Raw genomic sequence first — 57,514 nt, forward strand, 5'->3', positions numbered from 1 at the left:
GCGGGGTCGGCGGGGCCGGCGGGGCCGGTGGGGCGGTCGCCGCAAACGCTGCGGGCGGGGAGGGTGGCAGTGGTGGTCCGGCAAACTGAGCCGCCGGTGCAGGGGGCGCCGGCGGCATGGAGGCCAGCGGCATCGAAGGTGCAGCGTTGTGGCCGACCGGCGTGGGAACGGCCGGCTGTGCCGGCGCCAGTGACAGCAGCGTCACGGGGGCGAACGGTACGTATCCGGTCGCGGCTATGCCCGGCATCCAGCCGGTGTCGACCGACTTTCCGAACCCGAGCACGCCGGCCCAGATGGGAAAGGAGATCAGGTAGAGCAGGGTGAACCCGCCGCCGTGCCCCAGACGTCGGTTGACGTTGTTGACCGCCATGATGAACACGACGAGGGCTACCAGGTTCGCGGCCGGAATGAACATGCCAATCACCCACAGGGCCGAATACCGACCGAGCTCAAGCAGGGTGATGGTGTTGACGATCGGCACCCAGGCCTTCCAAGCCTGCTCGCCGAGTTTCAGAAAGACCTTGCCGAGGGCGATCGACGAGAACACATACAGGCCGAGGCCGAGCAGCACGGCCACCACAACTACGGCTATCGCCGCTCCAGATGATTCATCCATTTATGCTTCACGGCCGCTGATCGGCGGCCGCTCCCCCAATCTGCTGGTGTCGCGCCGGTTCGGGCGAACGGTGATGACGTCGTATCGAGCTGAGCGTCGGCGAAAAGTGAACAGGTGGCGGGCATCCGCCAGTCGAGAGAAGGAGCGCAGCGAGATGGCTGCGCGCAGGCGTTGCCGCCGGGTTCCACTGGCAGCGAGGCCGGCGCGTTCGGCCGTGACGAGCGCCCAGAAGGCGTCGCTCTCGTCGACCTGAGGTGACACCGGCCCGAAGACAGCCCGGTCGGCGAGGGTCGCAAGCTGGGAACCGCCCGCCGATTCGTAGTACGAGGCGGTCTCGACCCGGGTCATGCTGCCCTGGTCGCTGAAACCGCGGTCGACGGCGGCGTCGATGTATTCGTCCCAGCCGCCCGCGAACCTGGCCGATACGTCGGCCGCGCGGGCCCGGTCACGTCGACGCTTGAATTTGGCACCGAGAATGACCAGGAACGGGGTGCTGATCGCGAGCAGCGCGGCCAGGCTGATGCCGCCGACCTTCAGGATCGCGAACAGCCAGGCCAGATCGGTGCCGGTGACCGGGTCCTGCTCCGGCTGGTCTTCACCGTTGGTCGGGTTCGCCTCGGGCGCGCGCTGCTCGGTTGCACCTTCGGCGATGACCTCGGTATTGTATTGCGGGTCGCGGGTCGTGTCGTCGATGGGTGACAGCGGGTTCTGAAACTGCGGGGTCGCGTCCAGGGTGATCCAGCCGCCGTCGCCGCTGGCCACTTCGACCCAGGCCGCGAGGTTCTGGCCCGAGCAGACTCCGCCCCGGCACGCCCCGGGTGCGCCCGAATCAGCGCCGGATCCCAGGGTGAATCCGAGCACCACGCGGGACTCAAAGCCGAGGTGACGAGCGAGCAGTGCGGTAGCGACGGCGAACTGTTCGTCGTCGCCGATAGCTGCCACAAGCTGGGAATTCTCGGTGGCGGTCGTGCTGTTCTGCTTCTCCAGCAGCGCGGTGAAGAGAGCGTCGATGCGGGCGACCGAGTGTCCGGACAAGCTCGGCGAGAACTGGTAGTCGCCGAGGTCGGCGGTCCAGGAGTCCACCGCCGGCACGGTCAGGGAGTGGCTGAGGTAGCCGCGCTCGCGCAGGCGGGTGACGAGTTCGGCCAGGCCGGTGCCATCGCGTGTGACGGCCTGGGCGTCGACCCAGTCGACCAGGCTCTGCGGAATCAGCGTTTCATCGATCGCGTCACCGGCCGGGCTGGCGAGAGAGGCGAGGTCCGTCGCATCCGCTTGTGAGTCGGAGACGATCGTGTAGCGGTCGCCGCGCTCGAGGGCTTTGAGTTGAATTCCGGATGCCGTACCCGCGTTGTAGAAAAAGCCGTCGCTCAGGTCAGCCGCGCGATCACCGGCAAAGCGGATGCTCGACAGCGCGCCGGCCTCCGGCATCCAGACGCCGCTGTAGCCGGCAATGTCGAACCGGGTCGTGACGCTGTCCGCGCTCGCCCCGCGCGCGTGCGGCACCCGGGCGAAGGCGGTGGCCTGGTCGCTCTCGCCCGCGGCGGGGTCGACGACCCGAAAGACTTCTCCGTCGTAGTAGCTGAGCACGGCGAGGCGCACGCGGGAGTCGGTGCCGTCGTCGATGGCCGGGCCGGATACCGTGAACAGCTCGGCGTCGTACTGCTCGGCGCTGAAATAGCTGCGGTACTGGCTGAGCGGGCTGACGTATTCGCGCAGTTCGACGGCCGGGTCGATGCTGCTCCGCAGCACCTCACGGGTCGGCGTCGCGGCAACGGCCGACAGCCCGCCGAGGGTGACGCCGATGGCGAGAACGAGCACCCCGCCGGCGAGAATGGCCCGGCGCAGGCGACCGCCGAGGCCGCCGGGAGTGCGCCGCACCCCGGTGGTGCGGGCAGCCAGGTCGAGTGCCTCGCTGCGGGCGAGGTGGGTGCGCCAGGCCAGAAAGCCGAAGGCCAGCAGCAGGGCGGCCAGGCCGATCAGGCTTTCGCGTGGTGCCGGCAAACTCACACTAAAAAAAGTCAGCGGAACGCTCACGGCACTCGACCCGAAGACGAGGCCGAACAGTTGCACGGCAAAGATCAGCGGCACGGCCAGGGCCATGAGCCGGCCGCCGCGCCAGGCCAGCGAGAGTGCCACAGTGGTGCCGCCGAGAAACAGCAGAAAGGCGGGGGCGAGCAGCGACTGATAGGAGCCGACCGGCAGTTGGATGGTGACGAGTTCTTTCCAGCTGAAGACCGTCGCGGTCACCAGGTCGAGCAGCCCGCCGACGGCGTTCGGCACACTCGTGAGGGCGGTCGGCGCCGCGAGCGGTACGCCGAGCAGCAGGTAAGCGCCCAGCACGGTCAGCAGCACGGTGAACCAGCTCCAGCCTCGACGGGCGCCGAGCCAGGCCAGAGCCAGGCCGGTGAGAATCGCTCCGGCCGCCATGATCAGGTAGCTCACGTCCTGGTAGATCGGCCAGGCCGCCCACACGGCAACGAGCATCATCGCCACGATGAACACGGCGTTGATCACCCAGGCACGCCGGCGTGGGACCGGCCCACGGCGCGGGCGGGTGGTCGGCACGGCACCGGTCGCAGGTCGCATGGGCTGAACTTCGGGCGCGCTCATGCTGCTCGTCGACTCAGCAGGGATTGCAAGTCGTCGAGCACACCGATGGTCAGCACGCTGGTGCCGGCCAGGTCACGAAAGCTCGGCTGTTCGTTGGGGTTGCACAATACGGCGACGACCTGCACGTTGCCGGCAAATTTGAGGGTGAGAACCTGCAGACGCCGAGCGGTCATCGCCGAACCGCAAATCACGAAGGCGATGGAGATGTCGGGCACGACCTGCGCTGCGAGCACGCACACGTCTTCGATGTGCATCGCGTGCGAGCTGGTTTCGATGGCGGTGAGGTCGTCGAGCAGAGTGCGCGTCGACACGACGCTCAGGCTGCGTACCGAACGGATGCTCTTCCGCACGATATCGGGGATTTCCTCGCTCGCTACGACGGCCAAATCGCGGCCGTCGCGAATGGCGCGCACGCCGAGCGAACCGGCGGCGCTGACCGCCATCTCGAACTCGTCCTCCGACGCGTATTCGGCATCGTTGAGGCTCAAGACGATGGCCAGGCGGGAGCGGCGGCTTTCTTCGAACTGGCGCACCATGAGCTTGCCGGTCTTCGCGGTGGATTTCCAGTGAATGTGCCGCTGCCCGTCACCCGGCGCGTACTCGCGAATGGCGTGAAAGGAGATGTCGGAGTCGACGATGTCACTCGTGGGGTTGCCCTCGAGGTCGCGCACGAACCCGGCGCTCGTGCTCGGAATCGATACGGTCACCGGATGCACGAACAGGCGGTTGACGTCGGCCCAGGCCACTTCACGGCCGAGCACACCGAGCGGGTCGCTGCGCACGGTCGTGACCGGGCCCACGTCAATCACACCGCGGCGGTAGGCCGGCACGCGAACGTGCTCTTCGTGAACCTGACCGCTGCGGAGGAGCGGCACGTAGACATCCGCCAGGCCTTTGCCAATGGGAACGTCGACGCGACCCGGCAGCTCGAGCCGTTTGGACACGTTGGTGACGGTGAGGGTGCCCAAAACCTCGGAGCCGGCCACCACCCGGTCGACCGGCAGCACGAAGTCGACGCTGTAGGCGCGCCCGCCGGCCAGAAAGGGCAGGGAGATGAGAATGAGGGCGACCGCCACACAGCCGGTGACGATCAGTTCGGTCCAGCCGAAAACGAGGCCGAGCGGCAGCAGCACGATCGCCGTGGCGACGACGACCCAGCCGGCCGGCGTGACCGTTTCGCCCACCCATTCGACGGATACCCGCGCACCGTTTCGCACAATTCGCGAAACCCGCATCCAGAGCACGACGGCGCCCACGAGGGTCAACGTTGTTGACTGGTTCGTGCGCGTGGTGCTGTACCGGGTGTGCGTTGCAGACCTGGTCTGGGTGCTGGTTCGCGCCAGATTTGAGGTCTGGGAGCGCCGCGATTCGGTGTGGAAGCTCACGCCAGGTCACTCCGACTGGGCGGTACGACGTCGAGCAGAATCTGGCCGATGACGGCGCTCGCGGTGACGCCGTCGAACTCGGCCTCCGGGTCGAGCACCATGCGGTGCGCGAGCACCTGGTCGGCGAGGGCCTTGACGTCGTCGGGGGTCACGAAGGTGCGGCCGTGGGCGACGGCCCAGGTTTTGGCGGCCTTGGTGAGGGCGCGGGCGCCACGCACGCTGACGCCCATGCGCACCTGGCGGGCATCCCGGGTGGCCTCGACCAGACGGCCGATGTAGTCGTAGACCAGGGGGTTCACGAACACTCCGCGGGCGATGTCGCTCATGCTCACGAGCGCCTGCGGGGTGATCACCGGGGCGAGTTCGTGGCGCACGTCGGCGGTGCCCTCGAGAATGCGAATGGTCGAGGCGAGGTCGGGGTAGCCGAGCGACGCCTTCATCATGAACCGGTCGAGCTGCGCTTCGGGCAGCCGGTAGGTGCCGGCCTGCTCGATCGGGTTCTGGGTGGCGATCACGAGGAACGGCACACCGGTTGAGCGGGTGACGCCGTCGATGGTCACGTTGCCCTCTTCCATCGCTTCGAGCAGCGCGGACTGGGTCTTCGGGCTGGCGCGGTTGATCTCGTCGGCGAGCACGACGTTGGCGAAGATCGGTCCGCTGTGAAACTCGAACTCGCCGGTCTTCTGGTCGTAGACGGTGATGCCGGTGACGTCGCCGGGCAGCAGGTCCGGGGTGAACTGGATGCGCGTGGAGACTCCCTGCACGGTCTGCGACATGGCGCGGGCGAGCGAGGTCTTGCCGGTACCCGGGTAGTCCTCGAGCAGCAGGTGGCCCTCGCTGACCATCGCGGTGAAGGCGAGTTCGATCACGTGGCGCTTGCCGAGAACGACCTGCTCCACATTGTCGACCATCATCGCGAAAGTCGCGGAAAACCAGTCTGACTGCTCCGTGGTGATTGTCATGTGTGTGGCTCTTTCAGTGGGGCGAAGATTAGTTGGTGGGAGCGGATGCTGCGCTACAGCCGAAGGGGCCAGCGAGGGTACCGGAGACGGCGGGGAGGTTCTTGGTTGCGGCTGCGGTCCAGGCGATGGTCCAGTTCACGTTTCTGGTCTGGGTCGCGTCGGCGGGAACCGCTGCTCCGTCGCGGGAAGCCCACGTGCGGCCGCCGTTTCCGTCGGACACGTCGTACTGGGCGCTCGTCACAGTTCCCTCAGCGAGTCCGACCGAGGTGGCGTCTACTGCGACCTTCAGGGTGCCGCCGATGACGCACCCTGTGTTGGTGAGCGCGGTGACCTCGTACTTGACTTGCCACGCCTGACCGGAATCCGCTGCCTTGACCGCCGACCAGTCGCTGCAGAGCGAGTCATCGTTGTCGGTGCAGTACCGCACCGTGATGCCCGGGTCGGCGCCGAAGACGGTCGAGCCGGTCGAAACGTCGTAGGCATCGAAGTCGACCACGAAATCATCGGGAACGGTTGCCTTCGACGTGGGCGTCGTGAGCAGGTACTGGCCAGTGCTCTGTCCGTTAGCTGGCGTCGCCATACCGTAGGTGTACGAGCCGTCGCCCGGAGCGGAGGGCTTCACCCACGTTGTGACGGAGCCCGCGCTGCCCACCGCCTCGCCGTATCCGTTGGAATAGCAGACCGTCACGTAGTACCTGGTGTGCTTGGTAAGGCCACCGATCGTGGAGTCCGGTGAGGTGCGGTTGCCGGCCGAAGTGATTGCCGCGCGAGTGAACGTGCAGACAGGATCCGGCGTGGTTGATGCCACGTACAGAATGTGTTCGGGCTCTGCGCTGAAGTTCTTGTTTGGCTCGGTGCCCGACACCGTGATCGAGGTGTTCTCGGAGGTTAGGGTGCCAGCCGTGATCGAGGGACTTCCCGCTACAGTCACCGTCTGATCGACCGAACGGTTGGTGGGCCCGCTGCCCGCCGGCTGGTCATCCTTGCTGAGCGGGGTGACATTAATCGTCTGCTCGCCGACGGGCAGCGTGCGGCTGAATTCTGTCGTCCCCACGCCGGGAACGGCGACGGGTTCTTCGGTACCGTTTACGCTGTAACGGTTGGTTGACGGGTCGTCGTTCTCGATCGTCACCGTCACAACGCCCTGCGCCGTCGTCGTTCGTTCGTCGAAGACCGGCTCCGCAGTGAGTGTGCCCATGCCCGGAGTGTCATACGACCAGGCCGTCACGCTCACCGCGGTGCGCGATTCCCCGACCGCATTGAAGGCTTTGGCCTCGTAGTCAGCTTTGTCACCGTTCGCCGACGTCGTGATGTTGCCGCAGTCGCCCGACGTGTCGCACCTCGCCACCGAAGCGCCGTTGCGGTACAGGTTGAAGCCTTCGAGGGCCGGGTAGGCCGCGTTAGCGCCGCCGGGGCTCACCGAGAGAGTCACCGACCGGTCGTCGTAGGCGATTTGGGCCACGGCGTTCGGCGCTTTCGGGTAGCCCTGCAGGTCAACCGTGATCGACCCATTGCGGGTGCCGGCGCTGAGCTTGCCCTGCGCGTCGCGCACCACAAAACTCGCCTCACAGACACCGCCGGCGGTGTCGCCCGACCAGCTGGCTCGAACATTCTTGGAATTCTCGACCGAGAACGACACCCCAACGCAGGTGCTCGGGGCGGTGACCGAGACCAATTCAAGCGGTGTTCCGCGGTACAGGTTGACCTCGCCGGGGGTGCCGACGACGGCAATCGAGCAGCTCGATCCCGACGACTGGGTGCAGGTCGTCGCGACGGTGCCGCCCTTGGGCAGTTCGCTCGGTGCCGGGCCTACCTTGAGCGCGAGCACCGCCGGAATCGCCTCGCGGTGGCTCGACAGGCTCACGGTGACCGCCGCCTCCCGGCCGGCCACGGCGTTGTCGGCGACAGAGATCGTGAGAATCGAGCCGTCCTGCGTGACGGTGAACTGGTCGGAGGAGAACTCGATCGCAAAGGTCAGCGCCGGCACGTCGCCCTTGCCCTGCCACTCGACCATGTGGCTGAGGTCGTAGCGAACGGCGTCGGCTCCCGGGCTCTCGGTCAGCGCGGCCGGGCGCAGTTCCGGCTGGGGGTCGAGCGGCTCGACCACGATGGGTACGACCAGCTGCGTGTAGTCCTCCTGTCCATCGATGCGTGCCGGCACCGTGCAGGAGTCGGTCCAGGGCGCATCGGAACCGGCCGTGTAGGTGACCGTCGTGCCGGAGTCGAAGGTGCAGGTCGCCTTGCCGCGCTCCCCCGACGAACGGATGCCCGTGCGCTGCAGTTCCAGCGTGGTCCCGGCGGGAATCGACACGAGGCTCGTCAGATCGAAACTGACCGAGGCATCTTCCCGCACGTTTTGGTCGACGTTCCCCTTCTTGAGCGCGATGATGATCGCATCCTTGGCCGGAATGCGCAGGAACCCGTAGGTGGTCACCAGGGCGCCCTGAAAATTCGGGCCGGTCAGGGCGAACGGGGCGAGAAGTCCCTCGTCGGGGACGTCGCCGCGGATCTTCCAGCCCGACACGTCAAGGCCGGGGTGGTTTCCCCACAGGGTCAGGGTGAGATCGGAGACATCCCCGGAGTTCCAGGACACCTTGTCGGTGACCACGTCGATGCCCTTGGGAAACCCGTCTCGTTCGTCGAGGGTCAGGGTGGTATCGATCACGACCGGGTAGTCGGGAACCGAGGTGCGCACCACCTTGACCACGATGAGTCCCTGGCCGACGTCGTCGTTGGCGTTGGTCACCGAGTAGACGAAGGTGAGCAGGCCCGGCTCGTCGCCGGCCGTGAACACCACGCGCGCGTCGGTGACGGAGTCGATGCGCCCAGCCAGCGCGTCGTACTCAGCGGTGCCAGCCGCGGCGTCGGGGGTGACCTGGCTCAGGGTGAGGCTGCCGCCGCCGGGTTCGATGTCGTTGGCGGCGGGAAAAACGACGACCTGGTTGTCGGGCCCGGCCTGCACCTCGACGTAGTCGCTGAAGGTGATCGGGCTCGGATTGGAGCGCTGGTCAAGTACGCCGATGCGCACGAGGGCGACGCCGGTGGTTCCGGCGGTGTCGCGTACGCGGTACTGAAATTCGATGGCGCCGTGATAGTCGCGGGGGCTGGAATAGACGACGGCGTCGCCGGTGGCGTTGAGCGAGGCCGTTCCGCGGGCCGGCTGGGTGAGCACCCGGTCGAGCACGACGGTGTCACCGTCGGGGTCGGTACCGAAACTGTCAAAGGGAATCTCGATGGTCTCGCCCGACAGCACCCGACCGTAGAGGGTGTGCGGCTGGGGCGCCGTGTTCTCCCCGTCGGCGAGCACCTCGACCGAGACCACGGCCGAGTCGATGAGTTCCGGCGAGCCGGCGGTGTAGACGCTGTAGGCCACCTCGTAGCTGCCCGGTTCGTCGGGGGCGAGGTAGCGCAGCTCGGCGCCGGCCGCGAAAGCGAGGCCACGGTCACTGCGGTTCTGCACCGATTCGGCGTTGAGCATCACGATGTTGCCGTCGGGGGCCACATCGTTGGCGAGCACCGGGATGTCGATCTGGGCGCCAACGCGCACCGAGACGCTGTCGTTCATGGCGATCGGCGTCTGCGGAACGGATGCCGAAAGCAGGTAGACGGTGGCCTCACCGCGCACGGTGTACAGCGGGTTTTCGGTGCCGTCTGACACCGTGTAACGCACGGTGCCGAGCTTGCCCGGTCGTTCGTCAGCGGTGGAACCGCGTACGCGCAGAATGTTCTGCCCGACGACATCGACGCTGAGCGAGGCGCCCAGAACGGTCTCCGGGATGGCTTCGCCGAGCAGCAGCACCCGGCCGGCCGGGTTGGAGACGGCGGTGAAGACGTCAACGCTGGTGTCGGCCTTGGGCCGCACGAAAACGGTCACGGGGGAGGTCGTGAGTGCCTGGGCATCCGCTGACACCACCGAAATGCGCGCGAGCGTGACGACCTCGCTCACGTCGTCGGCGATGGTGAGACTGACGGTGTAGTTACCGACGACGGTCGCGGAAAAGTCGAAGGCAGTACCGTTCGCCGTGATGCTCACGGCCCCGCCCTCGGTGCTCGACGGTGTCGTCGCCGACGTGATGCGGTACAGCCCGGCAGCGCCCGAAATGTACTCGGCGGGGTTCACCGTGAGGCGCTCGTTCACCGAAGCGAGCAGTGCGAACGGTTCAACGGTGAGCCGTGGCGTGGGCGTGACCACGATCGTGAGCACCTTCTCGGTCGAAGCGTCGTGAATGTCCGAGACGCGCACCAGAATCGTGGCCGACTGGGCGGCCTGTTCGGCCGCGTTCGGGTGCTTGTAGACGAGCACGCCGGCCGGCGTCACGCTGACCGAGCCGATAGCGGTGGTGTTCAGAGCGGATGCGACGAAGATCGGATCGCCGTCGGGATCGACCCAGCCGGGCAGCACCGGAATGGTCACGGTGCCGCCGGGCTGTACCTCGGGGCTCGGCCAGTCCTGCAGGCAGCCGTCGGTGCCGCACCAGACCGGGGCAGAATTGATCTCGTCGCCATGCACGGTGAGGGTGACCGTGGTCGGCGCGGAGTCGAGGCCGTCGGCGCGCGATCCGTCGGTGATGGCGTAGTTGAACGTTGCAGAGCCGCGAGCGCCGGGAGCCACCTGCACGGCGAGAGCCTGGTTCTGATCGGTGACGGTGACGGTGCCGAAATCGGGGTCGAGGCCGGTGACCGAGGCGGGCACGACGCTCAGCACGTCATCGTTGGCGTCGTGGTCGTTGAGCAGTACCGGCAGCGTGACCAGCTGGTCGATGCGCACACCGAAGGCGTCGGGCACGGCAATGGGTGCTTTGGGTTCAACGACCTCTGAAGCTTCCTCCACGTCGTCCTGGCGCTGGGGTTCTTCCGCCGCGGCGAGGGTCCAGTCCTGGGAACTGGCGACCAGGGCGCCGCCCGGAACGGTCCACACCCATCCGCTCCGGGTGTCATTGAGAATCATGAGCGATTCGTTGGCGCGAAAGGCGGGGGCGGCGTCGCCGGTCGGAGTTGCTGCGCCGTAGCTGAGGGCGGATTCGCCGTCGCTCTCGCTGAACAGGGTGCCGCCGACCCCGGAGGCGGGCAGCCAGGCGGCGTAGCGTTCTCCTTTAAAAGGGGTCGGCGCGGCGGGGGCGCCGAGCACGGTTTCAGAGTTGCCGACCAGTTCGGTGCGGGCCCCGTCGGCGAGCGCGAAGGAGATCAGGCCGGTCTGGTCGGCGACGAGCACGTCGTCGGCGGTGGTGCTCGGGCGTTGCAGCACGGCCAGTTCGCTGAGGTTGGTCGGGGTCGGAGCGTTCTGCCCGGCCAGCCACAGTTCGTCGCCGACCACGCTGAGCAGCGCCCAGCTGTCGCCGACAACGCTCAGTTGGCTTCCGGGCTCGGCCGGGCCGTCGGTCACGTCGTCACTATTGCGAATCTTGTCGTCGACGATGGAATAGCGCAGCACGCTTGCGGCCTCGCTGGAGTAGCTGTAGAGCACCCCGTCCGGTGTGATCGCGATGGCGTCGGAGCGGTAGACGCGCGGGGTGTCGCCCTCGGCTACCTCGTCGTCGGCGTAGGGATTGACCGCGCGCGGTGCTTCCGCGGCGCCCACGGTTCCGGCGAAGACCGTTCCGGCGCTCGTGAGATAACCGACCCAGGAACCCGATGACACGACGGTTCGGGTGCCGGCCGGCGTGCTGTCGTAGTCGCCGGCGTCGTCACCGAGGTCGATCGGCGCCGCGAGGCTCACGTCGACGACCTTCTCGTTGTTCTGCGCGTAGAGCAGCACGGTGGAATCGGTTTGCACCAGTTCGCTCGGCGCCGGCACGGTTTTCACGGTGTCGAGTTCGCCGAGGTCGGTGTTGACGCGGGCGTACCGGTTGCCGTCGCCGCTCTGCAAAGCCCAGATCGAACTCGCGTTCACCGGCGTCTGCTTCACGTCGAAACCATCGACGACGATCGCCACGGTGGCCAACAGCGCGCCGATCGCGCACACAGCGGCAATGCGGATGACGCCGAGACGAGCCGTTGACAGCACGGGCAGGCGGCGGCGAGTCCGTTTGCCGGCCATCAGAGCAGCCCGGTGATCACGAGCACGCCCACGGTGGCGCCGATCCCGACGATGACAGCGCTGGACAGGAGCAGGCTCAGTGTGAGCGGGGTGAATCGGGTGCGAGCCGTGTCGCTCGAGTCCGGCAGGGTGCCCTCGCGGGTCTGCGAGGCGGGGCGGCGGGTACTGCGCCGCGGGCCGGGGCGAAGGGTGGGAATAGAGACATTCGAGATGACAGCGCCACGCGATTCGTGGTTGTCAAAATCCACCGGCGCACCAGCGGATGCCCACGCCTCGTCGGCGACCTCCAGCGCGGTGAGCGGCAGTCCGAGGTCGCGTTCCACGCGCTGCAGGTCGTAGGCACACTCGAGCATGCTCCCCTGGCGGGCTGCCGGGTCGCGACTCATCATGCGGGCGAGGGCGCTTTCAAAGGAGGCGGGAACATCCGCTCGCCCGATGCTGGTGTATTTGGCGCGGCCAATGCGCTGTTTCAGCTGTACCCGCGACCCATTGGAACCGGCTGGCAGTTCGAACGGCGCCCGTTCGGCCAGAAGCGAATACATCGTGGCACCGAACGACCAGACCTCGGTGGCGATCGTACCGGTGGTGCGTTCGTCGACGACCTCCGGGGCACTCCACGGCAGCGACATGGCGAACAGCTCCTCGCGGGCACCGCCGGCCAGCGACGCGGCGATGCCGAAGTCACCGAGCACCGGGCCGCCGAAGGTCGTGGTGAGAATATTGGACGGTTTGATGTCGCGGTGCAGCACCTTGGAACGGTGCGCTGTCTCGAGGGCGCAGGCAATTCGCACGGCGATATTGAGCACGGTGGCTACGGACAGCGACTGGGTACGCTCCCGGGACGAATAGGAACCGGGGCAGAATTCCATAACCAGGTAGGGGCGGCCATCGGCCGAGATGCTCGCGTTGTAGACGGTGAGAATGGACGGGTGCGAGCTGAGGCGCGCCATGAGGTCCGCTTCGGCATTGAAGGAACGCAGTACGTCGGCGTCGACGATGTCCTGCAGCAGCACTTTGACCGCCACGGAACGGCGGGGCATGTTCTGTTCGAACAGAAAAACGTCGGCAAATCCACCGGTGCCGAGGGGGCGCACGTAGGTGTAGCCCGACAAAACGGGCGGAGCAGAAGGAAGTCGCCTGCCCATTACTCCCCCGACCTGCATTGTTCCTATGTGGCGTCTTTGTGTCGCAAAGACGCAGCTGGTCTCACGATCAATCTTAACGGCGACACTCGACCCCGCCACACACTGGGGCAAATGGTACACCCCCAAAATGGGGGTGCCTAGCTAAGTAGTCGTGCGCGTCACTGGGAATAGACGGTCTTGGCAAGGGCATCGACCTGCGGCGGGGACTTTTCGAATTCGATCAGGTCGTAGGTCGCTGTGCGCAACGCCGCCAGGGTCTCACCAACCTCCCAGGCGTAGTCCCGGGTCGCGACGACCCCCGGAACGGACGTGTCCGGGGTCAGATACCGCGTGCACCGAACTCCCACCAGGCCGCTCGTGGTGACGAACGGCTCGACCACGGGGGGATCGATGGCGTCGGGGTCCGCTGCGCCGGCATAGTCCTCGACCGAGATCGTTCCCGCCGACCGGCGTGACTCGACCCGAAGGTCCGTTAGAACGAGCAGGCCGTCCCAGTCGCCGAGGCGAAGGAACGATGCTGAGGCCCCGCGCTCCTCCACGGATTTCGCAAGCATCGCGAAGACGCTCTCGATGCGGTCGCGTTGTTCACGAGAAACGCCCTCGCCGTCAGCAATCGCGTCGACCAGTTCTCGGGCCCAGTCCTCCCGGCGCTGCCAGCGGTCGTCCACGCCGAAGGTCGGCACCCCGATCCAGTCATCCGGATGGTCGACGAAGATACTCATGACATTCCGGCCACTGCGGCTCGCGCAGCCGTCGGAGCGAACCTGATCGTCAGCGCCATCGCGTCGAACAATTGCTCGACTGCATCCAGCAAATCGTCGGCCTCCGGTGTGTCCATCCGCAGCATGCTCCCCGTCACGACCAGCAATCGATCCCCGGTCGGGGGAACGATGGCGTAGCTGATGCGCCGCGATGCGGGAATCTGCAGCTCACCGTTGGCAGTGAGGACGACGGGTACGTCACCGGCCTGGCGTACGGCGAGTCGACCACCCACCTCGACCGCCGTCGCACCGCCACGAGCCGCAAAGGCCAGAAGGGCGTCTGCCGCCGAGTTCTCGCCAGCGGCGAGCTGGGGGGGCTGACACGATGATCGACAGCGGTACCGGCGCACCGTGGATGAGTTCCGTCGGAAGGTACAGGTCGGTTCCCGAAACAATCTGGGCACCGCGCACCACTTCACGCAGTCGTGCAGTCACGAACCGACGCACGTTGGCCTGGGCGTCAGCGGGGGCGTTGGCAACGGCGCGGTCCACTATCGCGCTGCTCGCGGCGCTCGCACGTTCGTCCAGGGGAATTCTGGCCCATCCCGGCGGAAGCACCAGAAGATAGTCGACGAGGTCAGGCATTCTGCGGCTTTCGTGGGGCGCCACGACGTTTCTTCTTCTTTTGCGGCCGACGATTACCGTGCCAGAAGGCGACCGCGGCCACCGCGGCGAAAGCCGCGATGTTGACCCACCACCAGGAGAACCATCCGTCAGAAGGTGGATAGTACATTGCGCACGTTGCGGACCCAAAGGAGCCGATGATCGACAGCAGGGCGATGAACATCGGAGAGATCTGCAAGATGAGTTTGGCACCGGGGGCGGAAACCATCTGTTGCCGACTCCGCTTCCAGCAGATCTTCAGAAGCGCAGCAAGAGAGAGCGCACACAGCAGGGCCGTCCACGCCGGTATCGGGTATGGCAAAGTTCCCGCGAGGCGATCAACATTAGTCACACCGGGACCCGGCTCCATATTCCCGGGAATCTTCAGCACGACCACCATGATCACGTTGAAGGCGAGTCCAAGCGGAATAACAGCGACCATCACGAACAGCGTCACCACGAGGGCATACGAACTGCGCACGGCGATCAGTCGGTCACGTGCTTTTTCTTCGATCTGCGCGAGACTCATCACCAATCCTCATTCCGAACCGTGAATGTTTCGACGTACGACGGCTTGGCGACGGCTTTGACGCCCTCTTCCGCAAAGGATGCTCCGAATTCGTTAAGGGCCCACGCGCCGCCGAGTGTCCACATTTTTCCGGGTTGGGCGGCAGCGATGACCTTTTCGGAGACGAGGCCGGACTTCAACTCGAGGCGGGACACTGCGTCCCACTCTGCGAGAGCGCGGGGCACCGAACGTGATTCGACTACGGGAGGGGCGAGCAGTCGCGGCGCAGTGCTCGCTGCGATCTGATCAATCTCGGCTTTCGCAACAGCCTTGGTGTACCCGGAGATCCCCTGGCCGGCCTTGCTCTTCATGAGCGCGTTGGCCGCGGCGTCTGCGGTGGCACTGTGCACGGCCGTCACCTGCCGGCTGATCAGCCTTCCGGCGATCTTGCCCATCCCGAGCGGGAGAATCGCAAAAACGACCTCGATGATGCCCTCGGTGAGTGATTTGTGCCCGGTGGCGGTCTGAGCGGCAGCATTCACAATGGTGGCCGTCGTAACGGCGATGACCACGCCGGCGATCACCCACCCGGCGATGGGGATGGCGAGCGCGACGAGGACTAAGGCAGCGGCGAGGATCCCCGCCGCAAGAATCAAGTTGTCGATCAATGCGGCGTGCTGGTCGAAGACCTGGTCGACGTTGTCCCAGAATGTGTCATTGAGGTCGCCGGAGTTCTCGACGTCAGAGATGGCCTCGGCGGCGACGGTCGCGGCGACATCGCGCTGGTCGATGGCAGTCTGCAGCAGCGCGACGGCGGCATCGAGCAGGCCGGCCGCGTCGGCGCAGTCAGTCTCAGCGTCGTCGTGCTGTTTTTCGTAGTCGCGGCGGTCTTCCGCGCTAAGGCTGGGATCAAAGAGTTGATACTGATATTTGGTCTGGGCGGCATAGGCATCCGCTTTGGCCTGACCGGCCGTGTTCGCATTGCTCAGCGCCTGCACCGACGTTGCCTGCGCTTCGCTGAGTGGGGTCACATAGTTGATCAGCGCCAGGCCGACACCCTCATAGCGCTCCTGGGCGCGCTCAATGCGCTCAGCCACGGCGTCAGCCTGCTCAGCGAGAGCCGACACAGCCTCGCTGACCATACCCTCGCAGCCAGACAATGCACGCAGGTTCGCTGCGGCGGTGATCCCAGTTGCTGGCGAACGCGGTCACGCGGTCGGCGAGACCGGCGTGACCCACGGCATCCGCTAAATTCTGACTCGTCGTCTTCGCTGTATCAAACTCGGTTCGAATCAGCGAGACGTCACTCGCCATGTCTCGGAGCAGGGTTGTATCAACCAGCAAATCAGACATAGTTCTCTTTCAAACCTGTGCTGCGACGGATGCTTAGCCGCGGATTGCGTTGCCGAGCTCGGTGTCCGCGTTGCTGAGTGCGTCGGCAGCGGCGGAGAGGAACTGGCTCATGCCATCAAGGCCGTTGACCGCGAGGGTCGTGCCCTGGGTGAAAGCGTCATAGGCGGTCTGGAAGGCGCCGGATGCGGAGTCGGTCACGAAGCCGGAGCCGACCAGGTTGTTCACGAGCGTCTGCAGCTCGCCGAGCTTGGTGATGACGTCGTCCTTGCCCGAGGTCAGCCGACCAGCGGCATCCGTCATGTCGGAATAGGTCACGTTGAGATTGGCCATGATGTCCCCCAGAAGATATGAGCCCGAACGGGCTGCGTGTGATCCTAACCTAGCTGCAATACCCCGTCGGGTCGAGTGGGGGGTGAACCCTCGGTCTAGTCCCAACTACTCCACGAGCGGCAGCTGCACGCGTACAACCTTGCCGCCGGATACCATCATGCCGCGGCCGGGCGGAAATTCGGCGCGGTTCAGGCGCGGCAGCGGAGTCTTCAGCAGGATGTCGCCCTCGATGGTGTCGGGCTGCAGCAGCAGACCGCGCCTCGTGTTCTTCATCTCGGCGAACAGCGGCCAGGACGAGTTCCACGACGCGGTCTCACCGTCGGCGACCAGAAAATGGTCGCTGCGCTTGACCTGTTTGATGAGCTCGACCAACACTGCATCGGCCGGGGTCTGCAGAAAATCGGCGAGGTTTTCAATGACGATCACGATTCTGGGTGTGGCCAGGTCGGCGCTCACCGCCAGGGTGATTTCTTTGCCCAGGTCAACGGCCTCGGCGACGGTCGTCGCAGTCGTCACCCAGCCGGGCAGCCCGGCCAGCCCTGACCGTGCGTTGCCAATGTAGTACCGGGCGATCGTGGGGTCAAAGCGTTCGAAGGCGTGCATGAGTGCGCGCAAAGCGTTGCTGCGCCCGCTGGCTGGCGGCCCAGACAAGAGCAGCGTGCCGCGCGGCTCGAAACCCACCGGGGACAGCGTCTCGTCGCTGAGGCCCAGAGCGGGTCGGGTCTTGACTCGGTCAGGCAGTTCGCTCGCCGGAAAATCTCGCGACAGGCTTCCGATGGGCAGGGCGGCCTGGATTTTCCGCGCCCGCAAGGTGTCGGCCAGCACGCGCACCGCTGCGGCCTGCTCTGCGGCGACGGCGGAACCGCCCCAGACCGCTATCTGCGTCTCCAGTCCGTCGAAAATGGCGCGGCCGGGCGCCGATTTGGCGTTGAGGATGTCGCCGGGCACGTCGAGCAGGCTGTAACCGGTATCGTCAGCGAGCCGCAGCACCACGCGGCGCTGAACGCTGGAACGCACGGAACTGGGCACCGTGCCGGAACGGTCGGCCGTGAACGCAACGTGGATGCCCAGCTGACGACCGTCGGAGAGGATGCTGCGAAAAACGTCGTACCAATTCGACCGGCCGCTGGCCACTTCCCAGTCTTCGCGAAACGCCCCAAACCCGTCGATGAGCAGCAGGATGCGCGGCTCGTTCGGGCGGTTCGCCAGTGTGCGGTATTCGGCAATGGTCGATGCGGTGGCCTCGGCAAAGCGGTTGCCACGCGATTCCAGCTCGGCTTTGAGTAGCCGGAACAGCCGAATGATGCGCTCGGTGTCGTCACCACCGATGATGCTGCCCACGTGCGGTAGCGGTTCCAGCATGCGCAGGCTGCCAGCGGCAAAGTCGAGGCCGTACACCGCGACGGGCCCGCCGTCGCTCGTATTGCCGGCCGCGATCGCGAGGGTGCGCAACGCAACACTCTTGCCGGAGCCACCGGTGCCGTAGATGCCGATGTGCCCGTCGATGTCCGGCAGAAAACGCACCGGGCGTTGCTGCTGCTCGGTCGGTGCGTCGGCCAGGCCGAGCACGAGTGCAGCATCCGTTTGCTGAAGAATAGGGCCCAGATCGCAGAGCAGGGGCAGCTCGTCGAGCCACGGGCGCCGAGGCGGCGGGATCTGCGCCGCACCGGCGGCACCGACCAGTGCCGCAACGAGCTTCTGCTGGTCGGTCGGGCCGAGCTCACGCTCCTGCCCGGCGAGCGGGTCGCTCGGCGGTTCCCACGCGGTTTCTCCACCGAAACGCAACTCGGCAATGCCTATTTCGGCATTTTCGGGTTCACGCGACGTCCAACCGCCGGCATATCCGGATTGGAACTGCTGCAACCGCCCCGGCCCGGTCTTGGCGATGCCGCGGCCGGGCAGCCCCGGGTCGAAGTGGGCGGCATCCTTGACCCCGACGACGTCGTTGCTGTCGGATTCGTCGGCCATGCGCAACGCCACGCGCAGGTTGGTGTTCGCCCGCAGGTTGTCTTTGATGACGCCGGCGGGGCGCTGCGTGGCCATGATCAAGTGGATGCCGAGCGATCGACCGCGCTGCGCGATGTCCACGACGCCGTCCACAAATTCCGGCACCTCGCTCACCAGGGCCGCGAATTCATCGATGACGAGAACGAGCGCCGGCGGGCTGTCGGAATCGCCGCGTTTCTCGAGTTCGATGAGGTCCTTGGCCTTTTTGGAGTTGAGCAGGTGTTCCCGGTAGCGCAGTTCGGCCCGCAGGCTGGTGAGCGCCCGCCGAACCAGGTGCGGGCTCAGGTCGGTGACGAGCCCCACACAGTGCGGAAGCGACACACAGTCGGCGAACGCTGAGCCGCCCTTGTAGTCGACGAACAGAAAGGACACCCGGTCGGGGCTGTATTCGGCGGCCATGCCGAGCACCCAGGCCTGAAGGAACTCGCTCTTGCCAGCGCCGGTGGTGCCGCCGACCAGGGCGTGCGGGCCCTGCGTGCGCAGGTCGAGGTGCATCGCCTGCACCCCGGTGGACCCGACAATGGCGCGCAGGGTTCCGGCGCGTTTGGAGCGCGGCACCGCACCGGGGGTACGATCGTGCATCGAAGCGTTCTGGCGCCACCGATCGATCACGACGTCGTGTGCCTCGACCAGGTCGTGGCCGAGCAGCGTGACCATCGACACCGAGCGGGGCAGGTCGCTCGAGTCGGCGATCAGGGCGCCGGCATCGATGACCGGGGCGAGGCGGCGGGCGAAGTGCAGGGCGGTAGGCGAATCGACCGACTCGACCGCGACATCCGTTATCGTCTCACCGAGTCGCACGAACGAGACGGTGCCGAGCCCGGTGCTCTCGTCGATTTCGACAGCGGTCCGACAGGCGGCGGGCAGCGCGGCCACGGTGCGAGCGATCCAGACCGGGTAGACACCGGCATCCGCACCGTTCTCGGCGAGTTGAACGAGACGTGACCGGTCAACGGCGACGTCGTCGGAGATGACCACGATGATCGCCGGGATGGGCGATTTCGTGCCCTCGCCGGTGTTACTCGACCCGACTTCTTCGCCCCGCTCGAGGGCGGCACGCTCCTGCTCCATCGCGCCGCGCCGCGCAGACTTCGTGGACTTATTCCGCTGGGCGATGACCTCTTCAAGGGCAGCGAGAACGGATGCGGCACTCGACGCGCTGTCGGCCAGGTGGCCGCCAGCCAGTGGACTCTGCGGCGACGAGGTGTGCGGCAGCCATTTGAGCCATTCCAGCTCGTTCGACCATTGCGGGGTAACGAGCGACGCGACGGCCAATTCTGCCGGCGAGTGCAGTGCGGTGAGCTGCACGAGCAGGGAGTTGACGGTGCCCACACAGGCGGGGGCGCTGCCGGCGATCCCCAGGGCGCCGGCATCGAACAGGTTGTCGATGAGCGGTACCTGATCGACCGTGGCGTGTTCGGTGATGACGGCGTCGAGACGCTCCTGAAACTCGGGCACCAGCTCGCCGCGCAGGGAAGCGTCGATCGTGTTGCGTGAGCGCATCGTACCGAGGCCGAGCCGCACGTTGAGAAAGGACCAATGCTCGGGTCGGCGCGTCCACATGAGCGCGGCCCGCTCGAGCGACTGGGTGAGGGCCTCATTGGTCGAGGGCGATTCTCCAAGCCGGGCCTGCTGTTCCAACGTGCGCTCGGTCAGCAGTTGGGCGCTCAACGCGGCCAGACGGGTGTCGAACCGGCCGATCGATCGCTTCAGCAGCCGCTTGTCCTTGGAGCGATTCATGAAGAAGTTGCCGATGAGCATCATTGGGCTCATCAACACGAACAACAGGGCGGCCGGGCGGTCGAAGATGAGCCACATGCTCACGCCCAGCAACACCGGTGCCACCATGGCGAGCCACGGGAACGGCTGGTCGTCTTTCTCGGTCGGAACCTCGGGCGCCGCGAACTCCTGCCCGGCATACCGACCTTCCACGCGCGGCGACCGGTTGAAATACACCGGACCGTCGCGGTGTTCGTCGCCGGTCGCGGCCACCGTCTCCACGACGGTGATGCGCAGCTGGGTGTCGCCGATCTGCACGATCTCACTCTGCTCGATGCGCAGCCGCGTCACCAGACCGCCGTCGATGACAACGCCGTTGGCCGAACCGAGATCAATCAGGTCGATACCCGCAGCGACTTCGAAACGCACATGGCGTTTCGAGACGAGCTTGTCGCTGAGCACGACGTCGCAGTCGGCGCCGCGACCGATGATGGTCGTACCGCGCCCAAGAGCGATCTGGGCTCCGGCGTCGGGCCCGGTCAGCACGTGGATCACGGCCAGCGTCGGAGCGGCACCGTGCTCCTGGGACAGGTAGAACAAATTCGAGTCGGCCAGAGCAACGCTGGCGCCGGAACCGACCCAGTCCTCACCGATCAGGGCGTCGGGAGGCAGCAGCAGCCAGTCGGTGCCGCCGGGAGCGACGGTGCGCAGGGTGAGCGGCTGCGCGGTGGTTCCCGGTGTCAGCGGCGATCGCGGATCGACCCGAGCGATCGTGCCGGCCACGTCGGAAATGCTGGCCGCGGCATCCGTTGTGACGACGATGTCGTCATTCTGACCGTTGGACCGAGCCAACGTAACTTTCAACCGCACGTGCGCCCCCAGGATCGAGTTCAGGCGCATCGGCGACAAACCCGTCCTTCGAGCGTACCCCGCGTGACAGACCTCTACGGCAGGAACGCCAAGCGGAAGGCGATCCAGCAATCGGGTCTGCCTGCACGGCAAGGCGTCAGCAAATCCCCGGCCACCGAGGTCAGCGCCTTCCGCCGCTAAGCTCGAACCAGTACGGTTCAACAAGGGGCATGTCGAATCTGGCCGGGGGATGCTGATGGCGGCTTTACGCGTGACTGATTCGGTGCTCGACGATCTGTCGTCGACGTTGTCGGGGGCGGCCGGGCAGTTGAGCTTTTCAGACTGGACTTTTCGGTGGCCACAGGGCGGATTGCAGAGCGACGCTGTCGCAGCCGCGTTGCGCGATGGCACAGCGCAACAGGTTGAGCGCGCCGAACTCGCCGCGCTCACGCTGACCGAGTTGAGCGCGTTTCCGGCAACCGTGGCCGAGACGTTTCGGGCCACCGACACCGCCCTCGGCCGAAAGTTGAACTGACCGTGTGGACCGTCGCGAATCCGGGGCTGGGCGAGCCGGACAGTATCCTGTCCGAGTCCAGAATTCGCTCCGCCAAGGCCGCGAATCTGCGCACGTTGCAGACGACGCTGACCAGCGCGCAATCCCACGCCGAAACGACCGGGTGGACCGCGCTCTCGCGTGACGCTTTTGTTGACCGGCTCGTGGCGCTGGTACCGGAGATCGACCTGCTGATTCGAGGGTTGGACGCCCAGGCCGCCGCGCTCCAAACGTATTCCGTCACGGTCGATGAGATTCAGGGCGAGCAGCGTCTGCTGGAAGCGCGGCGGATTACCGCCGACACTGATCTCTACGACCTGCAATTCGGCAAGACCGACTTCGCCCAGCCGGGTGACACCTTCATCTTCATGCCCACCACAGTTCTCCAGACTCGCCGGGAGGAAGCGTTCGAGGTCGCCTACGCGGCGATCGCCGCCATCGATGTGGTGTGGGACGAGTTGGCGACCAGGCGCCGCACCGCCGATGACGTCTGCGTGCGCGATCTGGAGTCGGATCAGGTGCTCGGTGCGACCGCCTGGTTTGGCTCGTCTGGGGCAGCAGGGTCGTCGGTCGACGATCTGATCGTCCGCATGAATACGCTGTCGGAAGCCGATCTGGCCGTGCTGATCGCCACCAATCCCGACCTGGTGAAGCGGATGCTGACGGCCACCCCCGAGACCGTCGCCGAGCGGTGGCAGCAGCTGGGCGAACCCGCTCAGCTCGCCCTCATCGCCGGGGCCCCGGCCCTGCTCGGATCGTTGAACGGACTACCAGCCCTCGCCCGCGTCGCCGCCAACCGCCTCAACGCCAGCACCAGAATCACCGAAATCGACGCCGAATCCGCCAAGCTCGGGTCCTCGCTGGAGTCTGTCGAAGGGTATTTCGAAGCCGTGGCGCTCCTGAAGGAGCTTGCGTTGGAGCGCGACTACTTGCAAGCCGCTGCGGACGGCGATATCCAGCTGTATCTGTACGACCGTGATGCGTCGCGTATCGTGGAAATGCTGGGGACGCCGTCGGACGAGACACGCCACCGCATCACCTATGTCCCCGGCACCATGAGCAAGATGGGCATGTTCTATGACGGTTCGGTTCAACGACTGTCTCAATGGTTCGTCGTTAGTCATCCTGACACCGTGGCATTCGTCTATAAGGACGGGCTATTTCCGGGAGACACGGATGGTCCTCTCGGCGAGAAAGTTGGCTATTTCGGAGAGTCGGCGTTAAGGACACCGGTGGGGGTAGCGGACGCGAATTCCGCAGCCTTCGCAGACAAGACGGGTAAGACCCTCGCCGCCTTCGAAACGGGTCTGGCGTTAGATCCCTGGCTCACTGATACCGCGTCGATAGCTATCGGCCACAGCTGGGGGCTCGCTAACATCACCTCGGCGGAGGTCGCCGGAGCCCACTACGATTCGGTCGTCTCGTTGTCCGGAGCGTGGATGCCAGAAGAGTGGGAGCCCCATCCCGACACTAACTACGCCGACTTCTCCTATGAAGATATTTTGCAATCCGCGCAAGGCCTTGGCGTCGTCGGAGACGGGAACAACCCGCGCTCCAACGGCGCCTTCGATGCCGGGCCGTTCTACCAAGGCCCGAAGCCCTTCATCTCAATGGATAGGGAAGGGGCGTTGATATTGAACCCGAGCGTACCGTTGGACAATCACAACCTCGTCGCCACCGACGATTTGAATAATCAAGAGGTTCTTGTGGACCTACAGGAGCTGATTTACGGATGAATCGCCAGGGAAAGACGACGGCAATTACTGGATTGCTCATTCTTATAGCCGTGCTGACTTCATGTGCGCCGACAAATCAGGGAAGCGAGACGACCATGGATCTCCAGACAGCGAAGGGCATCGCGATGGCATTAGAGGACGAGACCGCTGCACTCGTTCCTTCCGAGAATGTGGGCGACCAGTCTCAGTTGCAGATGACCTATTTGTTGGGCTGCGCGAATGACACGTTGGCTTGGCCTGGTCGAACGACTGTCACTCTGGTCGGTGATGTCGATGCGGAGGCGATGATCGATGTTATTGCCTCCGCGTGGGAGCAGAAGGACGGAGTGGTCGTGGAGCGACGCAAGACCAGGCAGGGCGCACCGAGGGTAGACATGACGGGCGTTCAGGGAGACTTTTATAGTGCGTCGATTTGGGCTCCTGGCACCGAACTTCAAATCACCTCCTTCTCGCCGTGTTTCGAGCTGGAGGGCGGCACGAAGCCTGGCATGAAGTATTGATTGAGTCGTCCGGGTCCTCCATGAGGCAGGGCTTTCCGATTGACAGCAACAACCTAGGCCTCTCCGGATGTGAACAATCGACTGGTCCTTGTAGATCTTGAGGAGCTGATTTACGGATGAATCCCACAGGAAAATGGGCGGCCATCGTCGGGATTGTCGCGCTGGCAGCAGTGTTGGCGTCGTATACGTCGACGGACCCGGAAAGTGAGGCGATGATGGATCTGCAGACAGCTAAGGGCATCGCAGTGGCGATGGCGGACGAGGCTGCGGCCCTTGTCCCAGCGCAAAATGTGGGCGATCAGTCTCAGTTCACGACGGCACACCTCATGGGATGTTCGGCGGGCGGATATACCTGGCCCGGCCTCACGACCCTCACTTTGATCGGTGAGGTGAATGGCGAGGAGCTCATCGAAGCGATCGCATCCGCGTGGGAGCAAAAGCCCGGGGTGACCGTGGAACGAAAAGCCGTTCGCGGCGGCACACTCCGGGTAGACATGATCGCGACACAGGGAGACTCCTACAGCGCGGGGGTCTGGGACTCTGGGAAGACTCTGAAAATCGACTCCTTCTCGCCCTGTTTCGAGATGGAGGACGGTCTCAAGCCCGGCATGGAGTATTGACGCGGCAAAATGCCGCTCCACTTCTGAGTCTCGGCGGGAGAATCGCCGCCATCAGCGTCCCGCTCGCCATCACGCTTGCCTTGTCTTCGTGCGCGTCGACGAACGAGGCAGCCACCATGGATCTCCAGGGATCGTGCAGCTGGATTCGACCGGAGGCCTGCTCACCTCGAACGACCAGTGGCTGGCGCTTAGCGGACTCACCCCCGAGCAGTCCCAGGGCTCCGGATGGGCCGCTGCCATGCACCCCGATGACACTGAGCGGGTGGGCAGCGAATGGGCCGTGCACGCGGCCGACGGCACGGCGTACCAGACCAGTCTGCGGTTTCGCACACCGAACGGCCAGGTGAACTGGGTGCAGGTACATTCAGCGCCGACCTATGACAACGGCGTTCTGGTCGGCCACCTGGCCAGCGTCACGGCCCTGCGGCTGGCTGAACAGAGAGTGACAGCCATGCAGGCCAAGTTCGAAGCGGCGTTCGCGTCATCCCCGTTGGGAACCGCCATCGTGACCCGCGACGGCCGCGTTCTGGAAGGCAATCGGCGTTTGTTCGAGCTGACCGGCGCTCCCACCAGCGTGCTCAACAAGTCGGTCGAGGATATCTTCTGTGTCATCGAGGAACCCGATGCAGCCCCGTCACCGTTCCGCGCCGAGCAGCACGCCCGCCAACGCTCCGAGCGGCAGATACGCTGCAGCGAAGGCGAAGAGATCTGGGTCAATGTGTGCATCGCCGAGATCCACGAGGGTGAACTCGCCACCGGGCTGCTCTACCAGTTGAAGGATGTCACGGCTCGGCGGCTGGCCGAGGCGCGGGTGGAGCACCAGGCGTTCCGGATCTTCGACCGTGATCACGTTGATCTCCGGTCTGGCCACCGAATAGAGGGTGGTGTACAGGGTCGTCGATTTACCCGACCCGGTCGGCCCGGTCACGAGGATCATGCCGTAGGGCTTGGAGTAAGCCGCCTTGAAGGCGTCGTAGTTGTGGTCGAGCAGTGACAGGTCGCGCAGGTCAATCTTGCGGCCGCCGTGACTGACCGACATACGGCCGTCCTGCGGTTTGCGACGCTCCGCGATGTCGATGTCGGCCATGATTTTCAGGCGGCTGATGACGCCGTTCTGAATGCTCTTCGGTGCGCTCGGCATCTCGTGCAGCACTCCGTCGATGCGATACCGCACCCTCAGGCTGACCTCCCCGGGCTCGATATGGATGTCGCTGGCCTTGTCTTGGATGGCCTGACTCACGAGCAGGTTCACGAAGCGCACGATGGGTGCAGCATCGTCGCTGGCTTCATCGCTCGGATCAGGCGACGACAGGATCGAGTCGTGTTCTTCCTCAAGCGTGGTCGTGAGGTTGCTGAGCTCGTCGTCGGCGCGATGGAACCGAGCGATCGCCGCGAGCAGATCGCTGCGCTCGGCGACCACCGCAGACACTCGCATGCGAGAGGCCTCACCGACATCGTCGAGCGCGAACACGTTACCGGGATCCACCATTGCGAGCACGAGCCGGCCGCCCTCAATTCCGATTGGCAGCACTTCGTGTCGTCGACAGACCAGCGGCGACACGAGGGCGAGGGCACTCGCCTCGACCGCATACTCGAGCAGTTCGACAAAGGGCAGATTAGCCTGGGCGGCTCGTGCCTTCGCGAACTGCAGCTCGGTGATAATTCCGCTGTCGACAAGCCGCCGAACGGCGCCCTCATCGGCCGGATCCCCCGCCAACAGGGTGTCGAGAGCTTCGATCGGAAGCAGACCGTGCAGAATGAGAATCTCAGTCAGGGTTGCCACACACGGCTCCCCCAAACTGGGCACAATTGCAGTAGAACCCGAGTATACGTCTCTTCACCCCGTTTCCCGTCCTCTCCCCTTCGCCCTCCGTCTACTTTCCGGGCCCGGGCCCGGAAAGTGGGACCAGGATAGATCATGGGCCCGGTTCCCTACGGTGGGCCCGGGCGGCGGGGCGGGCGCGCGAAGCCAGCACGCGGCATCCGCTGCCCGGCACCGCGCTCGAGTGCTTAAACGACGGATGGCCCCTGCCGAAGCAGGGGCCATCCGTTTAGAACTGCGGGTTAGTTATACGTACCCGGCGCCAGGTCGTCCGACGAGAAGCTGTCGAAGTCGACGAAGCTCAGGTCACCCTCATTGAACGTTGCATCTTCGGTGAAGATGCGGTTCGGGTAACGCTCAGCCTTGGCTTCTTCCGTGGCCTCGACGGTGACGTCGCGGTAGCGGGGAAGGCCGGTGCCAGCGGGGATCAACTTACCGATGATGACGTTCTCCTTGAGGCCCATCAGCGGGTCGCTCTTGCCTTCCATGGCCGCCTGGGTCAGAACCCGGGTGGTCTCCTGGAAGGAAGCGGCCGACAGCCAGGACTCGGTCGCCAGCGATGCCTTGGTGATACCCATGACTTCTTGGCGAGCGGATGCCGTCTTCTTGCCCTCGGTGAGCGCGGTGCGGTTGAGGTCGTTGTACTTCAACCGGTCAACGAGCTCGCCCGGAAGCAGTCCGGTGTCACCGTGTTCGACGACGGTCACCTTGCGAAGCATCTGACGAACGATGACCTCGATGTGCTTGTCGTGAATCGGTACACCCTGCGAACGGTAGACCTCCTGCACACCGGAGACGAGGTGCTTCTGCACCGCGCGAACGCCCTTGACGCGAAGAACTTCCTTCGGGTCGACGGCGCCGATGATGATCTGCTGCCCCAGCTCAACGTGCTGGCCATCCTCAACGAGGAGGGTTGAACGCTTGAGCACCGGGTAGGCGATAGCTTCGTCGCCACTGTCGGGGGTCAGGATGACCTTGCGGCCCTTGTCCGAATCCTCGATCGTGATGCGTCCGGCAGAGTCGACGATGGGCGATGCACCCTTGGGGGTACGCGCCTCGAACAGCTCCTGAACACGCGGCAGACCCTGGGTGATGTCGTCAGCGGATGCCGACCCACCCGTGTGGAAAGTACGCATGGTCAGCTGGGTGCCGGGCTCACCGATGGACTGTGCGGCAATGATACCGACGGCCTCACCGATGTCGACGAGCTGGCCGGTAGCGAGCGACCGGCCGTAGCAGACCGCACACACACCGACAGCCGACTCACAGGTCAGTACCGAGCGCACCTTGATGGTTTCGACACCACCGATAATGAGCTTCGCGATGAGCACGTCTCCGACGTCGTCTCCGGCGTCGGCGATGACCTCACCGGCAGCGTTGACCGCGGCTGCGGCCAGGCTGCGGGCGTAGACCGCGTTCTCGACGTTGAAGTCGACCAGGAGGCCGCCGTCTTCGCCCCGCAGGAGCGCACCGGTCGTGGCGTCTGTTCCGGCGATGGGCAGTTCAAGGCCCTTCGTCGTTCCGCAGTCGTCTTCGCGGATGATGACATCCTGCGAGACGTCCACCAGACGACGGGTGAGGTAACCCGAGTCAGCGGTACGCAGAGCAGTGTCGGCCAGACCCTTACGAGCACCGTGAGTAGCAATGAAGTACTCGGCGACGGACAGGCCTTCGCGGTAGCTCGAGATGATCGGGCGAGGGATGATCTCACCCTTCGGGTTGTTCACGAGGCCTCGCATGCCGGCGATGTTTCGCACCTGCAGCCAGTTACCACGAGCACCCGAGGTGACCATGCGGTTGATCGTGTTGTCGGCCGGGAAGTTCGCCTGCATCGCTGCGGCGACGTCTTCCGTGGCACGAGTCCAGATCTGGATGAGCTCCTGGCGACGCTCGAGGTCGGTCGTGAGACCCTTCTCGAACTGTGCCTGAACCTTGGCGGCCTGCTTCTCGTAGCCGGCAACGATCTGCGGCTTGTTCGGCGGGGTGAGGATGTCGCTGAGCGCAACGGTTACACCGGAACGGGTTGCCCAGTAGAAACCGGCATCCTTGATCCGGTCGAGGGTTGCAGCAACCTCCACCTTGACGTACCGCTCCGCGAGGTCGTTGACGATGGTCGACATGGTGACCTTGTTGGCAACGTCTTCGAAGTACGGGTAGTCGGCCGGGAGCGCCTCGTTGAAGATGGCGCGACCGAGGCTCGTGGTGACGAGAACGGTTCCGACGGCCTGGCCGTTGACCAGCTCGACGCCTTCGGGCTGCGTGCCCTCGGTGAAGTACTTGTCGGTCAAGCGGATGCGCACCTTGGCGTTCAGGTCGAGCGACTTCTGGTCGAACGCGAGAATGGCCTCGGACACGGTGGAGAATGCGCGGCCTTCTCCGACCACACCTTCCTTCATCGTGGTGAGGTGGTGCAGACCGATGATCATGTCCTGGGTGGGCAGGGTCACCGGGCGGCCGTCAGACGGCTTGAGGATATTGTTCGAGGCGAGCATCAGGATGCGTGCCTCGGCCTGGGCCTCGACCGAGAGCGGAAGGTGGACGGCCATCTGGTCACCGTCGAAGTCGGCGTTGAACGCCGCGCAGACGAGCGGGTGCAGCTGGATTGCCTTACCTTCAACGAGCTGAGGCTCGAAGGCCTGGATGCCGAGGCGGTGCAGGGTGGGTGCACGGTTGAGCATGACCGGGCGCTCGCGGATGATTTCCTCGAGCACGTCCCAAACCTGCGGACGTGAGCGTTCGACCATCCGCTTGGCAGCCTTGATGTTCTGAGCGTGGCTCAGGTCGATCAGACGCTTGATCACGAACGGCTTGAACAGCTCGAGTGCCATCTGCTTGGGCAGACCACACTGGTGCAGCTTGAGCTGCGGGCCGACCACGATGACCGAACGGCCAGAGTAGTCCACGCGCTTGCCGAGCAGGTTCTGACGGAAACGACCCTGCTTTCCCTTGAGCATGTCGCTCAGGGACTTGAGGGCACGGTTACCGGTACCGGTGACCGGGCGACCACGACGACCGTTGTCGAACAGTGCGTCGACGGCCTCCTGCAGCATCCGCTTCTCGTTGTTCACGATGATCTCGGGAGCACCGAGGTCAAGCAGACGACGCAGGCGGTTGTTGCGGTTGATCACACGACGGTAGAGGTCGTTGAGGTCGCTGGTGGCGAAACGCCCACCGTCGAGCTGCACCATCGGGCGCAGTTCCGGCGGGAGCACGGGTACGACGTCGAGCACCATTCCGGCCGGCGAGTTGCCGGTCATGATGAAGGCGTTGACCACGCGCAGACGCTTGATGGCACGGATCTTCTTCTGACCCTTGCCCTCAGCGATCTGCAGGTGCAGGTTTTCGCTCTCGGTGACCAGGTCGAAAGCCTCAAGGCGCTTCTTGATGGCTTCGGCGCCCATGTAGGCCTCGAAGTACATTCCGAAACGGTCCTGGAGCTCGTGGAAGACGGAGTCTTCCGGCTTCAGGTCGCCGACCTTGAGGGTGCGGAAGTCCTCCCACACGCGCTCGAGGTGCGCGATCTGCTCGTCCAGGGACTTGCGAACCTGGCCCATTTCCTTCTCGGCGGCGTCCTTCGTGCGCTTCTTCTGGTCGCTCTTGGCGCCTTCGGCCTCCAGTGCTGCGAGGTCGGTTTCAAGGCGCTGCAGGCGATCGGCGATGCGCGAGTCGCGGCTGGACTCGATGGTCTTGAGTTCGAGGCGAAGCTCGTTCTCGAGGCCAGGCATGTCCTGGTGGCGACCGTCTTCGTCCACCGTGATGACCATGTACGCGGCGAAGTAGATGACCTTTTCGAGGTCCTTCGGAGCCATGTCCAGCAGGTAGCCGAGACGCGAGGGCACACCCTTGAAGTACCAGATGTGCGTGACCGGAGCAGCGAGCTCGATGTGGCCCATGCGCTCACGGCGCACCGATGACTTCGTGACCTCTACACCGCAACGCTCGCAGACGATGCCTTTGAAGCGAACACGCTTGTACTTGCCACAAGAGCATTCCCAGTCCCGTGAGGGTCCGAAGATCTGCTCGCCGAACAGGCCGTCTTTTTCCGGCTTGAGCGTGCGGTAGTTGATGGTTTCGGGCTTCTTGACCTCACCGTGCGACCAACGACGGATGTCGTCTGCGGTAGCCAGGCCAATACGAAGCTCGTCAAATGTTGTTACGTCGAGCAATTTCTCTCCTTGGAAAGTTTTCGAAGATTGCGGGGCGGGCCCTGCCTTGACAAGCTCAGATGTCGTCGATGGACGACGACTCAAACCGGGTGGAAATGTTGATGCCGAGTTCTTCCGCAGCGCGGAACACCTCGTCATCCGTGTCGCGCAGGCTGACTGCGGTGCCATCGGCCGAAAGTACTTCGACGTTCAGGCAGAGCGACTGCATTTCCTTGATAAGAACCTTGAAGCTCTCGGGAATGCCGGGTTCCTGGATGTTCTCACCCTTGACGATGGCTTCGTACACCTTGACGCGGCCGAGGATATCGTCGCTCTTGATGGTCAGGAGTTCCTGCAGGGCGTAAGCGGCTCCGTATGCTTCGAGCGCCCACACCTCCATCTCACCGAAACGCTGTCCACCGAACTGCGCCTTACCACCCAGCGGCTGCTGCGTGATCATGGAGTACGGACCCGTCGACCGTGCGTGGATCTTGTCGTCGACGAGGTGGTGGAGCTTCAGGATGTACATGTATCCAACGGACACCGGCATCGGGAACGGCTCGCCGGAGCGGCCGTCGAAGAGCTGAGTCTTGCCCGAGGAACCGATGAGGCGTTCGCCGTCGCGAGTCAGGGTCGTGGAGTCCAGAAGACCCTCGATCTCGATCTCGAGCGCGCCGTCGAATACCGGGGTAGCGACCTTCGTGCCGGGGGCGGCGCTGAAGGCGTGCTCCGGAAGACGAGCAGCCCACTTCGGCTTGCCCTCGACGTTCCAGCCCTGCTTCGCAATCCAGCCGAGGTGGGTTTCCAGCACCTGACCGAAGTTCATACGACCGGGGATACCGAGCGGGTTGAGGATGATGTCAACCGGGGTTCCGTCGGCGAGGAACGGCATGTCCTCGATCGGCAGAATGCGGGAGATGACACCCTTGTTGCCGTGACGGCCGGCGAGCTTGTCACCCTCGGTGATCTTGCGCTTCTGGGCGATGAACACGACCACGCGCTGGTTGACGCCCGAGCCGAGCTCGTCGTCGCCGTCCTGCGAGTCGAACACCTTGACACCGATGATGGTACCGCGCTCACCGTGGGGAACCTTCAGCGAGGTGTCGCGAACTTCGCGGCTCTTCTCGTTGAAGATGGCGCGCAGCAAGCGCTCCTCGGCGGAAAGCTCGGTCTCGCCCTTGGGCGTGACCTTGCCGACGAGGATGTCGCCGGGGCGAACCTCGGCTCCGATGCGAATGATGCCACGCTCGTCGAGGTCGGCGAGGAAGTCCGGAGACACGTTGGGAAGGTCGCGGGTGATCTCTTCCTTACCCAACTTGGTGTCGCGGGCATCCACTTCGTACTCTTCGATGTGAATCGAGGAGAGGGTGTCGTCTTTCACCAGGTTCTGGCTCAGGATGATCGCGTCCTCGAAGTTGTAACCTTCCCACGGCATGAATGCCACGAGCAGGTTCTTTCCGAGGGCGAGCTCTCCCTGGTCGGTGGCGGGTCCGTCGGCGATGACCTCGCCGGCTTCGATGCGCTCACCGGCGTTGACGATCACGCGGTGGTTGAAGCTCGTGCCCTGGTTGGAGCGCGAGAACTTGCGCAGGTAGTAGTCCTGCGTGCCGCCCTCATCGAGCTGGATGGTAACAACGTCAGCCGACACCTCGGAGACCACACCGGGCTTCAGCGCGGTGAGCACGTCACCGGCGTCGATGGCCGTGTAGACCTCCATGCCGGTTCCGACGAGCGGGCTGTCGCTGAGAAGCAGCGGCACCGCCTGACGCTGCATGTTGGCACCCATGAGCGCGCGGTTTGCATCGTCGTGCTCCAGGAACGGGATGAGGCTCGTCGCGACCGACACCATCTGGCGCGGCGAGACATCCATGTAGCCGATATCTTCAGCGGGAACGAGGTCGACCTCGCCACCCTTCTTACGAGCGAGCACGCGGGCCTCGGCGAAGTGCGAGTCCTTAGTGAGCGGCGCGTTGGCCTGGGCGACGATGAAGTCGTCTTCCTCACTCGCGGTGAGGTAGTCGATCGTCTCGGTGACCTTGTTGCCCTGCACACGACGGTACGGCGTCTCGATGAAACCGAACGCATTAATCTGCGCGAACGAGGCGAGCGAACCGATCAGGCCGATGTTCGGGCCCTCAGGGGTCTCAATGGGGCACATGCGGCCGTAGTGCGAGGGGTGAACGTCTCGCACCTCGACGCCAGCGCGGTCACGGGACAAACCACCAGGGCCCAGCGCGGACAGGCGACGCTTGTGCGTGAGGCCTGCGAGCGGGTTGTTCTGGTCCATGAACTGCGACAGCTGCGACGTACCAAAGAACTCCTTGATCGCGGCGACGACGGGGCGCACGTTGATCAGAGTCTGCGGGGTGATCGCTTCGATGTCCTGCGTGGTCATGCGCTCGCGAACGACGCGCTCCATGCGGGACAGTCCGGTGCGAACCTGGTTCTGGATGAGCTCGCCAACGGCACGAATACGGCGGTTACCGAAATGGTCGATATCGTCGATGTCGATGTTGATGTCGGTCATCTTGCCGTCGCGCAGACCCGGAAGGGTGGTCTGGTTGTCGTGCAGGGCGACGAGGTACTTGATGGTGGCCAGGATGTCCGCCAGCGTCAGTACAGAGTCACTCAGCGGCGCTTCGAGGCCGAGCTTGCGGTTGATCTTGTAACGACCAACCTTGGCCAGGTCGTAGCGCTTGGAGTTGAAGAAGAAGTTGTCGAGGAGCGCACGCGCAGCCTCGGCGGCAACCTGCTCGCCGGGACGAAGCTTGCGGTAGATGTCCTTGAGGGCTTCTTCCTTGGTAAGGATGTTGTCCTTCTCGAGGGTGAGCTCGATGGACGCGTAGCCCTTGAACTCCTCAAGGATCTGCTCGCTGGTGAGGCCGAGGGCCTTCAGGAACACGGTCACGGACTGCTTGCGCTTGCGGTCGATGCGCACGCCAACCTGGTCGCGCTTGTCGATCTCGAATTCAAGCCAGGCACCACGGCTCGGGATGACACGGGCGGAGTAGATGTCCTTGTCAGACGTCTTCTCCTGCTCGCGGTTGAAGTACACGCCCGGGGAGCGCACCAGCTGCGACACGACGACACGCTCGGTGCCGTTGATCACGAAGGTGCCCTTGGGGGTCATCAACGGGAAGTCACCCATGAACACGGTCTGAGTCTTGATCTCACCGGTGAGGTGGTTCATGAACTCGGCGTTCACATAGAGGGGTGCTGAATAGGTCTTACCCTTTTCCTTGCACTCGTCAATGGTGTACTTCTCCGGCTCGAGCTCCGGGTTGGTGAAGGACAGCTGCATCGTTTCGCCGAGGTCCTCGATGGGAGAGATCTCCTCGAAGATCTCATCGAGCCCGGTGCGATTCGGCAGGTCCTGGCGTCCGGCCTTCTGGGCCTCGGCGACGCGAGCCTTCCAGATGTCGTTGCCGACGAGCCAGTCGAAGCTCTCGGTCTGCAAAGCGAGCAGATCCGGAACGTTCAAGTGGTCGCTGATCTTTGCGAACGACAGACGCTCGTGGGAGCGGCCGTTCTTGGGTGAGTTGGTGGTTGCGTTGCGCGCAGCAGCCAAGGAAATAACCTCCGTGGACCCCGTCAGGTCTAGTTACTGTTATTGGTGATGACTCCGCAGACCCTCGAAAGAGGTGTGCCTCAAGGTGGCTTGAACACGCAAAGCCGACCGCAATATGAAGGCATAGTTTGTCTGGGAGCGCAAGGGCCAACTATATGCCTTCCTGACTGATGTGTCCACCTCATTGTTGCGATCGAGCAGATTCTCAGGTATAACCCACTCTTCCCCGTCGCTCGAAAGCGGATGTTGCCGGTACCGCACACACAGAGGGCGCAGACTGGGGGGATGAGTACTGGGCGCAAGGGCGAAGTGGCGACGGACGGGTATCCCTCTGTCGTATTGAAGTTGAGCGGACACACGGCGGTGATCGAACCGGACCGGTTCACCCCCGGCAGCTTTCAACTCGTGGTCGACGGAACTCCGCAGTCGCACGTGAACATCGACCACCCCGACGAGCTCTTCTTCGAGTACATCCAGCGCATCGGGCATGTCATCGATCTGCTCGGGGAGCCGCACGAGCCGATCACCGCCGTGCACCTCGGAGCCGGCGCCCTCACCCTGCCCCGCTATGTCGAGGCGACCCGACCGGGCTCGCGCCAGCAGGTGGTGGAGATCGAGAGCGATTTGATCGATCTCGTGCGCGAGGTTCTTCCTTGGGACAAGCGCGCCCAGCTGCGGGTGCGCCACGGCGACGCCCGCGAGGTGCTCGGCAAGCTGCCGGCCGGGCTGAACGGCGCGGTCGACCTCGTCGTGGTCGACATCTTCTCGGGCGCGCGCACCCCCAAGCACGTGACCAGCCGTGAGTTCTTCGCGCTCGCCGCCCCGCTGCTGTCGCCGCGCGGCGTGCTCGCAGTCAACGTAGCGGATGGCCCCGGCCTCGCGTTCGCGCGTGGCCAGGCCGCCACCCTCTCCGCGGTGTTCCCGCACGTGATCGGATTCGCCGAGACCCAGGTGCTCAAGGGCCGCCGTTTTGGCAACATCGTGTTCGTGGCGGCGCACACGCCGATCGACCTCAACTGGATTCCGCGGCTGCTCGCTAACGGGCCGCACCCGGCGAAGGTGATCGAGGGCGCCGAGCTGAAGGCGTTCATGGCCGGTTCGCTCGTGGCGACCGATGAGACCTCGACGCAGTCGCCGCTGCCCGGCCGCACGGTCTTCCAGATCGGGCACTAGCCGAGCATCCGTTCCGAACTGCGGAGATTCTGCACAATTCGGGTCACCGCACCCCTTGGTTTGACAAATCAGCCCAGATCTCCGCAGTTGTGAACGTTGCCCTAGATAACTCCCCCGATGCGACCCCCACCGGCGCGACACCGCCCCGGCTTCGGCCGGTTTCTCACCGGCGGCGGTACTCTGGGCACACCCGTTCTTTCCCCTGCGGCCGCGGCCGCCCTCGTCAATACAGGAACACACCCTGAGCTTCATCATCGGTTACGATCCCATCACCCTGCGCGAAAAAGTCGACCTGCTGGCCGCTGGCGAGCGACTCGTCGAACTCGGCAATCTGCGCAGCCTGGCCGCCCTCAACGAAAAGGTCGCCCTGCTGCGGCTGGTCGGGCGGCTCGATGAGGCCTGGGAGATCGCGAATGAGGCGCTGCGGCTGGTCGGGCGGCTCGATGAGGCCTGGGAGATCGCGAATGAGGCGCTGCGGCAGTCCCGCTTTACCGGCAACCGGGAGCAGGCGGTGGCCAGTCGCATCCGTCGTGCGCAGGTTTTGCAATTTCAGGGCAAGCTCGATGAGGCCGCGAGCGAGCTGACGCACTGCATACTCGACTCCGAGGTGCACGAGTGGACCCGCCTCGCCGCCTATGCCCGGCAGCACCGCGGCAAGGTGTACTTCGACCAGGGCAACCTCGAGGGCGCGTTGGCTGACTTCACCGCGGCCGTGTTTCTTCGGGAGAAGGACGGCGCCGACGCCGACGAACTCGACAGCTCGCTGCTCGCCGTGGCCGTCGTTGAATCGCACATTGCGGCCCGCGGGTCCGCGGCCTGACCACCTTCCACTTTGGCTGCCGCGCAAAACTCCTGCAATTCGCAGCGGGCGCTCGATACAGGTCCGAAAATACGCGGCGCCCGATGCGCTCAGCCAGAAATTGCAGGAGTTGTGCTGCCCGTCGGCCGGAGACAGTGGCCCCCGAGCGAGTTCTACGGCATGCTGTGTTCACCACGAAGGCGAGGTGAACGGTGACTTTTGGGCGAGCGGCGGCCGTCGCATCTGCAACCCTGCTGGTTCTCGTGCTGGCCGCCTGCAGCGCGGACGCGCCGAGCGCTACTCCGTCGACCTCGACACCAGCCGGGCCCGCACCGACCGCGACGGACGCCGGCCCGCTCGCGCCGGTGCATCCGCTCGGCGAACCGGTCGTCATCGCCTCGGAACTCGAGGCGCCCTGGTCGATTCTGCGGCTGCCAGACGGCGCCACGCTGATCAGCGAACGCGACACGACCCGGGTGCGGGAGCTGCTGACCGACGGCAGCCTGCGTGAGGCGGGAAAAGTGTCGGCCGCGCAGCCGAACGGTGAAGGCGGCCTGCTCGGCCTGGCCTTTCTGGCCGACGAAGCAGCCCCCGGCGGAGACGGCTGGGTGTACGCCTATTTCTCCACGGCCAACGACAACCGCATCGAGCGGATGCCGCTGGCCGGCTCCCCCGGCAGCCACACCCTGGGGGCGCCCACCGTCATTCTGAGCGGTATCCCCCGGGCCGGCAACCACAACGGAGGGCGCATCGCGTTCGGCCCGGACGGCCTGCTCTATGCGACCGCTGGCGACGCGGGAGACACCGTCAACGCCCAAAACCTTGATGCCCTCGGTGGCAAGATCCTGCGCATGACCGCGACCGGGCAGGTACCCGACGACAACCCGTTCGGCACGCTGGTGTACTCGTTCGGGCATCGGAATCCGCAGGGTTTGGCGTGGGATTCGCACGGACAGCTCTGGGCGAGTGAGTTCGGCCAGAACACCTGGGACGAGCTCAACCGCATCGTTCCCGGTGGCAACTACGGCTGGCCGCTGGTCGAAGGCCAGGCCGGCAACTCGGCGTACATCGACCCGGAGCAGCAGTGGTCGACCGACCAGGCCAGCCCGAGCGGCATCACCATCGTGAACGACACCATCTTCATGGCGAGCCTGCGCGGAGAACGGCTGTGGAGCATCCCGATCACGACGGACTCCTCCACAGCCACCCCCACCGAGTGGTTTGCGCACAGTTTCGGTCGATTGCGCGACGTGGTGCCCGGGCCTGCTGGCACACTGTGGTTTGTGAGTAATAACACGGATGGCCGGGGCTCGCCGGCGGCCGGTGACGACCGGCTCTACCAAGTCGAGTTGCGCCAAGTTCAGGTTGGTCCTTAATGGCCGACCTCGCTCAGGTGCGCCGCTGGGCTGACGCACTCATCGTGTTGCACCTCGACCCCAGCTGGACTTTCGGCTTCGACAACGCGAAGAAGCGGGCGGGCCTCTGCAATTTCAGCAAGAAGCACATCACCGTGTCGCGCTACCTCGCCTCGCGCTACGTCGACGACGACGTCTACCAAATTCTGCTGCACGAGCTCGCGCATGCCCTGGCCGGCCCGCGCGCCGGACACGGCCCGCGGTGGAAGAAGATGGCACACGACCTCGGCTACGACGGCAAGCGCACCCACGACGGTGAGATCGCCAATGAGCTCGCGCCGTGGGTGGGCACCTGCCCCGCCGGGCACACCCACTTTCGGTACCGGCAGCCCACCCGGCCCCTGGCCTGCGGGCTCTGCGCCCGCCGGTTCGACCAAGCGCACGCCATCACCTGGCTCAGGCGGGAGATCACACCGGCGATCCGGCGCCGGGCCGCGGCATCCGCTGGGCCCTAGTGCGTCACCGGCCGGGTTCAGTGCGTGTCGTAGCGGGCGAGGGCGTCGGCATCCGTTGCGAGGGTCATCGCCCGGCGCGCGGTGTCGAGCGCGGTCACCGGGTCACTTTCGGCCACGGCGAGCGCCAGCTGCCGCTCGGCCTCGGCCAGGCGCGTGCGGGCTGCAGCTTGCACCCGTCCGCGGTGCGCGGCCACGAAGTCGCGAGTGACGGTGATCTGGCTGCGCGCGGTGAGCAGCGCCCCGGCCAGGGCGGTGCGCGCGTTGTCGAGGCGCAGCTGGCGGTTGCGCGCCTCCGAGCGGATGCTGTCCAGCCCGTTCATCGCGGCCTCGAGGGTCACCAGATCCGCGGCCGGGTCGCTCGGCCGCCCGGGCTCGCGGAGAGACGCCTGCACGGAGGCGGCGTCGGCGATGACCTGGTTAAGCGACGCGCTCGTGTCGGACTCTTCGTGGCCATCGCGCAGGGCACGGGCTTCGGCGAGTTCCGTACCGGCAGCATCCAGCGCCTTCTGCAGGTTTGCGAAGCCGCGGTGGAGCTGGTCTTCGCCGGTTTCGATCGCGTCGAGCAGCTGCGTCGCCTGGAACAGGGCGTGCTCGGCTGCCTGCAGCTGCTCGCCGACCGGCTCAGTAGCTGCCAGGCGCGCCGCCGCCGCATCGGCGCTCGCCCGCGCAGCGTCTAGAGCCGTGCGGGCCCGGTCGACGTTGCCGCTGATCGGCGCGAGCGCGGCGGCCGAATAGCTGAGGCCGAGCCTCGTGAGGGTGCTCGCTCCGCCCGCAACGCGGTCGGACACCCGGCCCTGTCGACGGCGCAGTTCGTCGATCTGCTGCGGCGCATTGCGCTCCACACCACGTTTGGCCGTGAAATCGCGGGCCTGGTTGGTCAGCCGACCGGTCGCTTCGTCGGCGAGCTGCACGATCTGGTGGTTCCAGCGGTTGCGCTCGAGAGCGCTGTCCGGCACCGCGTCATCGAGTTTCTGCTGCAGCGCGAAGGCATCGCTGAGCTGTCGCCTCGAGGTCGCGAGCGCGGTGGCGAACTCCCGCGTTGCCGATTCCCCGAACTGCGCGATCGCGAAGCTGAGTTCGTCGGTGGCGTCCTGCACCACGTCGTCGGCGCGCACCAGGCTGCTCGACGCGTTGCGTTCCAGCTCGGTGGCCACTGCTCTCACCTGCCAGAGCCTGGCCCGGGTGCGCCGCCGCGAGGCGCCCACCAGCGCCCAGACTCCGGCCACAACGAGGCCGATAACGATGACCGAGGGTACCCACCAGAGATCGCCATTCATGGGCTTGAGTCTAATAAGGGATTACTGACCAAACGCCCTACCGGTCGTCGGCGGAGGGCCGGCGCATCTGCTGCCGAATCATCTCGAAGTCGTGCCGCGAGATCTCCAGCACGCCGGCTCGCAGCTGAAAACCCCAGCTGAGGTTGTCGCGGGTCAGTTGCAACACGGGCAACAGCGGGCGGATGCTGGTGGGCCAGGCATCCAGGTCGTAGTCCGCCCGGCGTCGCCACGGACGAAATTCGTCACCCGGGTCGCCGACCTGGTACGCGTAGGCATCCGCTATGCGACCGATCGCGGTGAATTCCTTGAGCGGTTCGCCCTCGATCGCGGTCTTCGGCGAGTAGTAGACGATACCGTCAGCCTCGCCCATCTGCGCGATCATGTCGCCGGCACCACGGTTGGCGCGGGCAATTCCCAAATCAACACCGCGCAGCACATGCTCGCGATGCACAACGCCCAGCCAGAACCGAATTGCCACCTGTCTAGTTGTACTGCATGCCGTCGTCAGACCAAACTAGAACCATGCGCGTACTGCTGAAAGAGATCCTCGACTGCACACCGGATGCCGCCTGGCACGCCATTCACAGCCCCGCCGTGTTTCGGGAGGTGAGCAGCCCGTTCATGGCGGTCGAGTCCCTCGAAGCCGACGGTTTTCCCACCCGCTGGGAGCCCGGCGAACACCCCGCCGTGTTCACCGCGCTCGGCCTCGTACCGATGGGCACCCAGGTCATTCGACTCGCTGACTCCACGCACCGACCCGACGGAGTGCGCATTCTGCGCGACACCGGCCGCGGGGTATCCGGTGCGCTCAGCGCGGTCACGCTGTGGGACCACCGCATGGCCATCGCGCCCGACCCGGCCGGCACCGGAAAAACGCTCTACCGCGACCAGCTCATCTTTCGCGGGCGGCCTGCCACGCTCGCGCTCTGGCCCACCTTCTGGGCGTTCTGGCAGTGGCGCCTGCTGCGGCTCAAGCGCCTCGCCCCCACCTGGCAGCACGACCTCGGCATCGACGACCCGAACTTCGTGCCGCCGGCGCAGTCAGCGGACTCCACCGGCACCGCCGAAACCGCCCGCGACTAGCGGATGCCTGCTGTGCGCCGCGCCCGGCGGCGGTAGCGTAGCCCGTATGAGTTCTTCCCTCGGAGCCTTGCAGATCGCCGACTGGCGCCGTCGCGTGACCGGACTGTATGCCGGGGTGCGGCAACTGAGCGCGAGCAGCCCGAAGAGCGGGCACGATCTGTGGCGTTCCGGGCGCGACGAACTGTTCGCCGGGCATCCGTCGTCGCCGCTACTGCCGGATGACCGCTCGGCATTCACCGGGCTTCCGATTGCCGCCTACGACCCGGACTGGCGGTTCGAGGTCGAGGTTCACCGCGCCGAGCAGCCGTATCGCATGCAGGTGGAGACCGGAACCGACGGCACCGTGCCGTTCGATCTGGTCGGAACCGTGCGGCTGCCGTACCTCGGCTCGCTCGACGTGTGGCGGCTCGCCAGCTACGGCGGCGGACTTTTCCTGCCGCTGAAAGACGCCCTGGCCGGCAAAAACGACGGAACCTACGGCGGCGGGCGCTACCTGCTCGACACCATGAAGGGCGCTGATCTCGGCCCGGGTGTTGGCGACGACACCCTCATTCTCGATTTCAACTTCGCCTACAATCCCTCCTGCGCGTACGACCCGATGTGGGCCTGCCCGTTGCCGCAGGTCGGCAACATCATCGACACCCCGGTGCCCGTCGGCGAGCTCTACCACGGCGACCACTCCTAGCTATCCGGGTGCCCGCTCATAACTGCGGAGAATTCACCGATTCGCGCGCCTCCGGGTGCGATATTGTCCGAATTTTCCGAAAAGCTCCGCAGTTCGGTCCAGCACCCCGGATACGAGGGTAAAAACGGGTGGGCACGGAGCCGATTTGACAGCATCCGCTAGAGTGGGAGTACTTGCGAGTGCGTAGTTGTGCTCGCTGCGTCGTAGAACGCCCTCTTCTCTATCCGGCGGCCCACCAAGCTGACCTGATTTTTCGAATGAAACATTCTTACGGCGAACGGATGTGCCCTTCGGCACCTTCGCCATGTGAATCCTCCTGGTTCGATTATCGCTGCGCGGTAAACAAACGGGCGAGGAGACTGATGCCCCGAAAGGCACCACTTTGTCTACAGCTTTATCTACAACTTTCAGTACGCTCGGCGTGCCGGCTCCCCTGGTCAAGGTTCTCTCTTCACAGGGAATCGACACCGCTTTCCCCATTCAGGTCGACACCCTTCCTGACACTTTGAACGGCCGCGACGTACTCGGCCGCGGCAAGACCGGCTCGGGCAAGACCCTGGCCTTCTCTATCCCGATGGTCTCTCGCCTCGGTGGCAACCTCGCCGGCGGCAAGCGTCGCCCCGGTCGCCCGCTCGGCCTGATTCTCGCGCCGACTCGCGAGCTCGCCACGCAGATCACCAACGCCATCACCCCGCTCGCCGAGGCCTACGGCCTCAACACCACCACCATCTTCGGCGGCGTCTCGCAGGGCCGTCAGGTCACCGCGCTCAAGGCCGGCGTCGACATCGTCGTCGCCTGCCCCGGCCGCCTCGAAGACCTCATGAAGCAGGGTTTCGTGAACCTCGATTCCGTCGAGATCACCGTGCTCGACGAGGCCGACCACATGGCCGACCTCGGCTTTCTTCCGGTCGTCACCCGCATCCTCGACAAGACCCCCGGCAACGGCCAGCGCATGCTGTTCTCCGCCACGTTGGACAACGGCGTGGACAAGATCGTCAAGCGCTTTCTGCACGACCCGGTGATGCACTCGGTCGACGAGGCCAACAGCCACGTCTCGGCCATGACCCACCACGTGTTCGAGGTCTCCGGCGTTGACGCGAAGAAGGAGCTCGTGCAGAAGCTCGCGAGCGGCTCCGGCCGTCGCATCCTCTTCATGCGCACCAAGCACCAGGCCAAGAAGCTCGCCAAGAGCCTCACCGACGCTGGCATCCCCTCCGTCGACCTGCACGGAAACCTCTCGCAGGTTGCTCGTGACCGTAACCTCGCCGCCTTCAGTGCCGGCACGGTCAAGGTTCTCGTCGCCACGGATGTCGCCGCTCGCGGCGTGCACGTCGACGACATCGAACTCGTGATTCACGTTGACCCGCCGGCCGAGCACAAGGCGTACCTGCACCGTTCGGGCCGTACCGCCCGGGCCGGCAGCACCGGTGACGTCGTCACCGTCGTACTGCCGGAGCAAAAGCGCGACACTGACGCGCTTCTGCGCAAGGCCGCCATCAAGGTGACCCCGCAGCGCGTCGATGCCGCCTCCCCCGCCGTCGACGCCCTCGTCGGCGATGTCGCCGCCTACGTCAAGCCGGCGCCCCGAGTCGAAGCGCCGCAGCAACAGCGCCAGTCGCAGGGTGGCCGTTCACAGGGCGGTCGCTCGCAGGGTGGCCGTTCACAGGGCGGTCGCTCAGAAGGCGGTCGCTCGCAGGGTGGCCGTTCAGAAGGCGGTCGCGATGCCGGCGCCAGCCGCTCCGGCGGAGGCCGCGACGGCGCTCGCACTGACCGCAACGACGGCGGCCGCAGCCGCGACTCGGCTCCCGCCGGTGGAGCTCGTCGTGAGCGCACCGGTCGTCCGGCCGGCGCTGCCACCAGCGCGCCCCGCTCCGGTTCGGCCGCCGGCCGCTCCGGCGGAGCCCGCGTCGGCAGCCTCCAGGTCGGCGGACTCGTTCGCGGACCCGGCTCGGGTGGAGCCGGCCGTTCTGCTCCCCGCCGCTCGCAGGGCTAAACCGCCGCAGCATCCGCCTACTAAAACGGGTCGGTCTCCTCGGAGGCCGGCCCGTTTTGCGTGCCCCGCGTCACGGGGCACCCGCAAACACGGTTAGTGTCGAATCATGAACACCACAGTTGTCGTTCGACCCGTTGAAGAAGCGGATGCCGAAAGCCTGGGCCGCGTACACGCCGCCTGCTGGCATGAAACGTACGATCACCTGCTCAGCCAGGCCGCCCTATCACAGCTGCGGCCCCAGCGCCTCGCGGCCCTCTGGCGCCGTTTCACAACTCAGGGCGCGGAATACCGTCAAAAAGTCGTCCTTGTCGATGGCGAGATCGTCGGATTCGCCGGCAGCGGACCGACGCGCGACGGTGACCGTCCCACCCCGCACGAGTTATTTTTCATGTACCTGCTGGAGGCGAACCACGGCTCGGGTGTCGGCCAGCAACTGTTCGATTCCGTGGTCGACCCCGGTGCCTCGTCGCTGTGGGTCGCCGCCGACAACCCCCGGGCGCACGCCTTCTACGCCCGCAACGGCTACGTCGCGGACGGCCTCGAGCGTAATGAGGAGGTGCTCGGCGAAAAGCTGCACGAGGTGCGTCTGGTTCGCTAGGTCCCGCTCACAAGTGCAAAGTTCGCCGTACAGCGCTCGAATGCAGCCCAAAAGCCCCCAACGGGGGTTTTGGGCATATTCAAAGCAATAGGGTGAGCGGATGAGTCCTTCCGCAGCCCCCGAGGCGATCCCTGTCATCCTCGATGTTGATACCGGGGTCGATGACGCCCTGGCCATTCTGTTTGCCCTCGCGCACCCGGGCATCAACGTGCTCGGCATCAGCTGCGTGGCCGGCAACGCCTCCCTCGAGCGCGTCGTCGAAAACACCCTGCGTATTCTCGACGTAGCGGAGGCCCCATACATTCCGGTCGCGGCCGGAGCCCGCCGCCCCTTGCTCGAACCAGCCCGATCGGCCGCGCATGTCCACGGCGAAAGCGGCCTCGGCACGCTGCAGCTTCCGCCGACCGACCGCCAGCCGGAGACGATCAGTTCGATCGAGCTCATGCACAGACTGATCCAGGCCAGCCCGCACCCGGTCACCCTGGTTGGGCTGGCGCCGCAGACCAACCTTGCACTGCTGTTGCGGCAGTACCCCGACGTCGTGAACAACATCGAGCGCATCGTGTTCATGGGCGGATCCACCACGGTCGGCAACGCCACCGCCGTCGCCGAATTCAACGTCTGGCACGACCCGGAAGCCGCGGCCATCGTGCTCGACTCCGGCGTGCCCACGTTCATGTACGGTCTCGACGTGTTCAACCAGGTGTCGATCCCGGAGTATGTCGCCGGTGCCCTCGTGCAGAGCGACTCCAACCTCGCCCAGGTCGTCGGTCGACTACTCGGCAACCGGATCGCGCTCGGGTCGGGCCGCAACGCCGAATACACGGGCCTCATTGGTGACGCCGGAGCCCTCTGTGCCCTCGTCGATCCCTGCGCCCTCACCATCGAGATGTTGCCGCTGCGGGTGCAGCTCGCCGGCTACGGGCGCGGACAGACGCTGGTCGACAAGCGCATCCACCCGGGAGAAGACATCGTGCACGGGCTGGCGACCGCGTGGGAGGCCGCCGAGGTAGCCCTCGACGTCGACGTCGACCGCTACGTACGCCTGTTCCTCAACACGCTCGGCCTCGGATCGGCGCTGGAGCAGTAACCAAGCGGATGCCGCGCGCGGCATCCGCTCAGCGGGTCAGTACAGCTGACCCACGGAGGCCAGGGCCGCGCGCAGCAGGGTGCCGCGACCGCCTTCCATCTCGGCGGAGACCCCCGGCGAGGCGGCCTCGGCCGGCGTCATCCAGGTGATTTCGAGCGCGTCCTGGCGGGGGTCGCAGGTGCCGGTTACGGGAACGACGTAGGCCAGCGAGACGGCGTGCTGGCGGTCATCCGTGTAGGCGGTGATGCCCGGCATCGGAAAGTATTCGGCGACCGTGAACGGCACAGGGCTGGCCGGCAGCTGCGGAAAGGCCATCGGACCGAGGTCTTTTTCGAGGTGGCGGAACAGCGCGTCGCGTAGGGTCTCGCCGTAGAGCACGCGGCCGGAGACCAGGGTGCGCGTCATCTCGCCGGTAGGACGAGCGCGTAATAAAACGCCGACCTCGACGACCTGACCGAGGCCATCGACCCGCACGGGCACGGCCTCGATGTAGAGAATTGGGAGCCGGCGGCGAATCTCGGCGAGTTCGACGTCTTTCAGCCAGCCCGGATTCGTATTCGGGGCTCCCGCGGGGGGCTTCGGCGTCCAGTCCGGGTCTGGGTCAGGGGTTCGCACGCTCATAGTGCCATTCTGTCCTACGCCGGCCTCGGCCGTGCACTCGAGCCGTTACGCGATGTGGAGAACCGGCGCGGCAATGGAAGTATGGGAGGACACGGCGCCGCGAACCCGGGAGGACCCATGACCACCAGCACCCCCATCGACAACTCGGCCGTACTCTGGTCGGCGACCAGCGCCGACCAGGCTGACCGCCCGTTGTTGATCATCATGCACGGCTACGGCTCGCACGAGGGCGACCTGTTCTCGCTGGCCCCGCACCTGCCGCTCGAACCGGTGATTGCCGCCCTGCGCGCGCCGCTGCCAGCGCCGCTCCCGGTCACCGACGGCTGGGCCTGGTTTCCGATCAGCGAACCGGGCAGCCCAGACCCGACCACCGTCACCGCCGCGGTCAACGCCGTGCTCGACTGGCTCGACGCCCTGCCGCAACAACCGCCATCGATCGGCCTGCTCGGATTCTCGCAGGGCGGAGCGATGGCGCTCGAACTATTGCGTGCCGCGCCCGACCGGTTCAGTTTCGCGGTGAACCTCTCTGGATTCATCGCGACCGGCCCGCAAATCAGCGACGCCGAGCTGGCCGAACAGCCGCTTCCGGTGTTCTGGGGGCGCGGTACCGCCGACGGCGTGATTCCGCCCAGCGCGATCGAACGCACCCAGGCCTGGTTGCCCGACCACAGCACCCTCACCGAGCGCATCTACGAGGGACTTCCCCACTCGATCTCGCAGGCCGAACTCGGCGACGTGGTGAATTTTCTGCGCACCCAGTACGCCTCAGTCGCGGCCGAGCCGACCGCCTAAACACACGAAAAGCGGATGCCGGTCACCGGCATCCGCTTTCAGCGGGTCAGGAGCGGTCGCGCTTGGCCTGCTCCTGCGAAGCCTGACGCTCGACGTGCGCCTTCTTAGCGGCGCGCTGGGCGTCGCGGTCTTTCACGGCGATCTGGTCGGCGCGCACGCCGGCCTGGGTGGAACGTTCCAACACGAGCCAGGCCGGCGGCTGCTGCAGCAGGGCGGCGATCTCAGCGGTGGTCAGCGGGTCGATGATGTCACTGCGGGCCAAGCCGGAGATCGAGACGCCGAGCTTGGCGGCGACGACCTGGCGTGGGTGCGGGCCGTTGGCGCGCAGCAGGGTGAGCCATTCCGGCGGGTTAGCCATGAGGTCGGCCAGCTCGGTGCGGCTGACGAATTCGGTCTGGAACTCGGCCGGTGCCGCGCCCGGCAGAATCCCGAGTTTCTGGGCCGCCGTGGCGGGCTTCATTGTCTGGGGCTTCTTCTCGGAACTCATTGTTCAAGCGTATAGCCTGAGAGGGCCCTCGTTTGGGCAAATCGACCTCTGCTGCCCTCAACTACTACGAGAAAGGATGCCGGTGAGCTTTTCCATCGCCTTCGTCGCCGGTGTCACCCCCACCAAATGGACCCGCATCTGGAATGACCGCCGCCCCGACGTTCCCCTCTCCGCGTTTCGCACGGAGCCCGCGGAGCAGATCGCGGTGCTGCACGACGGCCGGGCCGACGTCAGTCTGGTACGCCTTCCGATCGACGACACCAACCTCAGCGTCATCAACCTGTACAACGAGATTCCGGTCGTTGTCGCGTCGAAGGACCACGAAACCCTGCAGGCCGAGACCGTGCTCCTGGCCGACCTGGCGGGTGAACACCTGCTTCAGAACCCGGACGACGTGCCTGAATGGCGCGATATCGCCGACGAGATTCGGGACGGCACCCGCCGCGCCCTGCCGCCCATGCGTGATCTCGACGAGACGATGGAGCAGGTTGCCGCCGGCGTCGGCATCATCATCGTTCCGCACTCGATCGCCCGACTGTACGGTCGCAAAGACGTGGTCTCCCGCCCGGTGACGGGGGTCGCCGACACCCAGATCGCCCTGGCCTGGATCACCCGCGAGACCAGCGACGACATCGAAGAGTTCATCGGCATCGTGCGCGGGCGCTCCAGGCAGAGCTCGCGAACGGATGCCGGTGCCGCCGCCGCGGCATCCGCTGACACCGAAGAGGCACCGGTGCATAGCGATGGCCGCCCGGGAAAACCGCCGCGCAAACCCAAGAAGACCGACAAAGCCAAGGCCGCGGCCAAAGCCATCCGAGTTGCGGCAGCCAAGGCCAAGCCGGCCGTGCGCAAAAGAACCGAGAGCTCACCCGGCCGCACCCGCCCGACCAAGAATCCCAACAAGGGCAAGGGCCGCGGGCACTAGAAGAACTAGGGGTTTTTCAGCACCGACAGAATGTTGCCGGACGGGTCGGTGAACCATGCGATGTCCGGCCCTTGTCCGCCGCCGGCGGCAATTCCCTTGTCATTCTGCTCAAAGCCGTCGTAGCGCAGAAAATCTACGCCGCGTTCGGTGAGTTCGTCGACCGTGGCATCAAGATCGGTCACCGCGAAATTCAGGATCGTATAGGTCGCCGGCACGAAGTCCGGCTTGGGGTAGACGATGACGGTGGCTCCGCCTGGCAGAGCTATACGCAGCATGCCCATCTCCCCGACGGAGACTTCGAGGCCGAGGGTTTCGGCATAGAAGGTGTGCGCGGCGTCGAGGTCGGAGACCGCGAAACCACTGAATCCGGCGACGATACCGACGGCGTGTTCGGTCATGAGGTGACTCCTTTGTCGATGAAAGGTCAGTCAGCGGGAGCTGATCGACGCGAACTTGCGAATGCATAGTGGCACGAACACGAGCAACATCACGGTGATGCCGATAAGAACGGTGAGAATCGGGTTCTGCATGGTCCAGATATCAGGCACCGGCGCGGTTCCGAGGTTGCCGAAGAGCTGGCGCACCGCCTGCACGAGTGAGGACACCGGGTTCCACTCGGCGAAGAGGCGCAGAGGGGTGGGCAGGGTTTCGCTCGGTACGAACGCGTTCGAGACGAAGGTCAGCGGAAACAGAATGAGAAACGACGCATTGTTGATGACTTCGGGGCTCTTCACGCTCATGCCGAGCAGCGCCATCACCCAGCTGAAGGCGTAGCCGAACAGAAGCAGCAGGCCCACTCCGGCCAGAACCTCCAGCGGCGAGGTGTTCACCCGCCAGCCGACGGCCAGTCCGGTTGCCATCATGATCACCATGGAGATGGTGTTGAGCACGAGGTCGCCGTTGGTTCGACCGATCAGCACAGCGGATGCGTTCATCGGCAGGCTCCGAAACCGGTCGATGATGCCCTCTTTCAGGTCGAGCGCCATGGCAGCTCCCGAGAACGTGGCACCGAACACGACGGTCTGGGCAAAGATGCCCGCCATCAGGAATTGCGTATAGTCGCTGCCCGCCACGGCGATGGCGCCGCCATAGACCTGACTGAACAGCAGCACGAACATGATCGGTTGGATCACGGCGAATACCAGCATGTCGGGCGACCGCTTGATCTTGATCAGGTTGCGCTTGGTGACGGTCCAGCCGTCGGAGTACCAGAGCGACAGCGGATTCCACGTCGGTAGCGGCGGCAGGGTGGCCACGCGGGATTCACCCGGGGCGAGGCCGGTCGCCATCGGCGACTCTACCGGAACCGAAGCGTGCCTGGCGCTCATTTCACTTCCGCCAGGTCTGCCGTGTCGGCGTTCGCCCCGCGCGACTGGTCCCGTTTGGCCTGCGCCCGTTTCGAGAGTTTCGGCCCGTCCGAGTCGTCATCGCTCGCTGTGAGATCGGCTTTGTGCCCGGTGAGCTTGAGGAAAACGTCGTCGAGCGTGGGACGGCGCATTCCGGCATCGTGCAGGGTGATCTCAGCGGCACGCAAATCGGCGAGCATACTCTGCAGGGCGGTAGGCCCATCGGTGACGGCAACGTCGACCCCTCGACCGTCGGCGGAGACCGTAGGATCACCCGAGCCGTACCGGGCCAGGATGTCCTGCGCAGCGGCGCTGTCGGCGGCGTCGACCAGGGCAACCACCACACGGTGTCCACCGATCTGGGCCTTGAGCTGATCAGAAGTGCCCTCGGCGATCACTCGGCCGTCGTCGATGACGACGATGTCATCGGCGAGCTGGTCGGCCTCTTCGAGGTATTGCGTGGTCAGCAGCACCGTCGTTCCGTCGGCGACGAGACGCTTGATGACATCCCACAGGGCGATCCGGCTGCGCGGGTCGAGCCCGGTGGTCGGTTCATCGAGAAAGAGCACTTTGGGATTGATGACAAGCGCTCCGGCGAGGTCAATGCGACGACGCATGCCTCCGGAGAACCCCTTGACCGGCCGGTTACCGGCGGCAGTGAGCTCGAACAGGTCGATGAGCTCCTGCGCCCGTTTGCGGGCAGCCGCGCCGCCCAGGTGGTACAGCCGACCGACCATCTCCAGGTTCTCGAATCCGGTGAGGTTCTCGTCGACGGCGGCATACTGGCCGGAGACCCCGATGATGCGGCGCACCGATTTGGGGTGGCGCACGACGTCGATTCCGTCGATGACGGCGGTGCCGGCATCCGGTCGAATCAGTGTCGTGAGCATCTTCACGACGGTGGTTTTTCCGGCACCGTTGGGACCGAGGAGGGCCTTGACCGTGCCACGCGGCACCTGCAGGTCGAGCCCGGCGAGCGCGTGCACCGGACCACTCTTGGATTGGTAGGTCTTGGTCAGGCCCTGGGCCTCAATGATCACGTGGAATCCTTGCCGTATCGGGGGTGCAATCAGGTTCGATGCCATGCTAGTAATCCCCTCCGACATCGACAACCGCCCGCCCAATCTTGGTCGGGGCCCAGGCCCCGTCCCCGGGCGAATCTCGAACCCACTTCCCCATAAGAGGTTCGGCGATGCATTGTTTTGCGGCCGCGCCACCCGCTGTTCCTGTGAAGATCTCAGGAAGGAGGCCTCTTTCTGGCAGCGACCACGGAGTGTCCTATGCACTGCCGATGAATCGCCCGGGCAGGCCACACGCCTGTCAGTGTTCATGCGGGGAGACACCCCATGGAGAGGTATTTATGACTACGACCGCCACGCGATCCACTGACGAACGGATGCGGCTCGCTGCAGCTCATCCCGACAGCACGACCGCGCGTCTGATCGACCAGCGCCTGCTCACGCGCCGGATCACCGTTGCGCTGTCGCTCGCCGTCATCGGGGCGATTCACATTCTCGACCTTCCGAGCAAATTCGCCGAAACTCCCTACCTCGCCTTCGCGTACATCGGAATCATCATTGCCGCAGCCGTGTTGATCGAACGGGTTCTCATCGTGGGATCGAGAATCGACTTCCTCGCCGCCGCTGCGCTGTCCGCGGCCGTCATCGTCGGCTTTGTCATCAATCGCACGGTCGGCATGCCGATGGCGACGGGCGACATTGGAAACTGGCTGGAACCGCTTGGCCTGTTGTCACTCGCCGTCGAGTTCTTCGCCATCTGGCAGTCGCTCGTGGCCGCGCTGGTCTACCACCGCAAGGCGCGCTGACCATTCGGGCTCACCGTTACGGTGACGCGGTTCCAGCCTGAAAACTGGGCCCGCGTTCGTGAGGTGGGCCCGGGCACGCCCGGCTACAGCCGGGCTAGGCGCTCGATGTCCTCGAGGAACTCGGCGGCAACATCGTCGGACACGGTGCGGCGGGTTTCGGAGATCGCCAGGGCATAGTCGTCGGTGCTCGGGCCGTTGATGACGGGCCCGTCGCCGGAACGATAGAGCGCGTTCTCGAGCGCGTGCTGCGAAGCCCTATGGGCGGCGTACTCGACGTCGGCGGGCGAGAACCCGTCGCTTTTCTCGACCAGAACGGCGAGGTCGACCTCGCCGGACACGCTTTGAGGAATGTACCGCTCCCAGATGGCCTGGCGAGCGGCGACATCCGGCAGGCCGATCGGCACGACATAGTCGAAGCGGCCATGCCGGAGGAAGGCGGAGTCGAGCGCGCGAATGAAGTTGGTCGCACAGACCAACAGGCGACCGGGCTGTTCGCGGAAGGCCGGAATGATCTTGAGCAGCTCGTTGGTGACGCCCTGCATGGCCGACGGCGGTTCGCCGGAGCGCTGGGCGGCGATCTCTTCGACCTCGTCGATGAACACGACCGCGTGTTCGAGCTCGGAGATCTTCAGAAACGTTTCGCGCAGTGCTCCCGCGAGCCCCTGCGGGTCGGCAGCGAGTCGCGACGGGAAGACTTCGATGAACGACCACTCCAGGCGGGAGGCGATCGCCTTGGCGAAGGTGGTCTTTCCGGTGCCGGGAGGGCCGAACAACACGACGGCTTTGGGCGGTGAGACCCCGTATTGCTCGGCGAGTTCGGGCTTGGCCAGCGGCATGACCAACCGGCGCTCGAGCAGTTCCTTCTCGTGCGCCATGCCGCCGACCTTCTGCCAGAGGTCCCGCGGCAACACCCGGCCGCCAAGCTCGGCGAGCAGCTTGAGCTCCTCGCGCTGCACCGGAATGTGCCGTTCGAAGTAGCGCAGGTTCTTCTTCACTTCGAATCCGCGGTTGAGAAAGGCATCCACCTTGGTCTCGGATTCGGGCATGAGCGCCGAGAGTTTGGTCATGCCGTGCGGGGCCATCCGGGCTTCCAGCGCGGCGAGCATGGCCGTGCCGATGCCCTGGCTCTGCCATTTCTCGGCGGTGGCAAGAAAAACGATCCAGCCCTGGGCATGGGCGGCCCGGCCGACGGCGGCACCGACGACCTCATCGCCGTGCACCGCCACGACGGCGTGGTCCTTCTCGCAGGAGGCGAGTACCTCGGAGAGACCGTAGACCGGCTCCGTGTCGGAGGCCTTGAGTTCTTCCCACAGGCGCAGAATGCCGTCCAGGTCGTCGGAGTGAAAATCGCGCAATCGCCAGCCAGTCATCGTGAACCTCGCATTGTTGGTTGTGCTGCCAATCTATTGCACCCACTCAGGCTCGAAACGCGGCAGCGAGAATGCCGGGCAGCCTGCGCACCGACGGGCGCGCGGCGAATTCGGTCAGCAGGCGGGCGGTCAAAGTGCCACTGCGAGCCGACACGAACCACGGCGGCTTCGGCAGCAGAGCCCACTCACCATGCACCACCGAGCGTGGAAACGGCCGAAACGGCCCACGCACGACGGTGCGCTCCAGCGGCCGGGCAGCACGATTATCGGCGAGACTCCGCCGAGCTCACTGCTGATCGGTTTACCCAGGCTGGGAGTTCTTGAGCCGCCGAACACAATCGCATCGTGTGTGGCCGCGCTGCCGGTGATGTGCACATGGCTGATGCCGGGGTGACGGGCGAGGTAGGCGCCCACGTCGGCGCCGCCGGTGACGATGCGCAGCAGTCCCGCGTCGATGAGCGGGGCAAGCGCCGCGCGATAGACGGGCAGCAGACCGTCGAAGGTGGGATTGAGTTTGAGAATCGAGACCCGATTGCGCGCGATCAGCTCGTAGAGCACGTCGAGGGGTGCGATCGAGGAGATATTGCCGGCGCCGAGCACGAGGCCGACGCCATTGCGCGCTGTCGGTGTGAGCTGGCCCAGCCCGGCCTGGGCACGGGCCTGCGCCGCCGAGACGCCCGGTCGAAGCCACGCCCTGGCCGTGAAGCCGTGCAGCAGCAGGCCGTCCCACGCGTTGTGCGGAAGCACGGCAACGGTGACCCGGCCGTCGGGCGCCCGCCCGAACGTGCGGCTGGCGAGGGGGCTCCGCCCGGTGGCGAGCGTGCGGAGCGTGCGGCCCAGCGCAGTCAGGGAGGTGAGCACGCCGTAGGGTCCGGTCAGCCATTCCTCGCCGATGAGCGGCGACGAGGGCTCGAGGCCCTTGGCCCGGGCGGCCGCAGCCACCCAGGGCTCGGCCTCCGCCGCAACGGATGCCCCGGTGTGCTCCAGCAGTTCGTCGCGCGCCTCGAGGGTGGTCACCGCCCACCGCTGGCTTCCGTCGGTCAGCTCGGTAATGGCAAGGTCGAGCGCAGCCTGATCTGCCGTCATTGGCCTCCCGTGATTGCGGCCCAGCCTAGTGGGCAAACTGCCGAGGGAGGCTCCGTACGGCGGGGCTAGTGCAGGGCGACCGGGCAGTGCAGCTGCGTGCGCTCACCGGTGCGGTCGATGTCGTGCTGGTCCATCGGCTGGGCGCAGACCGGGCAGCCGCGCACGAGCGCGGGCGCTGCCGGCAGCAGATCGGACCCGCTCGGACCGACCGGCGGCGGCCCGAGAATGGGAAACAGCCGACCGTTGAGCCAAGCCGTGAGTCCGCCAGGTCCCTTGATGCGCGGGTGGGAATCCTTACCGTGTGTCATAACTGTTAGTGTACTAACTAAATGCAGGAAGAACAACCAGCCGGAACGGAACGCCCCCATGACATCGTCAACGCTTGAGAACCCCCTCGCTCTCGACAACCAGGTCTGCTTCGCGCTCGCGATCGCCTCGCGCAACGTCATTGCGCTGTATCGTCCCATACTGGAGCCGCTGGGTCTCACACATCCGCAATATCTGGTGATGCTCGCCCTCTGGGACCAGAGCCCGCGCACGCTCAAGGGCCTCGGCCAGACGCTGTGCCTTGAGCCAGCCACCCTCTCCCCGCTGCTCAAACGCCTGGAAGCGTCGGGCTACGTGCGCCGCCAGCGTCGCGTGGCCGACGAACGCACGCTCGATATCACTCTGACCGAGCGTGGTGTCGGCCTGCGTTCGGTGGCCGAATCGATTCCGCCGCGGGTCGTCGAGGCGCTCAACATTCCCCTCGACGACCTGGCGACCCTGCGCGACGCGCTGCACCGAGTGATGGCCGCAACCTCCTGACACGTTCGGGCTAATTTCCTGAATAGGCCCTCAGGACGCATGGACGATACGGGCCGGCATCCGCTGATGGATGTCGGCCCGGGTGACGCGGGTCAGACGACGCGGGTCAGGCGATAGCGTCGGCGACGGTCAGCAGCTCGGCGTGGAAGGCCGAGGCGACGTGCGCGTTGGTGATGCGTCCGTTGTGCACGTTGAGGCCCTTGGCCAGGGCAGCGTCTTCGGCGATGGCCTTCTTCCAGCCCTTCTGGGCCAGGGCGACGACGTAGGGCAGGGTCGCGTTGGTCAGCGCGCGGGTCGACGTGGCTGGCACGGCACCGGGCATATTGGCGACGCAGTAGTAGACGCTGTCGTGCACGGCAAAGGTGGGGTTGTCGTGGGTCGTAGCGTGCGAGCCCTCGAAGCAGCCGCCCTGGTCGATCGCGATGTCCACGAGCACGGAGCCCGGCTTCATCGACGCGACCATGGCGTCGGTGACGAGCTTGGGTGCCTGCGCGCCCGGAATGAGCACGGACCCGATCACGAGGTCGGCCTCGCGCACCTGCTCGGCGATCTCATACTGGGTCGACGCGCGCGTCTGGATCTCGCCATTGAAGCGGGCCTCGAGTTGGCGCAGGCGGGCCAGCGACAGGTCGATGATGGTCACGTCGGCGCCCATGCCGAGGGCGTTGGCCGCGGCGTGCTCGCCCGCGACACCGCCGCCGATCACGACGACCTTGGCCTTGGGGGTTCCGGGAACACCGCCGAGCAGGATTCCGCTGCCGCCGTTGGCGCTCAGCAGGTGGTACGCGCCGACCTGCACGGACAGGCGGCCGGCGACCTCGCTCATCGGCGAGAGCAGCGGCAGGCTGCGGTCGGGTAACTGCACGGTCTCGTACGCGATCGCGGTCGTGCCCGACTTGATCAGCGCGTCGGTGCACTCAGCGGATGCCGCGAGGTGCAGATAGGTGAACAGCACCTGGCCCTGACGCATCAGCGGGTATTCGCTAGCAATGGGCTCCTTGACCTTCAGGAGCAGTTCGGCCGCGGCCCACACTTCGGCGGCGGTGTCGACAATGGATGCCCCGGCGAGGCGAAAAGCATCATCGGTGATGCTCGAGCCCAGTCCGGCGCCCTTCTCGATGATGACGTCGTGGCCGCGACGGGTGAGCTCGTTGACGCCGGCCGGGGTGATCGCAACGCGGTTCTCGTTGTTCTTGATCTCAGTGGGAATGCCGACCAACATAAGTGCTCCGTCTCGGTTACTTCTGCCGAACGACTCGGCTTTGATAGAGGTAAGACTGCTATTGATTCGTTCCCGCTAGGTAAAATCCGTAGAATCTGCCAGACTTCAAGAATATTCCACGAAATATGCGGCTAGTTGGAGATGTGCGATGGCAGAAACGAAGAGGATTCGGGTCACCGAGACCCTCGACGAAATCGACCGCATTCTGGTCGCGGCACTGCAGGCCGATTCCCGCACCACCAACAGCCGGCTCGCCAGCGCCGCCGGCATCGCCGAGTCCACCTGTGTGTCCCGGGTGCGTTCCCTGGTCAGCCGCGGAATCGTCACCGGCTTCACGGCCATGGTCGACCCGAAGTCGATCGGTCTCGGCCTGCAGGCGCTCATCAGTGTGAGCATTCGCGCGGGCGCCCGCACCCACATTCCCGCGTTTCGCGATTCGATTCGGGTGATGCCCCGCGTGGTGCAGCTGTTTTTCCTCGGCGGCTCCGAGGACTTTATCATTCACCTGTCGGCACGGGACACCGACGATGTGCGCGATTTCGTGCTGGAGAACCTCTCCGCCAACCCCGCAGTCGCCTCCACCAGAACGAGCATGGTGTTCGAGCACTTCTACAACGGAGTCGCGCCAGAGTAGTTCAGGCGCGCCAGTAGCCGACCTTGCCGAGCAACTGCACCTCGCGATTCGCGCCCTCCGGCACCGCCACCTCGGGCGGAAAAACGCCGAAACCCCGCCACATTTCGATGTCGGGCGCGATCTGCTCCCAGAGGTTTTCGACCAGCACGTCGGGCAGCGAGTAGTCGAGACCGATGTGCTTGGCGATGCTCCAGGCCTGGAAGGCCCGGTAGAGGGCGGTGTGCTGCAGAGCTTCGCCGAGAGAATAGTCGCCGTAGCTCAGGTGTACGACCTTGTCGGGGTCGAGGTCGCCGTTGGCTACTTTCGTCGCCGATTCTTTGAGGCGGTCGTAATTGCCGATCGGATCGTCACCGAGCAGGTCGCCCTTATAGGTGTCGCCGACCTCCTCGATCGTGCGGCCTTCCAGCACCGCGGGCAGCCAGGCTTCGTCCTCGGCGTGCAAGGCGAGCATGTCGCGCAGCGTCGGATTCGACTTGCGTGACCACTCGGCCGGTGCCGGCAGGTCGAGCTGCGCGGGAGTGATCTGGTCTACGACGGAGCGCAGCGCGGCATCCGCTTGAAGGAACATCTCTCTCTGCTTCATCGGGGCAAGCTAGCACGGCTGACCCCGATCGGCTAGACGCTCAACCGATCCGGGCCACGATTACGGCGATCTGCGCGACCGTCGGGTTGCCCACCTGCCGCAGGTGCTCGGCGATGGCGTCGTGTACCCGCCCACTGACATCAGCCGAGGACTCGGCGGCCCCAATGCCGATCTTCGCCGTGACCCGCACGCCATCGGACTGCGCAACCGTGTACACCAGCGGCGCGGCGGGCGCGTGGTGTGCCACCGCATCGAGGGCGGTGGTGAGTACTGTGGCCACGATCGACCGAGCCGGGTACAGCGCGTCGACCCCCGGAACCTGGCGTACCAGCGCGTCAAGCTGGTCGGTGAACGGAATAACCGTGGTCATCAGTGCTCCTTTTCTTGAGCGGATGCATCGGGCAGGGGCTGCAGGTCACTCACCGTGATGTCGATGGCCGTCACGACAAGTTCCGTGTATTTGCCGAGCGCGGCGTACATCGCATGGCGCAGTTGATCGGCGAGCAGCGGAATTTTCTCCCCCGGGAATACGGTCACATCGACCTCGATGACGATCGGCGTGCCGGGTACGTTGACGTCGCCGACCAGCACACACCGGCCTACGAACACGTTCTGCATACGGTCGCCGGACTCTCGCAGAATGCCGCGCACGGCACCTTCCGTCACGACCAGCCGCGCGGTCGGGACAGGATGGGTCAGCGGAATATCCCGGCCGGCGTGAGCTTCCAGGGTGATGTTGTCGAGAATGGCCGACACCCAGCTGTCGTCCCGCCGCGATTCACGTTCGAGGTCTAGCTTGAGCAGTAGCCGTTGGGCCCGGCGCAAGCGTTCGAGACCACGCAGGGCAATCTCACACTCCGGCGAATCGTCGATACTCGGGTCGGCTGGCGTTCGGTCGCGATCCAAGTAGTCGCTGAGCTGCTCGATGGTCTGGCCGTTGAGCCCGGCCTGTTCCCGCTCGGTATCACCGAGGTCGAATGCGAGGAAGCGCCTGTTTGCCGGCGTCAGTTCGGTCATCGCCATTCCTCCATCTCGCGAAGCAGGGTTTTTCGGGCACGGGCCAGCAATCCGCGCACGGTCGAGAGCGGCAGGCCCAACTCGGCCGCGATATCACCGTAGCTGTACTCGGCGAGTTCCCGCAGAGTCCAGCAGCGGCGCTGGTCTTCGGGGAGGGTGGCCAGCACTCGGGCGAGAGCCTCGGTCTGCGATTCGGTCTCGGCGAGAACGTGCGGGGCGTGCTCGTCGGGCGCCGGGACATCCGCGTCGTCGATGTTGACGTGCTGACGGCGCGCGCGCACCCGATCGATGCTCTTGCGGCTAACGATGCGCATCAGCCAGCTCTTCACCGCGCTGCCGTCCTCGAGCGTGCCGAGCTGCTGCCAGGCCGTGATGAACGCCTCCTGCACCACGTCATCGGTC

At 65.4% G+C, this 57,514-nt stretch carries 50 protein-coding genes and 1 pseudogene (1 of these 51 cut by a window edge); 19 read left to right on the plus strand and 32 right to left on the minus strand.

What is annotated here, in order from left to right; translation table 11 throughout:
- From CXY77_RS20300 to CXY77_RS01840, 13 genes are all read right to left on the minus strand, one after another.
- Positions 1 to 616 (minus strand): DUF5684 domain-containing protein (locus tag CXY77_RS20300; protein ID WP_233197168.1); only part of this gene is annotated, 616 nt, incomplete at its 3' end.
- Positions 617 to 3,226 carry a transglutaminase domain-containing protein gene (locus CXY77_RS01780; RefSeq protein ID WP_104129509.1) on the minus strand — a complete coding sequence of 870 codons (2,610 nt, stop codon included), beginning with the start codon at positions 3,224 to 3,226 and terminating at the stop codon, positions 617 to 619.
- Complete coding sequence (locus CXY77_RS01785; RefSeq protein ID WP_104129510.1) at positions 3,223 to 4,611, minus strand: DUF58 domain-containing protein; 1,389 nt, start codon at positions 4,609 to 4,611, stop codon at positions 3,223 to 3,225. Before CXY77_RS01785 ends, CXY77_RS01780 begins: the two co-directional genes overlap by 4 nt.
- Complete coding sequence (locus CXY77_RS01790) at positions 4,608 to 5,573, minus strand: MoxR family ATPase (RefSeq protein WP_092341653.1); 966 nt, start codon at positions 5,571 to 5,573, stop codon at positions 4,608 to 4,610. The genes CXY77_RS01785 and CXY77_RS01790 overlap by 4 nt, the downstream gene beginning before the upstream one ends.
- 28 nt (positions 5,574 to 5,601) lie before the next feature.
- The gene (locus tag CXY77_RS01795; RefSeq protein ID WP_104129511.1) at positions 5,602 to 11,610 is read right to left on the minus strand and encodes an Ig-like domain-containing protein; all 6,009 of its coding nucleotides are present in this window, start codon (positions 11,608 to 11,610) and stop codon (positions 5,602 to 5,604) included.
- The gene (locus CXY77_RS01800) at positions 11,610 to 12,755 is read right to left on the minus strand and encodes a serine/threonine-protein kinase (RefSeq protein ID WP_104129512.1); all 1,146 of its coding nucleotides are present in this window, start codon (positions 12,753 to 12,755) and stop codon (positions 11,610 to 11,612) included. The genes CXY77_RS01795 and CXY77_RS01800 overlap by 1 nt, the downstream gene beginning before the upstream one ends.
- A 158-nt stretch (positions 12,756 to 12,913) precedes the next feature.
- The gene (locus tag CXY77_RS01805) at positions 12,914 to 13,477 is read right to left on the minus strand and encodes a hypothetical protein (RefSeq protein WP_104129513.1); all 564 of its coding nucleotides are present in this window, start codon (positions 13,475 to 13,477) and stop codon (positions 12,914 to 12,916) included.
- Positions 13,474 to 13,749, minus strand: a complete 276-nt coding sequence (locus CXY77_RS01810; RefSeq protein WP_104087873.1) for a hypothetical protein — start codon at positions 13,747 to 13,749, stop codon at positions 13,474 to 13,476. The genes CXY77_RS01805 and CXY77_RS01810 overlap by 4 nt, the downstream gene beginning before the upstream one ends.
- A 344-nt stretch (positions 13,750 to 14,093) precedes the next feature.
- Positions 14,094 to 14,648 carry a hypothetical protein gene (locus CXY77_RS01820; RefSeq protein WP_104087876.1) on the minus strand — a complete coding sequence of 185 codons (555 nt, stop codon included), beginning with the start codon at positions 14,646 to 14,648 and terminating at the stop codon, positions 14,094 to 14,096.
- Positions 14,648 to 15,724 carry a hypothetical protein gene (locus tag CXY77_RS20035; RefSeq protein ID WP_158252742.1) on the minus strand — a complete coding sequence of 359 codons (1,077 nt, stop codon included), beginning with the start codon at positions 15,722 to 15,724 and terminating at the stop codon, positions 14,648 to 14,650. Before CXY77_RS20035 ends, CXY77_RS01820 begins: the two co-directional genes overlap by 1 nt.
- Before the next feature lie 13 nt (positions 15,725 to 15,737).
- Positions 15,738 to 15,980: a hypothetical protein gene (locus CXY77_RS01830; protein ID WP_092341659.1), complete on the minus strand. Its 243-nt coding sequence runs from the start codon at positions 15,978 to 15,980 to the stop codon at positions 15,738 to 15,740.
- Positions 15,981 to 16,013: 33 nt separating this feature from the next.
- Positions 16,014 to 16,310 (minus strand): WXG100 family type VII secretion target, encoded by a 297-nt coding sequence (locus CXY77_RS01835; protein ID WP_092341660.1) that lies wholly within the window; start codon positions 16,308 to 16,310, stop codon positions 16,014 to 16,016.
- A 105-nt stretch (positions 16,311 to 16,415) separates the two neighbouring features.
- Positions 16,416 to 20,936, minus strand: coding sequence for an FtsK/SpoIIIE domain-containing protein (locus CXY77_RS01840; RefSeq protein ID WP_233197169.1), 4,521 nt, complete (start codon positions 20,934 to 20,936; stop codon positions 16,416 to 16,418).
- 220 nt (positions 20,937 to 21,156) lie between these two features.
- On the opposite strand from CXY77_RS01840, the gene CXY77_RS01845 reads away from it, so the two are divergent.
- The 5 genes and pseudogenes from CXY77_RS01845 to CXY77_RS20995 form a co-directional block, all read left to right on the plus strand.
- Positions 21,157 to 21,420 (plus strand): hypothetical protein, encoded by a 264-nt coding sequence (locus CXY77_RS01845; RefSeq protein WP_140425442.1) that lies wholly within the window; start codon positions 21,157 to 21,159, stop codon positions 21,418 to 21,420.
- Between the two features lie 2 nt (positions 21,421 to 21,422).
- Positions 21,423 to 23,174, plus strand: a complete 1,752-nt coding sequence (locus tag CXY77_RS01850) for a hypothetical protein (protein ID WP_104129515.1) — start codon at positions 21,423 to 21,425, stop codon at positions 23,172 to 23,174.
- Entirely contained in the window at positions 23,171 to 23,674 is a 504-nt protein-coding gene (locus CXY77_RS01855; RefSeq protein ID WP_092341663.1) for a hypothetical protein, read from the plus strand. The genes CXY77_RS01850 and CXY77_RS01855 overlap by 4 nt, the downstream gene beginning before the upstream one ends.
- A 116-nt stretch (positions 23,675 to 23,790) precedes the next feature.
- Positions 23,791 to 24,294: a hypothetical protein gene (locus CXY77_RS01860; RefSeq protein ID WP_092341664.1), complete on the plus strand. Its 504-nt coding sequence runs from the start codon at positions 23,791 to 23,793 to the stop codon at positions 24,292 to 24,294.
- 133 nt (positions 24,295 to 24,427) lie between these two features.
- Positions 24,428 to 25,045: pseudogene (locus CXY77_RS20995) on the plus strand (PAS domain-containing protein); the annotation flags it as partial.
- Here CXY77_RS20995 and CXY77_RS20480 read toward each other — a convergent pair.
- The 3 genes from CXY77_RS20480 to rpoB all read right to left on the minus strand — a co-directional run bounded on the left by CXY77_RS20480 (position 24,929) and on the right by rpoB (position 33,829).
- Entirely contained in the window at positions 24,929 to 26,101 is a 1,173-nt protein-coding gene (locus tag CXY77_RS20480; protein ID WP_369827226.1) for an ATPase, T2SS/T4P/T4SS family, read from the minus strand. The pseudogene CXY77_RS20995 and the gene CXY77_RS20480 sit on opposite strands and share 117 nt — an antisense overlap.
- Before the next feature lie 257 nt (positions 26,102 to 26,358).
- A complete protein-coding gene (locus tag CXY77_RS01875) occupies positions 26,359 to 30,282 on the minus strand; it encodes a DNA-directed RNA polymerase subunit beta' (RefSeq protein ID WP_092341666.1) in 3,924 nt (1,307 codons plus the stop codon).
- A 55-nt stretch (positions 30,283 to 30,337) separates the two neighbouring features.
- Positions 30,338 to 33,829 carry a DNA-directed RNA polymerase subunit beta gene (gene rpoB, locus CXY77_RS01880; RefSeq protein WP_092341667.1) on the minus strand — a complete coding sequence of 1,164 codons (3,492 nt, stop codon included), beginning with the start codon at positions 33,827 to 33,829 and terminating at the stop codon, positions 30,338 to 30,340.
- 285 nt (positions 33,830 to 34,114) lie between these two features.
- Between rpoB and CXY77_RS01885 the strand changes: the two genes are divergently transcribed.
- A complete protein-coding gene (locus CXY77_RS01885; protein ID WP_092341668.1) occupies positions 34,115 to 35,002 on the plus strand; it encodes a spermidine synthase in 888 nt (295 codons plus the stop codon).
- A gap of 223 nt (positions 35,003 to 35,225) precedes the next feature.
- On the opposite strand, the gene CXY77_RS20485 is transcribed toward CXY77_RS01885, so the two are convergent.
- On the minus strand, positions 35,226 to 35,615 hold the full coding sequence (locus tag CXY77_RS20485; RefSeq protein ID WP_233197171.1) for a hypothetical protein: 390 nt from the start codon (positions 35,613 to 35,615) through the stop codon (positions 35,226 to 35,228).
- On the opposite strand from CXY77_RS20485, the gene CXY77_RS20490 reads away from it, so the two are divergent.
- The 3 genes from CXY77_RS20490 (at position 35,610) to CXY77_RS01900 (ending at position 37,671) form a co-directional block, all read left to right on the plus strand.
- Positions 35,610 to 35,822: a hypothetical protein gene (locus CXY77_RS20490; RefSeq protein ID WP_233197172.1), complete on the plus strand. Its 213-nt coding sequence runs from the start codon at positions 35,610 to 35,612 to the stop codon at positions 35,820 to 35,822. The two genes, CXY77_RS20485 and CXY77_RS20490, sit on opposite strands and share 6 nt — an antisense overlap.
- A gap of 191 nt (positions 35,823 to 36,013) precedes the next feature.
- The gene (locus tag CXY77_RS01895) at positions 36,014 to 37,177 is read left to right on the plus strand and encodes a sorbosone dehydrogenase family protein (RefSeq protein ID WP_092341670.1); all 1,164 of its coding nucleotides are present in this window, start codon (positions 36,014 to 36,016) and stop codon (positions 37,175 to 37,177) included.
- Complete coding sequence (locus CXY77_RS01900) at positions 37,177 to 37,671, plus strand: SprT-like domain-containing protein (protein WP_092341671.1); 495 nt, start codon at positions 37,177 to 37,179, stop codon at positions 37,669 to 37,671. Before CXY77_RS01895 ends, CXY77_RS01900 begins: the two co-directional genes overlap by 1 nt.
- A gap of 17 nt (positions 37,672 to 37,688) precedes the next feature.
- On the opposite strand, the gene CXY77_RS01905 is transcribed toward CXY77_RS01900, so the two are convergent.
- A complete protein-coding gene (locus CXY77_RS01905; protein ID WP_092341672.1) occupies positions 37,689 to 38,948 on the minus strand; it encodes a hypothetical protein in 1,260 nt (419 codons plus the stop codon).
- A 37-nt stretch (positions 38,949 to 38,985) separates the two neighbouring features.
- Positions 38,986 to 39,426: an EVE domain-containing protein gene (locus tag CXY77_RS01910; RefSeq protein WP_104129517.1), complete on the minus strand. Its 441-nt coding sequence runs from the start codon at positions 39,424 to 39,426 to the stop codon at positions 38,986 to 38,988.
- 44 nt (positions 39,427 to 39,470) lie between these two features.
- On the opposite strand from CXY77_RS01910, the gene CXY77_RS01915 reads away from it, so the two are divergent.
- The 5 genes from CXY77_RS01915 (at position 39,471) to CXY77_RS01935 (ending at position 44,397) form a co-directional block, all read left to right on the plus strand.
- Positions 39,471 to 40,031, plus strand: coding sequence for a hypothetical protein (locus CXY77_RS01915; protein WP_174775010.1), 561 nt, complete (start codon positions 39,471 to 39,473; stop codon positions 40,029 to 40,031).
- Between the two features lie 46 nt (positions 40,032 to 40,077).
- A complete protein-coding gene (locus CXY77_RS01920) occupies positions 40,078 to 40,716 on the plus strand; it encodes a DUF1684 domain-containing protein (protein ID WP_092341674.1) in 639 nt (212 codons plus the stop codon).
- A 382-nt stretch (positions 40,717 to 41,098) separates the two neighbouring features.
- On the plus strand, positions 41,099 to 42,709 hold the full coding sequence (locus CXY77_RS01925; RefSeq protein WP_092341675.1) for a DEAD/DEAH box helicase: 1,611 nt from the start codon (positions 41,099 to 41,101) through the stop codon (positions 42,707 to 42,709).
- A gap of 106 nt (positions 42,710 to 42,815) precedes the next feature.
- Entirely contained in the window at positions 42,816 to 43,307 is a 492-nt protein-coding gene (locus tag CXY77_RS01930) for a GNAT family N-acetyltransferase (RefSeq protein WP_092341676.1), read from the plus strand.
- Positions 43,308 to 43,407: 100 nt separating this feature from the next.
- Complete coding sequence (locus tag CXY77_RS01935; protein ID WP_092341677.1) at positions 43,408 to 44,397, plus strand: nucleoside hydrolase; 990 nt, start codon at positions 43,408 to 43,410, stop codon at positions 44,395 to 44,397.
- A gap of 36 nt (positions 44,398 to 44,433) precedes the next feature.
- Here the strand turns inward: CXY77_RS01935 and CXY77_RS01940 are convergent, their stop codons facing one another.
- Positions 44,434 to 45,018: an NUDIX hydrolase family protein gene (locus CXY77_RS01940; protein WP_092341678.1), complete on the minus strand. Its 585-nt coding sequence runs from the start codon at positions 45,016 to 45,018 to the stop codon at positions 44,434 to 44,436.
- Between the two features lie 117 nt (positions 45,019 to 45,135).
- On the opposite strand from CXY77_RS01940, the gene CXY77_RS01945 reads away from it, so the two are divergent.
- The gene (locus CXY77_RS01945; protein WP_092341679.1) at positions 45,136 to 45,810 is read left to right on the plus strand and encodes an alpha/beta hydrolase; all 675 of its coding nucleotides are present in this window, start codon (positions 45,136 to 45,138) and stop codon (positions 45,808 to 45,810) included.
- Between the two features lie 46 nt (positions 45,811 to 45,856).
- Here CXY77_RS01945 and CXY77_RS01950 read toward each other — a convergent pair whose 3' ends face one another.
- Positions 45,857 to 46,297, minus strand: coding sequence for a DUF5997 family protein (locus CXY77_RS01950; RefSeq protein ID WP_092341680.1), 441 nt, complete (start codon positions 46,295 to 46,297; stop codon positions 45,857 to 45,859).
- 76 nt (positions 46,298 to 46,373) lie between these two features.
- On the opposite strand from CXY77_RS01950, the gene CXY77_RS01955 reads away from it, so the two are divergent.
- On the plus strand, positions 46,374 to 47,222 hold the full coding sequence (locus tag CXY77_RS01955) for a LysR family substrate-binding domain-containing protein (RefSeq protein WP_092341681.1): 849 nt from the start codon (positions 46,374 to 46,376) through the stop codon (positions 47,220 to 47,222).
- 5 nt (positions 47,223 to 47,227) lie between these two features.
- Here the strand turns inward: CXY77_RS01955 and CXY77_RS01960 are convergent, their stop codons facing one another.
- From CXY77_RS01960 to CXY77_RS01970, 3 genes are read right to left on the minus strand one after another with little or no spacing between them, the layout of a single operon-like run.
- On the minus strand, positions 47,228 to 47,620 hold the full coding sequence (locus CXY77_RS01960) for a VOC family protein (protein ID WP_092341682.1): 393 nt from the start codon (positions 47,618 to 47,620) through the stop codon (positions 47,228 to 47,230).
- 30 nt (positions 47,621 to 47,650) lie between these two features.
- Positions 47,651 to 48,550: an ABC transporter permease gene (locus CXY77_RS01965; RefSeq protein ID WP_369831284.1), complete on the minus strand. Its 900-nt coding sequence runs from the start codon at positions 48,548 to 48,550 to the stop codon at positions 47,651 to 47,653.
- Positions 48,547 to 49,653 carry an ATP-binding cassette domain-containing protein gene (locus CXY77_RS01970; protein ID WP_092341683.1) on the minus strand — a complete coding sequence of 369 codons (1,107 nt, stop codon included), beginning with the start codon at positions 49,651 to 49,653 and terminating at the stop codon, positions 48,547 to 48,549. The genes CXY77_RS01965 and CXY77_RS01970 overlap by 4 nt, the downstream gene beginning before the upstream one ends.
- A gap of 275 nt (positions 49,654 to 49,928) precedes the next feature.
- Here CXY77_RS01970 and CXY77_RS01975 point away from each other — a divergent pair, with 275 nt between their 5' ends.
- Positions 49,929 to 50,393: a hypothetical protein gene (locus CXY77_RS01975; RefSeq protein WP_092341684.1), complete on the plus strand. Its 465-nt coding sequence runs from the start codon at positions 49,929 to 49,931 to the stop codon at positions 50,391 to 50,393.
- Positions 50,394 to 50,476: 83 nt separating this feature from the next.
- On the opposite strand, the gene CXY77_RS01980 is transcribed toward CXY77_RS01975, so the two are convergent.
- The 3 genes from CXY77_RS01980 to CXY77_RS01990 all read right to left on the minus strand — a co-directional run bounded on the left by CXY77_RS01980 (position 50,477) and on the right by CXY77_RS01990 (position 53,157).
- Positions 50,477 to 51,763: an ATP-binding protein gene (locus tag CXY77_RS01980; protein WP_092341685.1), complete on the minus strand. Its 1,287-nt coding sequence runs from the start codon at positions 51,761 to 51,763 to the stop codon at positions 50,477 to 50,479.
- A 129-nt stretch (positions 51,764 to 51,892) separates the two neighbouring features.
- The gene (locus tag CXY77_RS01985) at positions 51,893 to 52,849 is read right to left on the minus strand and encodes an aldehyde dehydrogenase family protein (RefSeq protein WP_199181840.1); all 957 of its coding nucleotides are present in this window, start codon (positions 52,847 to 52,849) and stop codon (positions 51,893 to 51,895) included.
- 65 nt (positions 52,850 to 52,914) lie between these two features.
- Complete coding sequence (locus CXY77_RS01990; protein WP_092341686.1) at positions 52,915 to 53,157, minus strand: hypothetical protein; 243 nt, start codon at positions 53,155 to 53,157, stop codon at positions 52,915 to 52,917.
- Between the two features lie 58 nt (positions 53,158 to 53,215).
- On the opposite strand from CXY77_RS01990, the gene CXY77_RS01995 reads away from it, so the two are divergent.
- On the plus strand, positions 53,216 to 53,656 hold the full coding sequence (locus tag CXY77_RS01995; protein ID WP_104129518.1) for a MarR family winged helix-turn-helix transcriptional regulator: 441 nt from the start codon (positions 53,216 to 53,218) through the stop codon (positions 53,654 to 53,656).
- A 106-nt stretch (positions 53,657 to 53,762) separates the two neighbouring features.
- Here the strand turns inward: CXY77_RS01995 and ald are convergent, their stop codons facing one another.
- Positions 53,763 to 54,878, minus strand: coding sequence for an alanine dehydrogenase (gene ald, locus CXY77_RS02000; protein WP_092341688.1), 1,116 nt, complete (start codon positions 54,876 to 54,878; stop codon positions 53,763 to 53,765).
- Positions 54,879 to 55,026: 148 nt separating this feature from the next.
- Here ald and CXY77_RS02005 point away from each other — a divergent pair, with 148 nt between their 5' ends.
- On the plus strand, positions 55,027 to 55,512 hold the full coding sequence (locus tag CXY77_RS02005) for an Lrp/AsnC family transcriptional regulator (RefSeq protein ID WP_092341689.1): 486 nt from the start codon (positions 55,027 to 55,029) through the stop codon (positions 55,510 to 55,512).
- A 1-nt stretch (position 55,513) separates the two neighbouring features.
- Here the strand turns inward: CXY77_RS02005 and CXY77_RS02010 are convergent, their stop codons facing one another.
- The 4 genes in view from CXY77_RS02010 to CXY77_RS02025 are tightly spaced (at most 40 nt apart) and all read right to left on the minus strand, a layout consistent with a single transcriptional unit that may run on beyond the window.
- Complete coding sequence (locus CXY77_RS02010; RefSeq protein WP_092341690.1) at positions 55,514 to 56,095, minus strand: hypothetical protein; 582 nt, start codon at positions 56,093 to 56,095, stop codon at positions 55,514 to 55,516.
- Positions 56,096 to 56,135: 40 nt separating this feature from the next.
- A complete protein-coding gene (locus CXY77_RS02015; RefSeq protein ID WP_092341691.1) occupies positions 56,136 to 56,465 on the minus strand; it encodes a hypothetical protein in 330 nt (109 codons plus the stop codon).
- The gene (locus CXY77_RS02020; protein WP_134505368.1) at positions 56,465 to 57,112 is read right to left on the minus strand and encodes an Asp23/Gls24 family envelope stress response protein; all 648 of its coding nucleotides are present in this window, start codon (positions 57,110 to 57,112) and stop codon (positions 56,465 to 56,467) included. Before CXY77_RS02020 ends, CXY77_RS02015 begins: the two co-directional genes overlap by 1 nt.
- On the minus strand, positions 57,109 to 57,514 hold the 3' portion of the coding sequence (locus CXY77_RS02025) for an RNA polymerase sigma factor (protein ID WP_092341693.1). Its footprint extends 170 nt past the window's final position; only the last 406 of its 576 coding nucleotides appear in the window; its start codon lies off the right edge, out of view; it ends in the stop codon at positions 57,109 to 57,111. The genes CXY77_RS02020 and CXY77_RS02025 overlap by 4 nt, the downstream gene beginning before the upstream one ends.

The sequence above is a fragment of the Cryobacterium sp. N21 genome, assembly GCF_002929575.1.
In the GTDB taxonomy this organism is placed as follows: domain Bacteria; phylum Actinomycetota; class Actinomycetes; order Actinomycetales; family Microbacteriaceae; genus Cryobacterium; species Cryobacterium flavum.

Bases quoted from the DNA above. Each gene is read 5' to 3' on its own strand.
- CXY77_RS02005 (WP_092341689.1), top strand. From the start codon at position 55,027: ATGGCAGAAACGAAGAGGATTCGGGTCACCGAGACCCTCGACGAAATC.
- CXY77_RS02020 (WP_134505368.1), bottom strand. From the start codon at position 57,112: ATGACCGAACTGACGCCGGCAAACAGGCGCTTCCTCGCATTCGACCTC.
- CXY77_RS01920 (WP_092341674.1), top strand. From the start codon at position 40,078: ATGAGTTCTTCCCTCGGAGCCTTGCAGATCGCCGACTGGCGCCGTCGC.
- CXY77_RS01790 (WP_092341653.1), bottom strand. From the start codon at position 5,573: ATGACAATCACCACGGAGCAGTCAGACTGGTTTTCCGCGACTTTCGCG.
- CXY77_RS01820 (WP_104087876.1), bottom strand. From the start codon at position 14,648: ATGAGTCTCGCGCAGATCGAAGAAAAAGCACGTGACCGACTGATCGCC.
- CXY77_RS01995 (WP_104129518.1), top strand. From the start codon at position 53,216: ATGACATCGTCAACGCTTGAGAACCCCCTCGCTCTCGACAACCAGGTC.
- CXY77_RS01985 (WP_199181840.1), bottom strand. From the start codon at position 52,849: ATGACGGCAGATCAGGCTGCGCTCGACCTTGCCATTACCGAGCTGACC.
- CXY77_RS01940 (WP_092341678.1), bottom strand. From the start codon at position 45,018: ATGAGCGTGCGAACCCCTGACCCAGACCCGGACTGGACGCCGAAGCCC.
- CXY77_RS01990 (WP_092341686.1), bottom strand. From the start codon at position 53,157: ATGACACACGGTAAGGATTCCCACCCGCGCATCAAGGGACCTGGCGGA.
- CXY77_RS01900 (WP_092341671.1), top strand. From the start codon at position 37,177: ATGGCCGACCTCGCTCAGGTGCGCCGCTGGGCTGACGCACTCATCGTG.
- CXY77_RS01965 (WP_369831284.1), bottom strand. From the start codon at position 48,550: ATGAGCGCCAGGCACGCTTCGGTTCCGGTAGAGTCGCCGATGGCGACC.
- CXY77_RS01970 (WP_092341683.1), bottom strand. From the start codon at position 49,653: ATGGCATCGAACCTGATTGCACCCCCGATACGGCAAGGATTCCACGTG.
- ald (WP_092341688.1), bottom strand. From the start codon at position 54,878: ATGTTGGTCGGCATTCCCACTGAGATCAAGAACAACGAGAACCGCGTT.
- CXY77_RS01945 (WP_092341679.1), top strand. From the start codon at position 45,136: ATGACCACCAGCACCCCCATCGACAACTCGGCCGTACTCTGGTCGGCG.
- CXY77_RS01935 (WP_092341677.1), top strand. From the start codon at position 43,408: ATGAGTCCTTCCGCAGCCCCCGAGGCGATCCCTGTCATCCTCGATGTT.
- CXY77_RS01860 (WP_092341664.1), top strand. From the start codon at position 23,791: ATGAATCCCACAGGAAAATGGGCGGCCATCGTCGGGATTGTCGCGCTG.
- CXY77_RS01980 (WP_092341685.1), bottom strand. From the start codon at position 51,763: ATGACTGGCTGGCGATTGCGCGATTTTCACTCCGACGACCTGGACGGC.
- CXY77_RS01780 (WP_104129509.1), bottom strand. From the start codon at position 3,226: ATGAGCGCGCCCGAAGTTCAGCCCATGCGACCTGCGACCGGTGCCGTG.
- CXY77_RS01885 (WP_092341668.1), top strand. From the start codon at position 34,115: ATGAGTACTGGGCGCAAGGGCGAAGTGGCGACGGACGGGTATCCCTCT.
- CXY77_RS02010 (WP_092341690.1), bottom strand. From the start codon at position 56,095: ATGAAGCAGAGAGAGATGTTCCTTCAAGCGGATGCCGCGCTGCGCTCC.
- CXY77_RS01950 (WP_092341680.1), bottom strand. From the start codon at position 46,297: ATGAGTTCCGAGAAGAAGCCCCAGACAATGAAGCCCGCCACGGCGGCC.
- CXY77_RS01805 (WP_104129513.1), bottom strand. From the start codon at position 13,477: ATGAGTATCTTCGTCGACCATCCGGATGACTGGATCGGGGTGCCGACC.
- CXY77_RS01830 (WP_092341659.1), bottom strand. From the start codon at position 15,980: ATGTCTGATTTGCTGGTTGATACAACCCTGCTCCGAGACATGGCGAGT.
- CXY77_RS01930 (WP_092341676.1), top strand. From the start codon at position 42,816: ATGAACACCACAGTTGTCGTTCGACCCGTTGAAGAAGCGGATGCCGAA.
- CXY77_RS01915 (WP_174775010.1), top strand. From the start codon at position 39,471: ATGCGCGTACTGCTGAAAGAGATCCTCGACTGCACACCGGATGCCGCC.
- CXY77_RS01960 (WP_092341682.1), bottom strand. From the start codon at position 47,620: ATGACCGAACACGCCGTCGGTATCGTCGCCGGATTCAGTGGTTTCGCG.
- CXY77_RS02015 (WP_092341691.1), bottom strand. From the start codon at position 56,465: ATGACCACGGTTATTCCGTTCACCGACCAGCTTGACGCGCTGGTACGC.
- CXY77_RS01905 (WP_092341672.1), bottom strand. From the start codon at position 38,948: ATGAATGGCGATCTCTGGTGGGTACCCTCGGTCATCGTTATCGGCCTC.
- CXY77_RS01955 (WP_092341681.1), top strand. From the start codon at position 46,374: ATGCCGGTGAGCTTTTCCATCGCCTTCGTCGCCGGTGTCACCCCCACC.
- CXY77_RS01975 (WP_092341684.1), top strand. From the start codon at position 49,929: ATGACTACGACCGCCACGCGATCCACTGACGAACGGATGCGGCTCGCT.
- CXY77_RS01835 (WP_092341660.1), bottom strand. From the start codon at position 16,310: ATGGCCAATCTCAACGTGACCTATTCCGACATGACGGATGCCGCTGGT.
- CXY77_RS01795 (WP_104129511.1), bottom strand. From the start codon at position 11,610: ATGGCCGGCAAACGGACTCGCCGCCGCCTGCCCGTGCTGTCAACGGCT.
- CXY77_RS01855 (WP_092341663.1), top strand. From the start codon at position 23,171: ATGAATCGCCAGGGAAAGACGACGGCAATTACTGGATTGCTCATTCTT.
- CXY77_RS01800 (WP_104129512.1), bottom strand. From the start codon at position 12,755: ATGGGCAGGCGACTTCCTTCTGCTCCGCCCGTTTTGTCGGGCTACACC.
- CXY77_RS01840 (WP_233197169.1), bottom strand. From the start codon at position 20,936: ATGCGCCTGAACTCGATCCTGGGGGCGCACGTGCGGTTGAAAGTTACG.